This is a genomic window from Marinobacter halodurans (assembly GCF_004327985.1).
GTDB classification, from domain to species: Bacteria; Pseudomonadota; Gammaproteobacteria; order Pseudomonadales; family Oleiphilaceae; genus Marinobacter_A; species Marinobacter_A halodurans.
The window spans coordinates 1-41,313 of record NZ_SJDL01000044.1 but is presented as its reverse complement, the minus strand read 5'-3'; the positions used below and the strand labels follow the sequence as shown (position 1 = coordinate 41,313).

Genomic DNA, 41,313 nt, shown 5'->3' with positions numbered 1-41,313 from the left:
GCCAAAGAAGGTGTTCGACCGCCTGTCTCTGGTCAGTTTGCTGGATACGATAAACCGGCTTCAGAGCCAATCATGAACCGCCGTGGTACGGAACCGTATGCCCGGTGGTGTGAGAGGACGGGGGAGGTGACTCCCCCTCCTACTCGATTATCTGGAGCATGGGGTTTGCTGACATGGGAAGTGCACCTTGAATCAGACCTTGGGAGTCTGAAACCAATGGATGCCATCGCTTCCGTCGCCTAAGAGGGCCGTCCATGGCCGCTTATGCGACGAGGACATCCTGTCCTCTGCTCCAGCGATGGCATCCATTGGTTTCGATCGGATCGGGTGCAAGCCGCCTATGAGCAGTGACCGGAGTGAGAGGATCGACGCACTCTTATGCGATAACGCCGAAGTCGGAAAGAAGCGAATGGATGCCCTTGCCGAAGGGGGGCAGGGATGTCCCGGTCGCATTAGTCGGCCAGGTACGGCCGTCTAATGCAGCGCAGGCAAGGGTGTCCATTGGCTTCCGGCTCGGGGCCGCAGTCTTCCTAAATCCAGCCTTCTAAAAAAGGCACCTGACGGCGCCTCAGAAGCTGAAGCGTCTGCTACATGGACTCCCCGGACTTCTATTTCTGGGCCTGCAACCAGCTTCCCAGTTCTTTCCGTTCCTTATCCGTCATTCCCGTGGTGTTGCCCAGCGGCATGTACTGGCTGTTCACCGCCGCCTGCATGATCTGGGCGCTGTGGTCCTTCACCGCTTTGAGCGAGTCGAACGCAATGCCTGCGGGCGGCGCCTGGAAGGCCGGGTTGCTGGGATCCTTCGCGTGACACGCCGAGCAGTGGGTGTCCACCAGTTGCCGGATATCCGCGTCGGCCACCTTGGGCGCACCAGCGGCTGTGGCGGCGGCTTCCGCCTGCCTGCCGGTGGGCGGGGCGATGGCGCCGATCAGGGTCACGGTCATGATGCCGCAGGCCAGCAGGATCGATGGCCGGTAGATGCCGCGGTGCTTCAGGTTGAAGAAGTGCCGTGCGAAGGCCGTGATAAAGCCGATGGCCGCCAGGATGATCCAGCCTTGCGGATGCCCGTACAGCATCGGGTAGTGGTTGCTGATCATGATGAAGATGACCGGCAGGGTCAGGTAGTTGTTGTGGGTCGAGCGCAGCTTGGCCAGCGCCGCCAGGCGTTCCACCCGCGCGTCCGGTTCCCGCCCCTGTTCCACCGTCTCCACCAGCGCCCGCTGGGACGGCATGATGCCCAGGAACACGTTGCCCACCATGATGGTGCCGATCACCGCGCCCACGTGGATGAAAGCGCCCCGCCCGGCAAAGATGTGGAACAGCGCCCAGTCCACCGCCACCAGCAGGACAAACAGCACGGCGCCGAAGGCCATCCCGTTCTTCGCCAGCGGGCTGCGGATCAGCAGTTCGTAGATCAGCAGCATGCCGCCGATGAAACCCAGGCCGATCAGCGCGGCGGACAGGGTGGTCAGCTCCGCCTTGGCGTTGTCGATCAGGTAGCCGCTGGAGCCGAAGTAGTACACCGTGAACAGCAATGCCGTGCCGGACAGCCAGGTGCTGTAGGCCTCCCACTTGAACCAGTGCAGGATGCCGGGCATTTTCTCGGGCCCCAGCTTGTACTTGGCCACTTCGTAGAAGCCGCCGCCGTGAATGGCCCACAGGTCGCCCTTGATGCCTTTTTTCTTCTTCCATTCGGGCGGATCTTCCAGGTGGTTATCCAGCCAGATGAAATAGAACGACGCCCCGATCCAGGCGATGCCTGCAATCACATGAAACCAGCGGATGAGCAGGCTGAGCCATTCACTGAGGTACGCGGCCATCGGTCACTCCTGTCTCTGAAACACGGTCAGCATCCCGATCGAACCGACACTGGCCGGCAATGTAGGTGCGCTGGATGACCCGGTCGTCGCCCAGGATCATCAGGTCGAACAGTCTGTCGCGCAGGCGGGTGCTGTGCTGCTTGAGACTCAGCATGGGGGTGGCGTCCGTATCCAGCAGTACGAAATCGGCGACCTTGCCGGGGGCGAAGTTGCCGATCTCGTCGTCCCGGTGCAGCGCTTTCGCGTTGCCCAGGGTAGCCAGGTAGAACGCCTGGAAGGGCGTCAGCGCCTGCTCGCGCAGCTGGCAGACCTTGTAGGCCTCGGCCATGGTCTTGAGCAGCGACAGGCTGGTGCCGCCGCCCACGTCCGTGGCCAGGCTCAGGGTGACGCCCGCCTGGTGGGCGCTGCGCAGGTCAAACAGGCCGCTGCCGAGGAAGGTGTTGGACGTTGGACAGAAGGCGATGCGCGCGCCGGTTTCCGCCAGCCGCTGGCGGTCGCCGTCGTTGATGTGGATGCCGTGGGCCAGCACGGCCCGGTCATTAAGCAGGCCGTAATGCGCGTAGACGTCCAGGTAATCGGCCCGGTCCGGGAACAGTTCGCTCACCCAGGCGATTTCCGCCTTGTTCTCGGCCCAGTGGGTCTGCATCAGCACGCCCGGGTTGTCCGCCACCAGTTTGCCGGCCAGCTCCAGCTGGCGCGGGGTGGAGGTGGGCGCAAAACGCGGGGTCACGGCGTACTGCAGTCGGCCGTGGTGGTGCCAGCGGTCGATCAGCGCCTGGCAGTCCCGGTAGCTGCTCTCGGCCTCGTCGCACAGGCCTTCCGGGGCATGGCGGTCCATCATCACCTTGCCGGCCGTGATGGCCTGGCCGCGGGCTTCGGCGGCTTCGAACAGGGCGTCCACCGACTGGGGATGCGACGTGCAGAACACCAGCCCGGCCGTGGTGCCGTGGCGCAGCAGCTGGTCGAGGAACCGATGGGCCTGGCTCTTCGCCCAGTCGGTCTCGGCAAAGCGCATTTCCGCCGGGAAGGTGTAGGTTTCCAGCCAGTCCAGCAACTGGGCGCCGTAGCTGCCGATCACCCCGAGCTGGGGCAGGTGCACGTGGGTGTCGATAAAGCCGGGCAGGATCACGTGCTCCGGCCAGTGCTCGACCGGCGTGCCTTCGGGCAGCGATCCGATCAGCTCATCCGCGGAGCCGACGACCTTGACCCGGCCCTCCTCGACCACCAGCAGCCCGTCCTCGAACCACTCGTAACTGTTGTCCGCCGGTGTCTCCAGGCCGGGGTCGGCCAGGAAATGCAGCAGCCGACCCCGGTAGGCCTGCACCGGTTGCGATGACGCCATGGTGATCAGCTCCCGCGATACGTCGAGTAGCCCCACTGATTCAGCAGCAGCGGCACGTGGTAGTGGTCCTGGTCACCGTTGACGGAGAAGTCGATGGTCACCTGGGGATAGAAACAGTCCTTGCCGTAGGCCTGGAAGTAATCGCCGGTGGCGAAGGTCAGGCGGTACAGGCCGGTCACCAGCGGGCCGTCGAACCATTGGCCGATGCGGCCGTCGCTGTCCGTGGTGCCCTTGGCCACCTGGGTCCAGCCGTCGCTGTCCTGCTGCTCGAGGGTCACGACGACGCCTTCGGCGGGGTAGCCGCTGCCGAGGTCGAGGATGTGGGTCGTAATCGGGCTGGGTTCGCTCATACCAGTTTATCCAGTCTCAGGTGGGTGATTTTGGCCTGCTCGCGGCCAGCGTTCTCGATTTCCTGCGCGCGGGAATTGGGCAGGCGCGCTTCCAGCAGGGCCAGCATCTCGTCCGCGGACTTGCCGGTAGCGCAGACGATGAAGATAAAGCCGAATTTCCCGTGATAGGCGTCGTTGGCGTCCTTCAGACGGTGCAGGACGTCATCGCTGGCGACGGCCGTGGAAGACTGCTCGCCGCTGGCCAGGGCGTGGGTGTTGGCGTACCTGGCCTTGAGGCTTTTCACGTCGCCGATCCTGGGGTGGGCGTCGAACGCTGCGAGCCAGTCGCGCTCGGTCATGGCCGGCCACAGGGCCTCCGCTTTGCGGTGCAGGTCATCGCGATCGGCAAACGGACGGGCGGCGACCATGCCCTCGACCCAGCGGTCGGCGGCGCAGCAGGTGCGCAGGGTGTCGGCGGCTTCGGTCGCGCTCATCGCGTTGAGGGATGCCAGGGACATTCAGTGCTCCCGTTTCGGGTTCGATGCGGTTGCCGCTTCGGCGTCTTCCCGCATCAGGGTTTTCAGGTTGGACCAGGACAGGCCGCGGCGGGCCGGTTTATCCGTGACCTCGGCCGCCAGGCTCAGCAACTCGGCGGATATCGACACCGCCACTTCCATGGGCCGCTTTCCGGGCACGTCGCGTCGGCCAATCGGGCAGCGGATGCCGTCGATCTGGGTCTCACTATAGCCGCGATGGGCCAGTCGCTGGCGGAAGCGGTCCGCCTTGGTGTCCGAGCCGATCAGGCCGATGGAGGCGGCGCCGCCCGCGTCCAGCAGCGTCCGGCACAGGTCGAAATCCAGTTGATGGTTGTGGGTCAGGATCACCACATGGGCGCCCTCGGCCAGCGCAGCGGCATCGCCCATCGGGTCGTCGGTGTGGTGGCGGCGCACGTTCACCGGCAGCTCGTCCGGGAAGCTGTCGGCGCGGCTGTCCACCCAGGTGATCTGCCAGGGCAGCTCGCCCATGATGGTGATCAGCGACTTGGCCACGTGACCGGCGCCGAACACCACCAGCCGGCCGTCGCCGCCGGCATGGCCTTCCAGCAGCACCGCGACACTACCGCCGCAGCACTGGCCCAGGCTCGCGCCCAGCGGGAAGTGGGCCATCTCGCAGGTGTAGTCCCGCGCGGCCAGTCGCTCCCGGGCGCGGGCGATGATGCGGTATTCCAGATGGCCGCCGCCGATGGTGTCGTGGCTGTGCTCGCCGGTGACCACCATCTTGCTGGCGGGCTCGCGCGGCACCGAGCCGGTCACGCCCAGCACGGTCACCAGCACATAGGGTTCGCCGCGCCGCTCGCAGTCGGCCACGGCCTCGTACCAGGTCAGGCGCTTTTGCATGAGGAATCGCCTCCGTTGTCGGCCAGCCACTGCCGGGTGGCGGTGACGGCCCTGAGAACCTGCTCCGGCGTGGCCGGGCTGTCGAAAGGCGGGCTGTAACGATAGTCCGCCAGGCTGGCCACTGCATCCCGCAGGGCGCACCAGACCGAGATGCCGAGCATCAGCGGCGGCTCGCCCACCGCCTTGGAGCGGAACACCGTGGCCTCGCGGTTGGGGCTGTGCGCCAGCAGCGCCACGCGGAAATCCTCCGGCGCGTCCGACGCGGCCGGGATCTTGTAGGTGGCGGGGCCGGTGGTCATCAACTGGCCCTTGTCGCTGTACATCAGTTCCTCGGTGGTCAGCCAGCCCATGCCCTGGATGAAGCCGCCTTCGATCTGGCCGATGTCGATTTCCGGGTTCAGGGACTGGCCCACGTCGTGGAGGATGTCGGTGCGGATCACCCGGTACTCGCCGGTCAGGGTGTCCACCACCACTTCCGAACAGGCGGCGCCGTTGGCGTAGTAGAGGAACGGGCGGCCCCTGCCGGTTTCGGGATCGTAGTGGATCTTCGGCGTGGCGTAGAAACCGGACGAGGATAGCGAGACGCGGGCCATGTAGGCCTGCTGCACGAAGTCCGCCCAGCCGAACCGGTCCTTGCCCACGCGCACCTGGTTGTTGGCGAACTCGACCTCGTCGGCGCTCACGGCATACGTCTCGACCGCGAAGTCCACCAGCCGCGCCTTGATCGTCTCGCAGGCGTCCAGCGCCGCCATGCCGTTCAGGTCGGAGCTGGAAGACGCGGCGGTGGGCGAGGTGTTCGGCACCTTGTCCGTGCGGGTGGCGGAGACCTTGATGCGGTCGATGTCCACCTGGAATGCCGTCGCCACCACCTGGGCCACCTTGATGAACAGGCCCTGGCCCATCTCCGTGCCGCCGTGGTTCAGGTGGATGCTGCCGTCGGTGTAGACGTGCACCAGCGCGCCGGCCTGGTTCAGATGTTTGGCGGTGAAGGAGATGCCGAACTTCACCGGCGTCAGCGCCAGCCCCCGCTTGACCACCGGGCTGCGGCGGTTGAACCCGGTGATGGCCTGGCGCCGCTCGCGGTAGTCGGAGCTGGCTTCAAGCTGCTCGATCAGTTCGGGCAGCACATGCTGTTCCACGATCTGGCCGTAATGGGTCTCGTCCCGGCCCGGGCCGTAGAGGTTGCGTTTGCGCACGTCCAGCGGATCCAGGCCCCGGTGGCGGGCGATGTCGTCCATGGCGCGCTCGATGATCATCATGCCCTGGGGCCCACCGAACCCGCGAAAGGCGGTGTTGGACACCGTGTGGGTCTTGCAGCGGTGACCGACGACCCGGGCCTGGCCCAGGTAGTAGGCGTTGTCGGCGTGGAACATGGCGCGGTCGACGACGGCCTCGGACAGGTCCGGCGAGTAGCCGCAGCGACCGGCCACCATGATGTCGGCACCCTGGAGCATGCCTTCGTCGTCGAAGCCGATGTCGTAGGTGTTGTAGAAGTCGTGGCGCTTGCCGGTCTGCACCATGTCGTCCGAGCGGGCCATGCGGTACTTCACCGGCCGGCCGGTGTGGCGCGCCAGCAGGCCGGCAATGCAGGCCAGCGGTGCCGCCTGGGTTTCCTTGCCGCCGAAGCCGCCGCCCATCCGACGCACTTCCACCTGCACCTCATGGATCGGCAGGCCCAATACCCCGGCCACCAGCTTCTGCACCTCGGACGGGTGCTGGCTGGAGGTGTGCACGAACACGCCGGCGTCTTCGGTGGGTTCCACCAGGCAGGCCTGGCCTTCCAGGTAGAAATGCTCCTGCCCGCCCACGTGCATCTCCGCCTGCAGGCGATGCGGCGCGGCCGCCAGAGCCTGGTCCGGGTCGCCCCGCTGTTGGGTGTGGGACGGGCGCACAAAGAACTGCTTGGCCAGCGCGTCTTTGGTGGTCAGCACCGGCTCCAGCGGCTCGTACTCCACCTTCGCCAGTTTGGCAGCCTGGCGCGCGGCGCGCAGGGAGGTGGCCGCGACGGCGAACAACGGCTGGCCGATGAATTCCACCAGATCGCCGGCCAGCACCGGGTCGCCGGGGAACACCGGGCCGATGTCGGTGTGGCCGGGCACCTCGTCGACGGTCAGTACGGCTACCACGCCCGGATAGGCGCGCACGGCGCTCAGGTCCATGGACTTGATGCGGGCGTGGGCCTGGGTACTCTGGCCGACGGTGGCGTGCAGCAGGCCGGGTGGCTCCGGCAGGTCGTCGATGTAGCGGGCCTGGCCGCTGACGTGTTTCCAGGCGCTGTCGTGGGCGATCCTCGAGCCGGCGGTACCGCGTGCGCTCGCCGGCGGCTGAACGATGGTGTCGGGCAGTTTACGCATAATCGGTCACCGTCAGGGGAAAGGCGGAATCGAAGTGGCTGCCGGTCTCCAGCAGGGCGCGTTGCAGCAGGTTGCCGGCCACCTGCAGGCGATAGCCGGCGGACGCGCGCGCATCGGACATCGGCTTGAAGTCGGAGGCCAGGGCGGCAGTGGCGGCGGCAACGGTGGCGTCGTTCCACGGCTGGCCCCTGATGGCCTGCTCGGCGGCGTCCGCCCGTTTGGGGATGGCCGCCATGCCGCCGAATGCGAGCCGGCAGTCGCTCACCGTGCCGTTATCCAGTTGCAGCCAGAAAGCGCCCAGTACGGCGGAGATGTCGTCGTCCAGGCGTTTGGAAATCTTGTACAGCAGCAGGTGCTCGTTGGCTTTCGGCAGCGGCGCCCGTACGCCGCGGATGAATTCGTGGGGCTGCAGCTCGGTCTGCCTGTAGTCCCTGAAGAAATCGGCCAGCGGCATCCGGCGCACGCCATCCAGGCTGTCCAGTTCCAGTTCGGCGTCCAGGGCGATCAGGGCCGGGGGCATGTCGCCAATGGGGGAAGCGTTACCAATATTCCCGCCCAGGGTGCCGCGATTCCGGATCTGTAACGATCCCAGACGTTCCAGTAACGGTGCAAAGTGGGGCCAATGGCCCGGTAACACCTCGTGGAGCTGGCGATACGTCAGGCCGGCGCCAAGATAGAGATGATCGTCGGCGATCGTCAGGGTCTGCAGTTCGGCCACGCGCTCCACGCTGATCAGGTGGCCCAGGTCCTTGAGCTGCTGGGTGATCTCCAGCACCAGGTCGGTCCCGCCGGCAATCAGGCGGGCTTCTGGGTAGGTGGCGCGCAGGGTGCGCAGCTCCTCCAGGGTTTGCGGCAGGTCGCAGCGGCGGCCCTGGTCGTCCCTGAGGCTGCCCTTCTCGCCGTTGATGCGTTGCAGGGACGCAATCATGGCGCTGTCCTGCAGCCAGTCCGGGCCGCTGAAACGCTTGCCGGTGCCGCCGGGTGTCCAGGTTTCGGCGCAGGCGCGCCGGGCCGCTTCGAGGATGGGGCGGTAGCCGGTGCAGCGGCACAGGTTGCCCGCGAGCGCTTCCAGCAGCTCGTGATGACTGGGGGGCGCGGCCAGCCGGTCGGGAGCCGTCTGACGCGCCGTGTGCAGGGTGAACAGGGACATGACGATACCCGGCGTGCAGAACCCGCATTGTGCCCCGTGGCACTCGATCATAGCTTTCTGGACCGGATGGGCAGGTTCTTCCCTTAAGACATCCACCGTCACCAGATGTTTCCCGTGCAGGCTGCCGATCACGGCAATGCAGCTGTTCACCGACTCATAGCGCAACGTGCGCGATCCCGGATCAAGGACACCGACACTCACCGTGCAGGCGCCGCAGTCGCCGGAGGCGCAGCCCTCCTTGGTGCCGGTGAGGTGCATTTCGGTGCGTAGCCATTCCAGTATGCTCAGATTTGGGTCAGTATCCGATAACTTGCGGGGCTCGCCATTGAGGAAAAATTCGATCACGGGTCTCACCATCTTGCGTATTATGGCCACCCTCCGGGCCCTGGAATCCGCATCTTGCAGGGCGGTTGGGCGGGGCGGTCTGCCTGGCGTAACAGGCCGATGGCCGTTACTGAATCCATTACCTGACCGGTGTTTTGCAATTTTCTGACCAACCAGTCGAGTTTATCGCAAAATGTTTTTTAATCACCAGTTGGCAAGCAAATTGCTCAATCAAGAAATGTTGATTGTCTGGTCAGTTTATTACGTGAAAGAGGTCCTGAAATGACGGCAGCGGCACGGCTACGTCTGGAGAATATCGTCAAGGAGTACCCCGGTTGCCGGGCGAACGACGGTATCGACCTGACGGTGGCACCCGGTGAAATCCACGCCTTGCTGGGTGAGAACGGGGCCGGCAAGAGTACCCTGATGAAAGTGATCTACGGGGTCATCCAGCCGGACGAGGGCACCCTCTACTGGGACGGTGAAAAGCTGACCCTGCAAGGTCCGGCCCATGCCCGCCAGTTGGGGATCGGCATGGTCTTCCAGCATTTCTCCCTGTTCGAAACCCTGACCGTCACCGAGAACATCGCCCTGGGCCTGCCGGCCAGCGAGGCGAAGGATCGCAAGGCACTGGAAAAGCGCATCCGCGAGGTGTCGACCCACTATGGCATGGCGCTGGACCCGCGCCGCCACGTGCACAGCCTGTCCACCGGCGAACGCCAGCGGGTGGAAATCGTGCGCTGCCTGATCCAGCACAGCCGCCTGCTGATCCTCGATGAACCCACCTCGGTGCTGACGCCGCAGGAAGTGGCCGACCTGTTCCGCACCCTGCGCCAGTTGGCCAGCGAAGGATGCAGCATCCTGTTTATCAGCCACAAGCTGCAGGAGGTGCGCGACCTGTGTCATCACGCCACCGTCCTGCGCAACGGCAAGGTCACCGGTGAGTGCGATCCCACCGAAACCTCCACCGACGCCATCGCCCGCCTGATGGTCGGTGACGAAACCCCGCTCAGCACCGACGTCCCGCCGGCCACGCCCGGGGCGCCTTTGCTGGAGGTGAGCGGGCTCAGCTACGCCAGCGACGATCCCTTCGGTACGGCGTTGCGCAATATCACCATGGAGCTGAGGGCCGGTGAGATTGTCGGCATCGCCGGGGTGGCCGGCAATGGCCAGGACGAATTGTTGCGGGCGTTGTCCGGCGAGTACAAGGCAGCGGCCAATCAGGTGTGTTTTGACGGGCAGGATGTCGGTCAGTTGGGACCGGACGCGCGGCGCCGGGCCGGCATCGCCGTGGTACCGGAAGAGCGGCTGGGGCGCGGGGCCGTCCCGGACATGTCCCTGGTGGACAATACCCTGCTGACCGCCTCCGCCCAGGGGATGGTGAGCAAGGGCTGGGTGGCCTATCGCAAGGCGCGGGAGTATGCCACCCGCGTGCGGGATCGCTTTCAGGTGAAGTCGGATGGCATCGAGGCCCCGGCCCGCAGCCTGTCCGGCGGCAATCTCCAGAAATTCATCATCGGCCGGGAAGCCCTGCAGGAACCCAGGCTGCTGGTCGCCTCCCACCCCACCTGGGGCGTGGATGTGGGCTCGGCGGTGGCGATCCATCAGGTGCTGGTGGAACTGCGCGACCGGGGCGCGGCCGTCCTGCTGATTTCCGAGGATCTCGATGAACTGTTCCAGCTCTGCACCCGCATGGGGGCGATCTGCGGGGGGCGGCTGTCGCCGCTCGTGCCCACCGAATCCCTCAGCATTGGACAGCTGGGGCAGTGGATGGCCGGCGATTTCGCCGACGCGGCAGGGGAGGTGAACCATGCTGTCGCTTGAGCGCCGCCAGGTGGATTCCCGCCTGATGGAGTACCTGTCGCCGGTGCTGGCGCTGGTGCTGACCGTCATCACCGGCTTCCTGATCTTCCTGGGCCTCGACCGTGACCCGGTGGAAGGCCTGCGCCTGTTCTTCATCGTCCCGATCAGTGATGCCGTGGGCGTGGCCGAACTGGGTCTGAAGGCCGCGCCATTGCTGCTGTGTGCTGCCGGCCTGACCATCTGTTACCGCGCCAGGATCTGGAACATCGGGGCAGAAGGCCACTTCCTGATGGGCGCGGTCGGCGCCACCATCGCGGCCCTGCATTTCGGTGAAGGCACCGGCTTCTGGATCCTGCCGGTGGTGCTGCTGGCGGGCATTGCCTGCGGTGCCCTCTGGTCGGCCATCGCGGCGTTCCTGAAGACGCATTTCCACTGCAACGAAATCCTCACCACCATCATGCTCAACTACATCGCCCTGAACCTGCTGCTGTACGCGGTGCACGGGCCGCTGAAGGATCCTTACGGCTTCAGCTTCCCGCAGTCGGCGATGTTCGGTGACGCCGCCCTGCTGCCGATGCTGATTCCCGGCACGCGTTTGCACATCGGCCTGCTCTTCGCGCTGCTGGCGGCCGTTGCGGTGGGCGTCCTGTTCGCCCGCACCTTTATCGGCTTCCAGCTCAAGGTGCTGGGTGAGGACCACAAGGCCGCGGAGTTTGCCGGCTTCCCGCGCAAGCGGCTGGTTTGGTTCGCCTTCCTGGTGGCGGGCGGCCTGGCCGGGCTGGCGGGGGCGTCCGAGGTGACTGGCCCGATCGGGCAACTGATTCCGCAGGTGTCGCCGGGCTATGGCTATACCGCCATCATCGTCGTGTTCATGGGACGGATGAAGGCGGTCGGGTTGATCCTGGCCAGCGCGCTGCTGGCGTTGACCTTCCTGGGCGGCGAGATGATGCAGATCGGCATGAACCTGCCCAAGGCCATGACCGGCCTGTTCCAGGGCCTGCTGCTGTTCTACCTGCTCACCTGCGACGCCTTTATCCACTACCGGATACGCCTGACCCGCAGGCACGTCACCGCGTCGGCCGGTACCAACACGCCGCTGGCCACACAGGAGAGCTGAGATGAGTCCCGACATGATCGTCAATATTCTCGCCGCAACCGTGGTGGCCGGTACCCCGCTGCTGATCGTGGCGCTGGGAGAACTGATCTGCGAGCGCTCCGGCGTGCTCAACCTGGGCCAGGAAGGCATGATGCTGATCGGCGCGGTGGCCGGGTTCGCCGGCGTCTACGCCAGCGGCAGCCTGCTGGTCGGTGTCATTGCCGGCATGGCCGCCGGGGTGGGCATGTCGCTGCTGTTCGGCTTCATGGCCATCACCCTGGCCGCCAACCAGTACGCCGCCGGTCTGGCCCTGACCATTTTTGGCACCGGCCTGAGTGCCTTCGTCGGCACCGATTTCGTGGGCAAGACCATCGACGGCTTCACCAAGCTGCCGATCCCGTTCCTCAGCGACATCCCGGTGCTCGGCCCGGTCCTGTTCAACCATGACCTGCTGGTTTACGTCTCCCTGGGGCTTTTCGTGGCGGTCTATGTCTTCCTGCGCCACAGCCGGGGAGGCCTGTTGCTGCGGGCGGTGGGGGAGTCCCCCGAATCCGCCAACGCCAACGGCCTGCCGGTGCTGCTGATCCGTTACCTGGCGGTGAGCTTCGGCGGCGCCATGGCGGGCCTGTCGGGCGCCTACCTGTCGCTGGCCTACACCCCGCTGTGGACCGAAGGCATGACCGCCGGCCGCGGCTGGATCGCCCTGGCGCTGGTGGTGTTCGCCACCTGGCGGCCGGTGCGGGTGCTGCTGGGCGCTTACCTGTTCGGCCTCGCCAGCATCCTGCATCTGGTACTGCAGGGCTTCGGCTGGGACATCTCCCCGGAGCTACTGGCCATGCTGCCTTACGTGGTGACGGTGGTCGTGCTGGTGTTGCTGTCCGCGAATCCGACCCGGACGCGACTGCATACGCCGCTGTCGATCGGCCAGCCCTGGCGGCCCAGTCGCTAGGGCAGGGGGAAACGAGTTCCACTATAACCCGCAGTTCAAGCCGGACGCGGGTAACTTCGCCGGCCATCCGGGCGTACGCTATGCGGGTATTGGGTACTCGGACCGGAACAACGAGTCTGGCGTCAGTGATGACAATGCAGTGGACACCGAGAGCGCAACCAGTGCGCCGGTAAAAGTCCATGTCTAAAGCCAACCCCGGGGAGCCGGCTAACGGCTGCCCGGTATCAACAGCGATGGATGCCCATGAGTCTGCAACCTGAAGCGAACATCAACGAGATCGGGGGCGCCCCGGAGAAAGGCCGGGCACGTCGATACCGGCCGGGACGCATTCGGGAAAAGAACCGGGAACGGATCATCGCCGCCGCCGAGGAGGCTTTTGCCCACCATGGCTTTCGCGGCGCCACGATCCAGAATATCGCCGAACGGGCCGGGTTGCCCAAGTCCAACGTGCTGTACTACTTCAGCAACAAGCAGCGCATCTATTCGGCGCTGTTCGACGACATCATGAGTCGCTGGAATGCGGTGTTCTCCGAGATCAGCCCGGACGACGACCCGGCAGAGGCACTGGAAACGTTCATCCGGACCAAGGTGGAGATGTCGCGCCAACACCCCATGGCGTCCCGCCTGTTCGCCCAGGAGATCATCCAGGGCGCGCCCTTCCTCAAGGATCACCTGCGCACCAATGTGCGCGAATGGGTCCGGGGACGGGCCAAAGTGATTCAGCAGTGGATCGACGACGGTCGGATGGCGCCGGTCGATCCGGTGCAACTGATCTTCCTGATCTGGTCCTCGACCCAGCATTACGCGGACTTCCAGGTCCAGATCCTGATGGTGGAGAACAAGGCCGAATACGAAGAGCAGGATTTTGAGCACGCGGCCAACTTCCTGACCGACGTGATCCTGCGCGGTTGCGGCCTGGAGCCAAAGACACGATGAGTCTGCGCAACGGGTATCCCCGTGATCGGCGCGGCTACGGCGGCCGGCCACCCCACGCCAACTGGCCGGGAGAGGCTCGCATTGCGGCGCAGTTTGTCCTGAACTATGAGGAAGGCGGAGTATCGCTATAAGCCGGCGTGACCGAAAGATCAATTGGGGAGTGGGCGGGCACCTGCGGTGCCTCAGAAGCTAAAGCTTCTGCTACATGCTCGAGCGGGCTGAAAATGTAGCCGACGCTTTAGCTTCGGAGCAGCCTGCAAGGCTGCCCTGATACAAAGAACGTAGCCATAGTGCCTCCCCGAAACAACAGAGAGCCAACAATCATGACCGACGTACAAGTCGCCCCCATCATCGAAGGGCCTGATTTTTCCCGGGACTACCTGAACCTCGCCGACGGCAGCCTCGGCGCCGAGGTGACCTGGGTCACCGACGAATTCTTCGCCCCCCGTGAGCGTATGCTGGATCCCGAGCCCGCGCGCTTCTACCCGGATAAATACGACGATCACGGCAAGTGGATGGACGGCTGGGAAACCCGCCGCCGTCGCAACACGGGCCACGACTGGTGCATCCTGCGCCTGGCCATGCCGGGCGTGCTGCACGGCGTCGATTTCGACACCAGCTTCTTCACCGGCAACTTCGCCCCGGCGGCGTCCGTCGAGGCCTGCTGGTCGCCGGAAGCCGATCCCGACAACGACGCCGACTGGCAGGAAATCCTGCCGGCGGTGTCCCTGTCCGGCAACGATCATCGCTTTGAAGCGCTGGCCGCTTCCGGCCCCTGGACCCACCTGCGCCTGCACATCTGGCCCGATGGCGGCATGGCCCGTTTCCGGGTCTACGGCCAGCCGTTCTGCGACTGGGACAACCGCAGTACCGACGAGCGCCTGGACCTGCTGGCGCTGGCCAACGGCGGCGACCAGGTGGCCTGGAGCGACGCCCATTATGGCGAGCCGCGCAAGCTGCTGCGTCCCGGGCGGGGCATCAACATGGGCGACGGCTGGGAAACCCGTCGCCGCCGGGAACCGGGCAACGAGTGGTGCATTCTCAAGCTGGGTCACAAGGGCCTCGCCGAAGGCCTCGAGATCGACACCGCCCACTTCAAGGGCAATTTCCCGGACCGCGTCTCGATCCAGGCGGCCTGCGTGGAGCAGGGCACGCGCCAGTCCATCATCACCCAGAGCATGTTCTGGGAGACCCTGCTCGACGAGCAGCCGCTGACGGCCGACGCCATCCACGAATTCAGCGAGCTGAAGGACCTTGGACCGATCACCCACATCCGGGTGAACAGCATCCCGGACGGTGGCATCAGTCGCGTGCGGCTGTGGGGGAAGGCGGTCCAATGAGCGCGCCGCGGGTCATCCAGAGTCAGCCCCTGACCCGGGCGGCGTTTGCGCCGTTCGGCGACGTGATTGAAACGAACGGTGCCGCGTCGTTTCCCATCAACGCCGGTCGCACCGAGCGTTTCCATGCCCTGGCGGCGGTGGAAACCCTGGGCGAGGATGCGGATGCCATCATCTCCATCTTCCGCGGCCAGCCGCTGGAACCGCTGCTGATCGACCTGATGGAGCGCCACCCGAAGGGAAGCCAGGCGTTTATGCCGATCGGTAATGAGCCCTACTGGGTGGTGGTGGCGCCGCCGGGTGAGTTTGATCCGGCCAGAGTTCAGGTTTTTTACGCCAAGCCCGGGCAGGGTGTGAACTACCATGCCGGCACCTGGCACGCGCCGCTGCTGCCGGTGAACCGGGACGCGGACTTCCTGGTGGTGGACCGTCGCGGCCCCGGCGACAACTGCGATACCGTCGATCTGGCACCGCCGGTCCGGCCGGAGTGATGTGATATGTCCCGTTTCGCCATCACCCACGTGGCCGTGTTTACGGTCGACCCCAGGAACACGGTCATCCCGGATGCCACCGTTCTGGTGGAAGACGACCGAATCAGCGCCGTCGGTCCTTCTGAAGCTGTCGACGTACCGTCGGACTGCCCGGTGGTGGACGGTCGCGGCAAGGTGCTGATCCCGGGCCTGGTGGATGCCCACTCCCATTCCAGCCTGATGCGCGGCGTGACGGAGAACATGCCGCTGATGGAGTGGCTGCCTTACTACCAGCTGGAGCACCGGGCGCTGACGGAGGAGGACGCTTACCATTCGGCCCGCCTGTGCTACCTCGAAGCGCTCAAAGGCGGCACCACCTGCGTCATGGATATGTTCCGCTTCATGGACCGTTGCGCCGACGCCGCCGGTGAAATCGGCCTGCGGGTCAATCTGGCACCCTACGTGGCGGACCGGCCAGGCAAGGATTTCTTTGCGACCCGCGACGAAAACAAACGCCTGATCAAGACCCATCACGACAGCCAGTCCGGCCGCATCCAGGTGTGGATGGGGCTGGAGCACCTGTTCTACTGCAGCGAGGACGCCTACCGCGACGCGGTGCGCTGCCAGCAGGACTTTGGCGTGGGCATCCACACTCACGCCTGCGAACAGAAGGAAGAGGAAGCGGCGGTGCTGGACGCGTTCGGCCGTCGCTCCATTGGCCTGCTGGACCACTACGGGGTGCTCGGCGAGAAGACCCTGATCGCCCATTGCGTCTGGCTCAACGACGACGAGATCAAACGGCTCGCCGACACCGGCACCTCGATTGCCCATTGCCCGGTCAGCAACGCCAAACTCGCCAGCGGTGTGGCCCGCACGCCGGACATGCTGGCGGCGGGGCTGACGCTCGGGCTGGGCACCGATGGCCCGGTGTGCAACAACAGCCTCGACCTGTTCGAGGAAATGAAATTCGCCTCCCTGATCCAGAAGGCCACTCGGCTGGACGCCACCGCGCTGCCGGCGGACCAGATCCTGCGCATGGCCACCATTGGCGGTGCCCAGGCGCTGGGGCTGGACGGGGAGATCGGATCGATCGAGGTGGGCAAAAAGGCCGATCTCGTGATGCTGGATCTGGGGGCGCCTAACCTGACGCCCCACGACATCAGGGACGATGGCGGCAATCTGGTATGGAATCTGGTGTTTGCCGCGCGCGGCAGCAACGTCACCCACGTCTGGGTGGACGGGCACTGCCTGATTGAGAACGGTCGGTCGACGCAGGTCGACGAGGGCCATGTGGTCGCCACGGCTCAAGCCTGTGGCCTGTCCCTGCATGAACGATGCCGTGCTCTGGATCATCTTCGCGTCGACATGGTTTAGAGCGCTCCGAAGGAGTGTATATGAAAGAAATTCCCCTGATTTCCATCGCCGGTCTGCGCAGCGACGATATCGAAGAGCGCCGCAAGACCGCCGCCGAGCTGGGTCGCGCCTGCCGTGAGGTGGGCTTCTTCTACGCGGTGGATCACGGCATTCCCCAGTCGGTGATCGACACGGCGTTTGCCGAGTCCCAGCGCTTCTTTGCCCTGCCGGTAGAGGACAAGCAGGCGCTGTCCATCAAGCGCTCGCCCCACAATCGCGGCTACGTCGCCATGGCGGACGAGAAGCTGAACCCGGAATCCGGCGCTGACATGAAAGAAGCGTTCAACCTGGGCGTGGAACTGCCGGAAGACCATCCGGAAGTGGTAGCGGGCAAGCCGTTTCGCGGCGTGAATTTCTGGCCGGAACTGGCCGGCTGGCGGGACAACCTGCTGGCGTATTTTGACGCGTGCCTGGATCTGGGGCGTGTGATCCATCGCGGCTTCAGTCTGGATCTGGGCGTGTCGGAAGACTTCTTCGCCCAACATTTGGCCGAGCCGGTCGTCACCATGCGCATCCTGCGTTACCCGGCCAGTGCCGGCCAGTCGGATCGTAAGGACGGCGGCGCCGGCGCCCATACCGATTACGGCAACCTGACCCTGCTGGCTACCGACAAGGTGGCGGGGCTGGAAGTGCTGACCCGCCAGGGCGAGTGGATCGACGCGCCTCATGTCGAGGGGGCGTTCGTGTGCAACATTGGCGACTGCCTGATGCGCTGGAGCAACGACACCTACGTGTCCACCCCGCACCGGGTGCGCCCGCCGGAGCAGGAGCGCTATTCAATCGCCTACTTCCTGGAAGCCAATCCGGATTCGGTGGTGGATTCGCGGGACATCTGCCCGGACGAGACGCCCAAGTACGCGCCGGTGACGTTTGCGGATTATCTGAAGTCGCGGTTGGATGCGACCTATGAGCATCGGACCGCAGACAACTCGTAGGTATCGTTAAAATGTAGCAGACGCTTCAGCTTCTGAGCCGTCCACAGGACGGCCTTTTTTCAGATCGAAAGGCATCAACGTCGCCAGCCTGAACTTATGGAGCCAGAAGCCAATGAACCCCCTTGCCTCCGCCGCAATACACCGCCATCCCTGGCCGGCAATTGCGGCCAGGACATCCCTGTCCTTTCTCCGGCAAGGGCGTCCATTCGCTTCGATTAGACTATGGCGTTATCGCCACAAGGTTGAGCACAAGACGCTTCATCTTCGGGAGAATTGATAGCGACTGGGGCGCCTGGGCGGCGCCTCAGAAGCTGAAGCGTCTGCTACATGCTCGGGGCCGACTCGTCCCGGAGGCAGCCCTTCTCACCTACTGGGCGGTTAACTTCCGCGCCTGTTCCATATTCTCCAACGTCATCAGGCACGCGCGTGCCACTTCAACGCCTTTCTCGGAGAAGTGCTTGTAGAAGTAGTCGTGGTGCGTCGCGTGCTCGTGGAAATGGTGCGGCGTCAGCACCGCAGACAGGACCGGCACGCTCGTATCCAGCTGCACCCGCATCAGCCCGTCGATCACCGCCTGGGCGACGAATTCGTGGCGGTAGATGCCGCCGTCCACGACGAAGCCGGCGCCAACGATCGCGCCGTACTGGCCGCTTTCGGCCAGCAGCTTGGCCTGCAGCGGGATTTCAAAAGCCCCGGCGACAGTGATGATGTCTACCTGATCGGCGTCCAGACCATGCTGGCTGACTTCCGCCAGGAAGGCTTCACGCGCCTGATCGATGATGTCGAGGTGCCAGTTGCCCTGGATAAAGGCAATACGCTGGTTGCGGCTCGCGTCGGAAAGGTTCAAGGAGGTTTGCTGATTCATAGTTGATCTCTCATGGGGAGCCTTTGATGGGCTCCTGTCACTAGAATCAGGGCATGCAGGCACAACCGACAGCGTTCGCAACGCTCTACGGCCATGCCATCTGGAAACGCAGAAAATGGCATACGGCGGAAAACGCAGGAGGCTGTGCGCCTCGCGGTTCATCCGCGGTCTGGACTTTTCAATCGTTCCTTCTCTTCCATCCGGACTATCACCGTCGGCTTCGGAGTTTAACCGAATCTGCTGACCCTCCGGGCAAAGCCCTGAGGCGCTCGCGGGCTGAGGCGTCAGGCGCCATCACCGCCGGTGGGGACTTTCACCCCGCCCTGAGAACGAAGCCCGTGGCATTCCACGGGCGACGCCATTGTATGCGGTGTGGCGCTTCGCCACCAGTGCCGGATTGACGTGAGCCAACCCGCCTGTCGGCCAGCGGATCAATGACGGCACGGTATTCCTTGTCACGTTAATATCCGATATGCTGCATATAACGAAAATCGAATATTAAGGGTTGCCATGAGCGCACGCCGTCGAGTCCTCTTTGTCTGCACCGCTAACAGTGCCCGGTCGCTGATGGCCGAGGCGATTCTCAAACACATGGCCGGCGACCAGTTCGAGGTGGCCAGTGCCGGCACCGACCCCAAGCAACCGCACCCGCTCGCGTTACAGTGTATTGAAGACGCCGGGATGGATAGCGCGGGGCTGTCGTCCCAATCCATGACGGCCTTGGGCGACGCGCATTGGGATTACGTGATTACTCTCTGCGATAAAGCGGCGCGAGAGTGCCGTCCCATCAAGTCCGTGGGGCAGACTATCGCCTGGGACTTTCCCGATCCGGTGCCCGGCAACCAACTCGCCACCTTCGCGCTGGTGCTGAAGGAGTTACGGGAGCGCATCGGGCTGTTTGTGATGGTGCACCAGAAAGACACCCCCCGACCGATCCACTACCCGCCGGCCGGGGTGTTCAAGGCGCTGGGCGATGAAAACCGTCTGACCACCCTGCTGCTCATCCAGCAGCACGAGGAGCTCTGCGTGTGCGAACTGACCCGGGCGCTGGCTCTGTCGCAGCCCCGCATCAGCCGGTATCTGGCGCATCTGCGGGACATGGCCCTCGTTGAAGACGAACGTCGTGGGCAGTGGATCTACTACCGACTGCATCCGGCTCTGCCGGACTGGATTCTTCAGACCCTCAAGGCCGCAGCGGCCGAAAATCCGGATATTATTGAACCTCTGGCCCGGCGTCTGGTGACGATGCCGAACCGGCCCGCAAAAATGGACTGTGCCTGATGGGATTGTTCGAGCGTTTTCTGAGTGTCTGGGTCGGACTGGCCATACTGCTGGGCGTGGCGGCGGGTCATGTCCTGCCGGGGCTGTTTGAAGCCATTGCGGCGTTCACCTGGGCGCAGGTGAATCTCGTGGTGGCGGTGTTCATCTGGGCCATGATCTACCCGATGATGGTGCAGGTGGATTTCGCGGCGATCCGGGACGTGCGCAAGCAACCCCGGGGGTTGATCCTCACCCTGATCATCAACTGGCTGGTCAAGCCGTTCACCATGGCGGCGCTGGGCTGGCTGTTTTTCCGGGTCGTGTTTGCCGAATGGGTGGCGCCGGAAACGGCCAACGAATACATCGCCGGCATGATCCTGCTGGGGGTGGCACCCTGCACCGCGATGGTGTTCGTCTGGAGTCACCTGACCCGGGGCAATCCCAGCTATACGCTGGTGCAGGTGTCGATCAACGACATCATCATGATCTTTGCTTTCGCGCCCCTGGCGTCGTTGCTGCTGGGGTTGTCCCAGGTCACCGTGCCCTGGAACACGCTCCTGCTCTCGGTCACGCTCTATGTCGTCCTGCCCCTGATCGCCGGCACCCTGACCCGTCGCCACCTGCTGAAGCAGGGGAAGGAACGGCTCGATGCCTGGCTGGCCCACTCGAAGCCCACCACTGTGCTGGGACTGCTGGCGACCGTCGTGTTGCTGTTCGGCTTACAGGCGGATCGCATTCTGGATAACCCATTTGCGATTGGATTGATCGCAGTCCCTCTTTTGATCCAGAGCTACGGTATATTTTTTATTGCCTATGGTGCCGCCCGAGCGATGCGGTTGCCGCATGATATCGCCGCACCGGCCGGGCTGATCGGGACCTCGAATTTCTTTGAATTGGCCGTTGCGGTGGCCATCAGTCTGTTCGGCCTGACCTCGGGCGCGGCACTGGCCACGGTAGTGGGCGTTCTTGTTGAAGTGCCCGTGATGCTGTCGCTGGTCGCCCTGGCCAACCGGACCCGGCATTGGTTCCCGGCGCGCACCCCGGCAGGAAAGGTGGATGCTGCCGCCTAGCGGTATGGGGCCGGCGATTCCCTCGTGGAAGATTTTTTAACTGGAGCAAGGAAATGAACACACTCAAAGTCGGTATCAATGGATTTGGTCGCATTGGTCGTCTGGCCCTGCGTGCCGCCTACGGCTGGACGGACGTGGAATTCGTCGCCATCAACGATCCCGGGGCCAACGCCGGGACCCTGGCGCACCTGCTCAATTTCGACAGCGTGCACGGCCCGTGGAAGCACGAAGCCAGCCACAACGAGCAGGGGATTGTGATCGGTCAGCACACCATCCGCGTCACACAGAACAGGACCATCGCCGAGACCGATTGGTCGGATTGCGATGTGGTCATCGAAGCCAGCGGCAAGATGAAGACCGTCGAAGTGCTGAACGGCTATCTGGATCAGGGGGTCAAACGGGTCGTGGTCTCGGCGCCGGTCAAGGAAAGCGGCGCCAAGAACATCGTCATGGGCGTGAACGACCACGAATTTGATCCGGCCGTTCACCGCATCGTGACGGCGGCGTCCTGCACCACGAACTGCCTGGCCCCGGTGGTGAAGGTGATCCACGAAAAGTTGGGCATCAAGCATGGCTCGATCACCACGATTCACAGCCTGACCAACACCCAGACAATCCTGGATGCGCCCCACAAGGACCTTCGCCGGGCCCGGGCCTGCGGCAGTTCGCTGATCCCGACCACCACCGGGTCGGCCACCGCCATCATCGAAATCTTCCCGGAGCTGAAGGGGCGGCTGGACGGCCAGGCGGTGCGGGTGCCGCTGACCAACGCGTCGCTCACAGACTGTGTCTTTGAGGTGGAGACACCCACCGATCGGGACACGGTCAACCGCCTGTTCAAGGAGGCCGCCGAGGGTGAGTTGACCGGCATTCTCGGGTACGAGGAGCGGCCGCTGGTCTCCATCGACTACAAGACCGATCCGCGGTCTTCGATTGTCGATGCGTTGTCCACCATGGTCATCAATGGCACGCAGGTAAAGCTGTACGCCTGGTACGACAACGAGTGGGGCTACGCCAACCGGACGGTCGAGTTGGTGCGCAAGGTGGGGCTGGCCTGACATGCAAGCGGCTATCCGCCAGTACCTGATCATCACTGGCAACTATTGGACCTTCACCCTGACCGACGGCGCCCTGCGCATGCTGGTGGTCCTGCATTTCTACCAGTTGGGGTACTCGCCGCTGGCCATCGCGCTGCTGTTTATTTTCTATGAGTTCTTCGGCGTGGTGACCAATCTGGTTGGGGGCTACCTGGGCGCCCATATGGGCCTGAACCGGACCATGAATATTGGCCTGTTCTTGCAGATCGTGGCGTTGGGGATGCTGGCGGTGCCGGCGGCAATGTTGACCGTGCCCTGGGTAATGGCGGCCCAGGCCCTCTCCGGGATCGCCAAGGACCTGAACAAGATGTCCGCCAAGAGCGGCATCAAGCTGCTGGTGCCGGGCTCTGAGCAGGGGCGGCTGTACAGGTGGGTGGCGCTGCTTACCGGGTCCAAGAACACGCTCAAGGGTGTGGGTTTTTTCCTTGGCGGCGCGTTGCTCATGCTGGTGGGGTTCCGCGGAGCGGTACTGGTGATGGGCGGCGTCCTGCTGCTGGTCTGGATGGCCAGTCTGGTTCTGCTTTCCCGGGAATTGGGTAAGAGCAAGGCGAGGCCCAAGTTCACCGACCTGTTTTCCAAGAGCCCGGCCATCAACGTGCTCTCGTTCGCCCGCATGTTCCTGTTCGGCGCACGGGATGTCTGGTTCGTGGTGGCGCTGCCCGTCTATCTACACACGGCGTTTGGCTGGGATTTCTGGAAAGTCGGCGGATTCATGGCGGTGTGGGTGATCGGCTATGGGGCCGTCCAGGCCGTGGCGCCGACATTCACCCGGCGTTCCTCGACGACCACGCGCGGGCCGGCTGTGCTCTGGGCGGCCCTGCTGACCGGCATTCCTGCCCTGATCGCCCTGGGGCTGGGTACCGGCCTGCCGGCCCAGGCGATTGTGGTGGGCGGGCTGCTGCTGTTCGGCGCGGTTTTCGCCGTGAACTCCTCGCTGCACAGCTACCTGATCGTCAGCCTGGCGCGGGCCGATGGCGTGTCGCTGGACGTGGGTTTCTACTACATGTCCAACGCCATGGGGCGGCTGATCGGCACGGTGCTGTCGGGCTGGATCTACCAGGCCTTCGGGCTCGAAGCCTGCCTCTGGCTGTCGTCGCTGATGCTGCTGATGGCGACCCTCGGGGTATCCCGGCTGCGGCCGGAGCCGGCCCGGGCAGCGGGCTATTCCTGAGCCCGGTTTTCCCACATCAGGATGGCGCCCGCAGGCCATCACCTGGCCGATGCGGACTGTAACGGTTACAGTTTGGCCTGGACGGCAACTGTGATGCGATCTTATCCCTCACCTGTATCTGCCATGAGAGTGGCTGATTTCTGATCATTATCCCGTCGGCGCGTGACAGCCCACCCAAGGCTGTACGGGCGCCGTATCCACCGGTTTCATCTATTGCGGGGTAATGATCATGGCCGTTCAAATCGCACACACGCTCAAAGTCTGGCAGCGCCGGGCGGCGTCCCGGCGTGCCATGCGTCAACACATCCTCTGGAGCGACGTCTCGGTGATCGAGCGGGATCTGGGCATGGCACCGGGCAGTCTCAATCGGGAAGCGCACAAACCGTTCTGGGTGGAGTAGTTAGCCGGTGTCAGCCGATCAGCCCCTTGCCCACCAGCAGGCAGCCGGAGATCAGTAACAGGCCCCGGCAGATGCGAATGAAGGTGGCGCCGTCGAAGCGCTTCTGGATCACGTAGCCGAGCTGGATGCCGATCAGGGCGGCGGGCAGCAGGCACAGGGACACCCAGAGCAGACGTTCTTCCCAGAACCCATTGAGCTGGTAGGGGACGACCTTGGTCAGGTTCATCATGCCGAACAGGACCGCGGCCGTTCCCAGCCAGGGTAGCTTGTCCAGCTGGCGCCCCAGGAAGTAGACGCTGATCGGCGGGCCGCCGGCATGGATCAGCGTACTGGTCAGTCCCGACACCGCCCCCCAGAACCAGCCCGCCCGCTGGAACCGGCGCAGCCAGCCCGCCAGGTTCTGCCAACCGGCAAACAGGATCGACACGATGCCGGTGATCAGTTCCAGCCGGTCGGTCGAAAGCTCGCCCATCACCACGCCGCCAATCACGATCCCCACGACGACCGACGGCGCCAGCCGGATGAGGTCGGTCTTCGAGGCATGACGCCAGTACAGATGGATGGCGCGCACATCCATGAACAGCAGCACGGGGAGCATGATGACCGTAGCGGCGGGCAGCGGAATGGCCAGGGCCATCAGCGGCACGGCCAGGACGCCGGCGCCCCCGGCAAAGCCGGATTTGGAGATGCCGGTGAGAATGACGCCAACCACGGCAAGCAGCCAGAACAGCGGGGTATCGAAGGGAGGTGCCATGCAGGAGTCCGTTGGGCCGTGAGCGCAAGGCCGTTAGCCTGCGGCAGCGACAGGTGGTTGTCCAATCGCTAAGGAGCCCCTGATTAACTCCTGAATCGTCTCTGTGAGCGGGCCCCGTTCAGCCCCAGAACATCATCACTGGGTGCCGGGCGGGCAAAGAAGTAGCCCTGGCCCAGGTCGCACTTCATGGTGGTGAGAATCCGGGCCTGGTCACTGGTCTCGATCCCCTCGGCGGTGACCCGCAGGTCGTGGGCCTTGGCGATGGCGATCACCGCCCGCACCAGTGTGGCGCCCCGCTCGCTCTCCAGATCGTCGATGAAGACCTTGTCGATCTTGAGCTCGTCCACCATCAGGTGTTGCAGGTAGCTCAGTGAGGAGTAGCCGGTCCCGAAATCGTCGATGCTGACCTCAATGTCCATCTGCCGCAGCTCATCGAGGATGGCAGTGGTTGTGCGGCGCATCTCCATGACGATGCCTTCGGTGATTTCCAGTTGCAGCGACCGGGCCGGAATCTGGTGCGTGTGGAGCAGGTCACGGATGAATTCGGGCAGCGCCGTATCGGAGAAGTGCCGGGCCGTGATGTTCACGGCGATGACGGGTTCCTGCTTGCCCTGACGGAGCGATTCGGCAATCAGCTCCGCCACCCGGGTCAGGACATAGCGATCCAGTCTCTGCCCCAGTGCAGAGCGTTCGGCAATGGGGATGAACAGACCGGGGGAAATGGCCCCCTGCTGCGGATGCGTCCAGCGCACCAGTGCCTCGTAGCTGTGGGTGCGGCCCGTTGCCAGGTCGAACTTGGGTTGCAGGTGGACGTCGATGGCCCGGCTGTCGATGGCTTCCTTGAGTCCCTGCTCGATGTCCATCTGGCGTCGCAGGTCGTCATGGTAAGCGGGGTTGAAGTAGCTGAAGGCCATGCCGTGTTCCCGGGCATCCTTCGCCGCTGACGAGGCCATCAGCAGGAGAGCGTCCAGGGCCCGGGTGTCCTCTGGGTAGAGAGCGATACCGCAGGTGGCGTCCAGCCGTATCTGTTCTCCACGGATGGTGTAGGCGGCTTCCAGGGTCAGGACAAGCTGGTTGGCGAGAGACTGGGCCTCGTCCCGGTCGATCACGGGCACCATGACCACAAAATCATTACTGCTGATACGACCGCACAGGTTGGTCCGGTCCAGTCCCTGCCGGATACGGCGGGCAGCCTCGGCCATAATCAGGTCGCCTGACGAGAACCCGAACTTCTGGGTGATGCGTTCGAACTGGCTGCAATCAACGTGCAGCAGGGCGCAGCGTCGGCCCGGTTGTATCCAGGCGGCGAGTGCGTCCGTGTACGCCTGCTTGTTCAGGAAGCCGGTCACCGGGTCGTGGCTTTGCAGGTACAGCGCCTGCTCGACGGCGGCCTCCTGCTGGGAGATGTCGATACCGAAGCCCTGCAGTTCCGGGGCCTCGTTCGAGCCTGCATCCACCCGCTTGAACGACCAGTCCACCAGTGCGCCGTTGTCCTGCGCCTTCATGGTGACCTTGATGTTGACCTCATCCACGTTATCGTTGGCGCGGAACATCTGCCCCAGCAGGCGTGGCAGCTCACGTTCGGCGTCTTCAGCGATGGCGGGAAGCGGAACACCCAGCAGCGCCTCCTGCTGGACACCGACCACCTGCGTGAACGACGCGTTGGCAAAGGTGATCCGCAGCTTGCTGTCCAGGCGGCAGATCAGCTGTTTCTGGCTTTCGACGATGTCCCGGTAGCGCTCTTGGGCCTCACCCAATTGCCGCAGCACGTCGTTGTAGCTTGTCAGGTCGTGGCAGATGCCGATGAAATTGCGGCGTCCCTGGTGCTCCGCCTCGCCGACGGACAAATGCAGGGGAAAGACAGAACCGTCCTTGCGTTGCCCTTCCACTTCCCGGCCGATACCGATGATCCGGGCCGGGCGCCCATGCAGGTAGTTCTCGAGGTACTCATCATGGTGCTGTGCCACGTAGTCGGGCATCAGGCATTTGACGTTGCGGCCGATAACGTCACTGCGCGAGTAGCCGAACAGGCGCTCGGCGGCGCTGTTGAAGCCAGTGATCATGCCTCTTTCATCGATGGTGATGATGCCATCGACGGCCGCTTCAAGCAGCGTTGAATAGAGGTCTCCAAGTTGCGACAGTTTCATGGTGCTATGCGTTCCTGACAGGATCCCTGAACGGGATCGTGTGTTTCCCTGGCATCACGCACCGCGTTGCCCTGGCAACGGTGGCTGATCAAATCATTGATCTTAGTGGAATTTCCGTTAAGCGAGCGGTAGATCCTGATCGCTCTTAATACAGTTTAGAATAACGCAGGCCGGTTGGACGATAAAAATATGACATGACTGGTCGATGTACACATTTCAAGCTTGCGGGGATGGCTGAACGATTTCCTGCCCGTCGTCCAACGAGTCCGAATCCGGTTGCCAGGGATCCAGCAGTCCAATCTGGCCGATCCCCGGCAGCTTGATGCCCAGTGCCAGTGGGTCGAGGCCGAATGACAGGCCCAGCAGGTTGATCTCCAGGCCTTCACGCAGGCTGGCCAGAACACCGGCGTAGCCAAACGCCGAGACCTGAAAGCCGGAATCCGATGGGGTTTCCGCCACGAACGGCGCCTCCAGGTAATCCTTGCCGACGGCAATATTGGGCAGGGCCACGTCCAGGCCGGGCACGGCGCGGATCACCCAGGCGGTGAAGGTATTGCTGTTGGGGCCGGGCCAGGCGTCGTACTCGTAGCGGTAGGGGTAGCGGGCTACGGCGTCCTTGATGGCGGGAATCAGCCGGTCGGCTGCGGGGCCGCGAATATCCGCCAGCAGCGTCGGCTCGTTGCCGTACCAGGCGCGGTCGGGCAGGCCGGGGCCGGTTCGGACCTTGTCGCGCCGCCACCCCATCACCTCATGCACCTCGTAAGTGTCGGCGTTGGCGGCCTTGGTGGCGATCCAGGTGTGCACCGCGAAATAGCCGCGCCAGCTGAACGCCCGCGCGGCGTAGACCTGCACGATCGCTTCCGGCGCCTGCTGCGGGGTGGGGGCCAGGCCACTGCTGGATCGGTCCGCCGTATGCCAGTCCTGGGAGGCGTTCAGCCCGCTACAGGCGGCCATGAACAGCGGTCCGGAAAGCAACGTGGCCAGCATCAGGATCAGTCGGAGGCTCCAGCGGGACGTTATCTTGACGGTTGGATGCATGCGGTTATCCCATGGCGTAGCCAGATCCGGAACCAGGTCAGATTTGTTCTAATCTACGCGCTTCCGGCGTCGTTCGACCAGTCCGGTGTGACCCGGGCCAGCGACCGGTTAATCGACGGTCTCGGCTATCGCCTGATGCTCAGTGCCCGCTGACCGCCGGCAGCCAGAACGCCAGGGCCAGCAGCGTCACCAGCAGCACCGGCGGCGTAATGATCAGTCCCACCTTCATGTATTGCCCCCAGCTGATGCGATGCCCGGTGCGAGCCAGAACGTGCAGCCACAGCAGGGTGGCGAGACTGCCGATCGGCGTGAACTTCGGGCCCAGGTCGTTGCCGATCACGTTGGCATAGACCATCAGTTCCCGGATCAGCGGCGTCACGCGGGCCTGCTCGATGGCCAGGGCGCCCACCAGTGTCGACGGCATGTTGTTCATGATCGACGCCAGCGCCGCGGTCAGGAAGCCGGTACCCACGGTGGCGATCACGGGACCCTGTTCTCCCAGCCAGGTGATGGCGTGCGCGGCTTTGGCCGTCAACCCCGCATTGCCCAGCCCGTAGACGACCAGGTACATCCCCACGGAGAACAGCACGATCTGCCAGGGCGCGTGGCGCAGTACCCGCTTCAGCGAGATGATCCGACCGCGTTTGGCTGTATACCAGCGCCCGGCGATGGCCATCAGGGCCAGTGCTGCCAGACCCGTGACCAGTGCAATAGGCACGCCCAGCGGAGCGGTCACGAAGTAGGCGAGCATCAGCAGGACGAGCAAAGGAAATGCCGCGTGGAACACCTGCCGGTCGCGGATGGCCGAAGCCGGTTTCGCGAGGCTGTAGGTGTCGTAACGTGCGGGGATGCGGCGGCCGAAATAGAGCCAGAGAACGGCCAGCGTGGCGGCCAGCGACGCCAGGTTCACCGGCACCATCACCAGCGCGTAACGCTCGAACGACACGCCGAAGTAGTTGGCGGTGACGATATTGACCAGGTTGGAGATAATCAGCGGCAGGCTGGTGGTGTCGGCCACGAAACCGGTGGCGATGATAAAGGCCAGGGCCGCGGTCGCGCTGAATTCCAGCCGCAGCAGGATGCCCATCACGATCGGCGTCAGCAGCAGGGCCGCGCCATCGTTGGCAAAGAAGGCGGCAATGAACGCGCCCAGCAGGATGATCAGCGGGAACAGCACATGTCCGCGACCACCGCCCCAGCGGGCCACATGCAGCGCCGCCCAGGAAAAGAAGCCGGCTTCGTCGAGGATCAGCGAGATGATAATCAGCGCCACAAAAGTGAAGGTGGCGTCCCACACGATGTCCCAGACCACGGCCACATCGGGCCAGTGGACCACGCCGGTCGCCAGGGCCACGGTCGCACCGCCCAGGGCGCTCCAGCCGATACCGAGGCCGCGCGGCTGCCAGATGACGAGCGCGAGCGTCACGATAAAGATCAGTAGGGCCAGCATCGGATCCGGATCCTAGAGTGAACGTTGGTTGACGCGTTGGGACACTTGCTCGGCGCTTTCCACCCGTTCCGAGTATCGGTCGGTCAGGTAGGCGCCGTGGCCCCGGGTCAGCCAGGTGAACTTCACCAGCTCCTCGCACACGTCGATCACCCGCCTGTAGTAGGGGGACGGTTTCATGCGTCCGGCGTCGTCGAATTCGGCAAACGCCTTGGGCACCGACGACTGGTTGGGGATGGTCAACATCCGCATCCACCGACCCAGCACCCGCAACTGGTTGACCGCGTTGAAACTCTGGCTGCCGCCACAGACCTGCATCACCGCGAGGGTTTTGCCCTGGGTGGGACGGACACCACCGAGGGCCAGCGGAATCCAGTCGATCTGGGCTTTCATCACCGCCGTCATGGCGCCGTGGCGCTCCGGGCTCACCCAGACCATGCCTTCGGACCAGCTGGCCAGCTCCCTCAGCTCGGCCACCTTGGGGTGATCGGCGTCGGCGCCATCCGGCAGCGGCAGGCCCTGCGGGTTGAAGGTGCGGACCTCACAGCCGAACCAGCGCAGCAGACGCCCCGCTTCCTCCGCCAGCAGGCGCGAGTAGGAGCGCTCGCGCAGGGAGCCGTAAAGGATCAGGATGCGCGGCGCATGCCGTGGTGCATCCGGGCCGGCCAGGCGGGTGTGGTCGATGGGGAGCAGGTGCTCCGGGTCGATGTTGGGCAGATCCGCCAGGCTCATGAGGTGCTCCCGTCGAAGCGAACCACCTCGCCGTCTTCCTTGGTAAAGGCCGTTACCGGGTTGGCGAGCGGAGGCAGGACCGCTTCGGAGGGGCGACACAGCCTCGTCCCCTTGTCGGTCACCACGATCGGGCGGTTGATCAGGATCGGGTGGGCCATCATGGCATCGATCAACTGCTCGTCGTTCAGCGCCGGATCATCCAGGCCGAGCTCGTCGTACGGCGTGACTTTGCGCCGCAGCCGTTCCCGGGGCGGCATCGCCATGGCCTGCAGCAGCTCGAGCAGCTTTTCCCGGGTCGGTGGGTTTTTCAGGTACTCGATGACCTGCGGTTCCTCGCCGGAGGCGCGGATCATGGCCAGGGTATTGCGGAAAGTGCCGCAATCCGGGTTGTGGTAGATGGTGACGGTCATGTTGATTCTCCAGTGGCAGGCGGTACGCAGCACGGTTGCAGGCTATCGAGCAGGGGCTGGCAGACGTCGGGGCGTCCGCCGCAGCAGTCCTGGACCAGGAACTGCACCGTCTCGCGGATGGCTTCCAGGTCGGCCCGGTAGATGATCGACCGGCTCCGGCGTTCCGAGCGCACCAGTCCGGCTCGTGCCAGCACGGCCAGATGGGACGACATGGTGTTGTGAGGCACCACCAGTAGCCGGGCGATCTCGCCGGCCGGCAAGCCCTCCGGTTCATGGGCAACCAGTAGGCGGAAGGCCTCCTGCCGGGTGCTTTGGGCCAGGGCGGCGAAAATGTCGATGGCGTCGTTTGTGTCCATATGTCGAAGTTTATAGACATGTTGTTTCAGGCACAATCGACCTCCGATGATTTGCGCGGTGGATACTGATAAATTGGCCGTTCAACGCTTTTTTGCCCATCGCGGGATTGTCCAGGGACTGGAGAGACGCATGATCAGGAACGCCACAATAGAGGATGCGGCCCGCATCGCCGAAATCTACAACCACTATATCGAGCAAACGGTCATCACGTTCGAGGAAGAGCCGGTAGCGGCTGACACCATGGCTGGCCGTATCCGGGGCTGCCAGGAGCACGGCCTGCCCTGGCTCGTCCTGGAAGCGGCGGGGCAGGTTACCGGCTTTGCCTACGCCGTCGAATGGCGGGCACGGCCGGCGTATCGCTATTCCGTGGAAGTGACCGTCTATCTGGATCGGGCCCAGATCCGCCGGGGCCAGGGTACGCGGCTCTACGAGGCCCTGTTTGCCGACCTGCGCGAGCGCGGCATCCACACCGTCATTGGCCTGATCGCGCTGCCCAACGACGCCAGCGTCGCCCTGCACGAGAGGATGGGGATGGACAAGGTCGCTCACCTGAGCGAAGTCGGCTTCAAGTTTGGCCGCTGGCTGGACGTGGGCTACTGGCAGGGCACACTGCAAACCCCGTAACGGATCAACGACGAGGCACCAGGAAACGCATGTCCGCACCGCCACGCCGGCCGATGTCCCGCAGATTCTCCGCTTTGTCCGAGAGTTGGCGATTTACGAGAAAGCTGAGCATGAGGTGGTTACCACCGAAGCAACCGTCGAGTCGTCCATCTTTGGTTTGGACTCCGCCGTCCACGTCCTGATCTGCGAGCGCGGCGGCGAGGCCATTGGCTTTGCGGTGTACTTCTACAACTACTCCACCTGGCTGGCGAAGAACGGCCTGTTCCTGGAAGACCTGGACGTCACGCCAGCCGCCCGTGGCAGCGGCGCTGGCAAGGCCCTGCTCAAGCATCTGGCGCAGGTAGCGGTGGCGAAAGGCTGCGGCCGCTTCGAATGGAACGTGCTGGACTGGAACGAACCGGCCATCCGGTTTTACGAATCCCTGGGCGCCAAACCGCAAAGCGAATGGATCGGCTACCGGCTGACCGGGCAAGCGTTGCTGGATCTGGCCGAAAGCTGAACCAGGGATGCCTGGATGAAAGGAGTGAACCATGTGGCTGCCCAATGACCCCCTGCACGGCGAACACGTCGCTCTGGAACCGCTGGCCGAAGCCCACACGGCGGATCTGCAAACCGCCGTGCGTGACGGCGAGGCCTGGAAGCTCTGGTACGCCAGCGTGCCGTCACCGGAGACCATGGCCGATTACGTCAGGGCGGCCATCGAGGGCGCCGAGGCCGGCAACATCGCCTACGCCGTCCGCGCCAAAGCGACCGGCCGGATCGTGGGCACGACCCGCTACTACGGCGTCGATGCTCCCAACCGACGTGCGCCGATCGGCTACACCTGGTACGCCAAAGCCGTTCGCCGGACGCCGGTGAACACCGAGTGCAAGCTGCTGTTGCTGGGTAACTTATTCCATGATCATGATGCCGTGGCGGTGGAATTCCGCACCCACTTCTTCAACCAGGCATCCCGCGCGGCCATCGAACGGCTCGGCGCCAAGCTCGACGGCATCCTGCGCAGTCATCAGATCCTGCGTGACGGTTCGCTGCGGGACACCGCCGTGTATTCGATCATTGCGACCGAGTGGCCGGCGGTGAGAATGAATCTGTTGGGCAAGCTCTTGAGTTAATCAGAGACTCCCTAATCCTTACGGCTGTTCTTACTATAGAAAAATCAGGCGAATGGTCAAAACTTGTTAATCTGCATGGATTTTATCCGTAGATTTTGGAATATTTGAATTGAGATGTAAGTCGTTGGAACGGTGATCGCAGCGATTTATATACGGATGTTACATTTCTTGTTGAAGAGGGAGCTTGAGTTGAAGTTTACAGATAAGCTAAGAAAATCAAGTAAGCGCTCTAGAGTGGCTTATTTGATAGCTCTTTTGGCTGTTGTTTATTTCTTGATGACGGTAATTAAAGGGATGTATTTCTTGACAGATGGCAGCAACTTTCCTCTTGCGCTTCATATAAATGAAGGCATCAAGTGGATTTTTGAAAAGACTTGGGTGTTTCCTTTGAGAAATCTTTGGGAAATTCTGCCAGCAGCGCCATTTGAAACTAAAAGTATCATAGATTTCTATAAAGTTATTACGCCTCCAGTTGTTGTTGTCGGCATCTGCGCGTTGTTTATAGCTGACCATCGCATGTTGCGTGAAAAATTTCATGAGCTGAAATCTGATATCGAAAAAGAAATCGCTTTGCGTGAAATGCGTAAGGATGCAGGACTTGAGACCTTGAGTGAGTCAGCCACCATTGACATTGCAATAAGCAACGCAACAAATGATGATCCTGCTTGGCATAATACAGGCTGGGGCAAGATAGTAATTGGGGTTGCGATTGCGCTGGTTGTTACGGCAATCGGACTGAAATAGGTAGGTGTAACAAGGAACTTTTTTGATAGTTACTCGCTGCGCTCCTGTGGTATACCGGCGAGCGCAGCGGGTAGGCTGTAGAAAAAGGGAGAAAGCATCTTTACAGTCAAGATTGATCGATAAACAATCATGAAAATGGAGTTGATCCTTATCATTGATGAATGATGCCATATTTTACGTAGGTGCGCCGATGGCAAAAGGCTGAGGTGTTTCTAAATCTCGTTATAGACAATGCTGCTTGGAATGTTTAACGAAAAATAAGATTTTGAAGGTTTTTGTTTATGCCAAAGATCACACTAAAGGACGGCGTTATATCTGCAGAAGTTTATGTTCAGGTAACGCGTGACTATACTTGCGCAAAGGGGACAAATAGCACAATTACCATGCAGCTTCCTGAAGGGGTAAATTACAACGGGGCGATAAATGTAAATGCGAATTGCCCGTGCTGTGGGGAGCCCGTAGTTATTCCAAGTGGCCATCACTACATTGAGGACTACAAACTTTTAACAAAAGATGTGTCGTAAACTAAAATATTATACATTGGGCATGCAACAAGACGTTGTTATTGTCGCTATTGCGGCTGGGGCGACACACGTTACGCTCCGGCAACTTCGATCACGCCAGGATACCCCCCCCCGGGGCGGTTCATTGACGAGGATACCCCTTCCTTCAATACGGGCATCCATAATGCAGGTGCGGTTCCAGTTCGTACTTGATAGTCGCGCTCTATACGTTGGCTCGTAATGCTCCCGCCAAGATTCGGGCGTGATTTTACGCCACTTGAAAGGGTCGCGACCGGTACGGGCATCCGCTTCGGCCCACCGGATCGCGATGGCGGAAGGGGTCGAAGATGGGTCCGTCCGGGGGCCCGCGTCCATGAGTTGCTGAATCATGCCTCAATAGGCGGGGATTCAGCGCATCGGTTAACAGCCCTTTCATCCAGAGCCGCTGGTCGCTATAGCGATACTGGAGGACCAGGTTGTAATAGCGGCCGCCATGGCCGGACTCAGTAGGCATCGAGCTCGATAAAGGGCGCGTAAACACCTCTTTCCCAGTTTTTTCATAGCATCCGCCAACGGCGCGGGTAATCAGGCCATCGCGGCCTCGCGCAAATTCGGCACGCTGTTTTCCATCTTGTCTTCCAGACTCTCCCAGGGGAATTCCCGGATCTTTTTCATGTGCTCGGGATAACCCTCCCGTTTCCACCACTCCAGGTCCAGTGTGACCCAATAATTCGCGGGTCGGCCCCGTTTGCCGGCCGCATCGTAGGCAGCGGTTGTGGGGTCGAGGGACCGGTAGGCTTCCAAGGCCGGGATGTCCGGCAGGGGCTGACTCACGTCCATGTAGCGTTGCAACTGGTCCCAGTCGGCATAAAGCTCGTACCGCCGGCTATCCGGCACGGTGGCCACCTCGGTCTGTTGGCCGGAATACCGGTGGCGCAGGATCAGTTTGTTCTCCACTGGCCCATTGGGCTGGACGTGGTACGTGATGTAGGGATCGAACTCGATAAAGGGGGCTTCAAACGTCTCCTTGCCCCAATAGGTGCGAAATTTGATCTTGCCCGTTGTGCGGAAAAAGCCACAACCCAAGTCCCGGACCATGACTTCCGGGTGGCGTTCCAAGTACCAAGCGAAGGGGTATCGAAAGAAGACATGGAGCCCCCCAATGCAAAGCATTGGCCATATCCCCTCGCTAATTGAGGCCATAAATCCATGTGCAAAGAGAACAACTAAATATGTGAGAAATCCGCAAATAAAGAAAAACCAAAAAATAAATGGATCAATCAAACCTGATGCAAACAACAATATGACTTGCCAACGAGTTTTAATAAGATTTGTTGGTTTAACTTCATGATTCCACGGTGGCCCCGCCAATCTCACTTCACCGGCGGCGCGCTCCTGGAAGCTTTCGACCACCTCTGGGTTCACATCAATGTCCAGGCCCGCATAGCTGCCTGTGGGCAGCCGCTCAAGCGTGTTCAAGCCTTCCAGGGCCCGGGCAAAAGCGCCTGGATCGTTCAGTGGAGCCTGCCGGGGGATGGCATCAGACCGAAAGGTAGTGTCCCGATAGGGGCTCGTCCCTTGTTCCACGCTGTCAGTGCATTCGCTCAATGTCCAGGTCCTCCATAACGAGTGAGATTTCCTGGGACTCGTACTGGCCCGAGGATCGTTGCCAGACATCCACCTCGAACGTCAGCTTTAGGCGTTTCACCGCATAGTCCGTTTCGACATGTTCGTAGGGCGCCTGGGCGGTAAGGCCTCGGAGCTGGGCCTTGACAATCATAAAATCGATGGCTTGACGGCTTTCGCTGTACCTGATTTCAACGGATTGATGGATAATTCCCGACACTTCCGCATCAGCTTTCGACCGCGTGGCCAGTTGCCTCGTGTCACGCTCGAGCGTAGTGGTGTCCCAGCCGCCAACGCCGTTAATACCGTCAATGCGGTAGCGGCGTTGGCTATAGGTCAGCTCCAGTTCAATCTCGACCGGTTTTCCGGTCAACGTGAAAACCGGGCTGGCAAAGCTCAACACCGCAGCCGCATCTTCCGACCAGAATGACAGTTTGTTGTCGTCCAACCACGCCTGCAACCGGCTTTCAGGAATCCGCATAAACGAGGCTGGCGTCATCGCCTTGACGAGTCCAAGATAGGCATTGGCCTCGGATTCGTAAGCATCCGTTTGTTGGTCCTGTTCACCGGAAAAGGGGCCCGCCCGCAGCCATTGACTGACGCCGTCATCCATAACGCTGTAGCGAATCCGCTCGCACCACATGAAGATGCCAAAGCCGATGGCGGTTATCCAGCCGGAAGCGACGGTTCCGGTCCATCCCGCCGCTAAGGCCATTTGGCGCGGCAAAAGGCGCATTATGGCTTGGGCACTGGTGCTTTCGATCACCCGCTTGGCAGCCGGCGTTGCGATCCGGGCCGCGATAATATCGGAATTTACCATGCCCAGAACTGCACTCGTTTGGGCCAGTTTTACAAAGCCTTCACGCCGATGGCCGTTGAAGAAGGTTTTTGCCGTGTCGATAAGCATCAAGGCCGTTAGAGCATTTCCCGCAATGTAACCTGCTGCGCCTAACCGGCTTCTGGCCACAGTCTCGGCCCGAGAACTGCCCGCATTGACCTTGCTGGCAAACGACTTGAACCATCCCGCCTCTTTTTGCCATTTTGGTATGTAACGCTCCTGCCACCCATAGTGAATCGGTAAATGAGAAATCAGGTTAGCGCTACTAATTCCCAAGTCTGCAATGGCACTAAATACCCATGCGGCATTCAGTATGCCACCTTTATCAATAACTACCTGAAGTTTCGAACATAGATTCCAAACATCAAAAACCACCAAAATTCCAGGGAAACCCGTAGGACTCGTCGCAGACTGATGCAGCCAGCGTCCAATGCGCTTATTTTGGACCTTTCCGTTGAAGCTGTTCGCATCCACAACGTTATAGGCTGCGGCTGCCGTCGCCCCCGACGTCAGTACCTTGCCCTGTTCGTCCAGGGCTTCTATAAAAATGGCCCAGCGCCCATCGTCGGCGCCTTCGAACTGCAACCGGGTCCGGCCGGCAATGGCTGCGTCCGCAAACCCTTTGAAAGCGCCCTTGATCCGTTCGACCTTGACCTTGAACACGTCTCCCGATTTTTTCAGCTCAGCAACCACCGAAGACAGCCACCAATTAGCGATACTCCCCGCTATCGGCGAAGCCGTGCGAAAAGAGCTCCTAACCGCCGCCGTTGCGGCCGTGACATCAGGGGCCACCTCTTCTTCCTGGTGGTCGGCTATTTCACGTAATACGTTGGCTTCCAACGAGTGCAGCTCATGCCCCCGGTCTTCCAGGGCGCTGACCATGGCCTTAAGTTTAGGAACCGATGCCTGGGCGATACGCACTTCTTCGCCAGCTTCCACATGCGGCAATAACATCTTCCCCAGCGGATGCTCCCCGGTGACAATAGCCAAGCCCAGGGATTGCGGATTCTCACCGCTATCACTGGGCGTTTCCTGGGGTAAGCGCAGCGGATCAATATCTTTGAGCGTGAGTGACAGGGCCTGGAGTAATGGATCACACTGGAAGTATCCGGCAACAGCATCGCCGGATTCCTGTGAGAAAAAGTCCCGGAAAACAGACGTCAGATTTTCTGCCCGCTCATCACGAACCAGGCGCGTAATAGCACCTTGGGACTGGGCCAGAAACTCTCTGATGGCGCTTCGCTCAATGTCGTATACGGTTCGCTTCAACCGCCCGGCATCGGTGTAATCAATGCGCGTGTCCATCCAGCCGTTGAACCAGCCTTCCTCAATATAGAGTGGGTTCGCTGTACCATCAGGCAGTGTCTCGCGACGAAAGTTATTGTGAAAAAGCTCCGCTGTTGTACCAAAAGGGCGCTTTTTGACGTTATTGACCAGTGACAGCAATAGCGCCGCAGCCCCGTTCAATTGCTGTGACAGGTGCCGGGCTGCCTGTAAGGGATCTCGGAGATGGAGCGCGAGAAGGTGGCGCTCCCGGAGGGATTCAAACACATCCTGGCCGGTTTCTATTTGGGGTAAGTCGGATTCCTCCAGGTGCAACAGGCGCCAGCGCGGATACAACGACGGTCCAGCGATGTAGTAGTCCGCCTCAACGACATCCTGGTCCTTCTCGATGGCGTTGCGCTGTTCGATCAAGGCCTGCTGCGCCGTCTTGGTTCTGGATCCATCCACATCCGATAACCATTGGCCAGTCAGAACCACGTCGTGCTCGAGGGTATTGTCGCGTGCCCGCATGGGTGGAAGGTCGTCGATGATTTTCCAGTCGTTGTAGAGCGAACTGGGCTGGCGTTCGAGGAAGGCTTTCACCGCCGTGGCACCGCGGCACCGTTCCTTGAGATAGGTTTCGCTTCCTTCCAGTTCCGCGATGTAGGCTGGTGACCACTGGACTTCGCTGAACGCCAGGTAGACCTTGTCATAAACCGCCTTGCCCAACAGCTTGGCGGGGACATGGATGACATCCAGCTCAGGGCCAGTGGGTAGCCGTTCGCTTTGCAAGGTGCCGTCTTCGGCGCGGGCCGACGACAGGTTCGTATCCTTGAAGGTCGGGGCGGCCTTTTCAGCCGTTTGGACCAGCACCTCCCTCCACAGGCGGCCGTTGAAGAACACGTAAATCCAACCGGTACGAATGGGGCCGGGGATGCTTTCTTCATAGCCTGTCACCGGCCTGGGCTGGGTCAGCTCGCCGGAATCACAGAACAGGGTGGGATGGACGGAAACCATCAGGTTGTCCTGATCATTCCGTTGGGGTGCCTTCAGGCCATGGGGACCTATTGGCTCCTGCGGAATCAGCGTGAGATCGATGGTTTCCTTGCCCTCAAGCTGCAAGACGAGTGATCGCGGTTTTGATTCACAGATTTCCGCAGCCAGGATCGGGCCCCTTCTGCCTTTATATTCGGAAGACGGCGCAAGCTGAATCGCTTCGCCGCCCTCCCCATCCACCAAGGCATACTGATGGCTGTCCAGAGACTTCTCGCCCGTCAGTTCCAGCCAGAAGGTCGTTGAGGGTTTACATGAGGCCGCTTGCACCGCAGGCATACTACGCTTTCCTTTTCATCCATGGGCCTGCCGTAATTCAGACAGGCTGACGTTTACATCCATTGCACCGCAGGAAAATCAGGCACTGGCACGCTCGTAATGCTGCCATAGGGTTTCCAGGGTCGTCTCTTCTTCAGGCATATCTATTCCAGACCGATATTGGGCCGCGACAAAAGCCGCCAGGTCCTCGGCACTCGCGCTGCGTCCCGCTGGCATCGTCTTTGCGCACGCGGCCCATCCGGAAACCCAGCCGAGCAGGCGTTCGAACTCCCGATCATGGAATCCGGACGTGGACGGGACTGGGTCCAGGCTCCGGTGCCCTGTCCATTCCACGGATTCCGGTAAATCAACAGACCATAGCCAGGTGGTGTCCGGCCCGACCATCGCCGACAAGCGCTCTGGCTGACAGGCGTTCATGATCTGGAGGAACCGCGCGTCGTAGGCTCGTAAAACCGTGGGGCCGAAGGTTTTAAGGTTGGCCGTCAGCGCCTTTCTCAAGCCCTTAAGCACCGTGTCTCTCGGCTGGTCAGCAACCAGTAGGAGCAGGCCACTACGCGCCCACTCGGCAATCGCATGCTGGACCAGACGGCTATTGGTCCTGGTGTCTACGACAAGGGGACCGGCCTCGGCGTGGGTTGCCAGTTCGCTGTTCTCAAACAGCCAGCACCAGTCCGGCGTGTCGTCCAGGGCATAAAGGCGTTGCAGGATGACATTCTTTTCAAACTGCGCGGCGTCAACGAGCAGGAGGCAACGCTGCCCGCGTCCAATACCGTAACGACGTGCCGCTGAATCGAATCCGATGCTTTCTGGTGTTTCAGGCAACACAGGCGCAATTCTCGGCATTGCAGGTTCCGTCCTTTTTCTTCTGGCATGTTTGCACCGCCGGGACTCGCCCCGCGGCGGCCGTAAACAAGTCATTCGCGTCGACGGCTTCCGCGTTGATTCGTTGTCCGACTTCCGCCAGTGCCGCCGGTTCAGTGGACTTCGCGGCACTTTCCAGGGTGTCCGGCCTATCCGGCGCCTTCGCCCCCTGCCCCGACCCACTCCCCGGTGAACCACCGGCATTGAGGTTAATCGCCGGCCCACTAAGGGCGACGCCGCTGGGGTCGATCTTGACGAAGCTGCCGCCGCCTTTGAGGGTGATTTCGGCGCCGGCTTCGATGACGGCCTTCTGGCCCGCCTTGATGTGCAATTCCTGGCCGGATTCGCTGAGCCAGGCGGTGCCGGCTTTGAGGTGGAGGGTGCCGGTGACGTCGAAGCTGTGGTCCTGGCCCACCTTCTCCCGCTTTTCCCCATCCACGGTGCTGTGGTCGTTGGCCTTGATGTGGGCATAGCGGTCGTTGTCGACGGTGAGGTGGCTGTTGTGGTGGACCACCTCGGTGCGGTCGTTTTCGGTCAGCAGGTCCAGGTCCTTCTGGGCGTGGACGTAGATCTGTTCCTTGTCGGCCTCGTCCTCGAAGCGCAGTTCGTTGCTGCCCTCGCCCTTGTGGGTCTGGGTCTTTAATGTCGTGCGGGTCTTGTGCTCCGGCAGCGCGTAGGGCGGTGTGTTGGACGCATGGTAGGTGCGGCCGGTGATGATTGGCTGGTCCGGATCGCCGTCCAGGAAGGAGACGATCACTTCATGGCCAATCCTGGGCAGGGCCATGAAACCATAGCTTCCTCCGGCCCAGCCCTGGCTGACCCTGAGCCAGGCGCTGCTGTGTTCGTCGTTCTTCGAGTAGCGGTCCCACGGGAACCGGACCTTGACCCGGCCGTGTTCGTCGCAGTGGATCTCCTCCCCCGGCGGGCCGGTGACGAGGGCGATTTGGGGCCCGTCCATGATCGGACGCTCGGGTGGTTCCGGCCGCCAGGTGGTATCCCCGGGCACGCTCTTAAAGGTGTTGCTGTAGGTGGTCGGCTCGGAACCGCCTTCCTCTTCCAGCGCCTGGGGCTGCTGGCCGGTGTGGGTGACCTGGGTGATCAGCCAGTCCCGGTTGAGGGTGTCGGTGCTGTGGCCGGACAGGGTGACCTTGGCGCCGGCGCTGAAGTCCGGGCGGTTGCTCTGTCCGCTGCCCACGCTGGCGTCCCGGCGCAGGCTGTCCAGCCTCGCTTCGGTGTAGGGCTGGCCGGAGGCATCGCCCTTGAACCGGCCCGGGTAGTCGTAGTGCTCGTAGTCGCTGCGCTGGCTGTCCAGGTCCGCCGCATGGGCCTGGTGCATCAGGGCGTAGGCGGGGTTCCTGAAGGTGTAGTCCTTCAGGGCCACGCCGGCCACGGAGACGGTCTCGGTGTAGCTGAACTGGAAGACGCAGGGGGTCTTGTGGGAACCCCCTGAGGTGGCGTTGTAGCCTACCTCGGGGAGTTGCGGGGCATCCCGGTGGTGGTCGGCGATCACAATGGGCTGACCGGCGGTGGTCGGGTCAAAGCGGTAGTGCCAGCCTTCCTCGGCGGCAATCCGGGACAGGAACGCCAGATCCGTTTCCCGGTGCTGGACGCAGTATTCCCGTTCTTGCGGAGTCCGCTTCAGATCAAAGGTCTTGTCCACCAGCCCCCGTTCGTCCAGCAGGGTGCCGAGAATCACATCCGGGGTCTGCTGCTGGAAGAGGCGGCTGTTGTGCATCAGGTCCAGGCGCCACAGGGCGGGTCGCACCTCGACTTCGTAGCGGGTGCGGCGGTGGCCGCTGTCGCCCCGGCTGAAAGACGTCACCACGCCCTGGACGTTGCGCAGGGCCTGGCCGTCCTGCCAGACCACCAGTTCCACGCCTTGGTCCAGCACATCGCTGGCGGCGAGGTCGGCGAAGGTGCTGGCCAGCTTGAGGGTCAGTTTAAACGGTCGGGATAAGGCCTCCTTCAGCTCGAAGGCGGCCACGACAAAGGTATCGTCGGGCAACG

General features: G+C 62.5%; 37 protein-coding genes, 1 pseudogene and 1 riboswitch. Of the genes and pseudogenes, 19 read left to right on the top strand and 19 right to left on the bottom strand.

The genetic code is table 11. The annotated features are described in order from the left end of the window. Positions 1-608 precede the first annotated feature (608 nt). Genes EZI54_RS20515 through xdhA form a run of 7 tightly spaced genes read right to left on the bottom strand, consistent with a single transcriptional unit; the run spans position 609 to position 8,737 of the window. A complete protein-coding gene (locus tag EZI54_RS20515; protein ID WP_131483768.1) occupies positions 609-1,820 on the bottom strand; it encodes a urate hydroxylase PuuD in 1,212 nt (403 codons plus the stop codon). Then, the gene (guaD, locus tag EZI54_RS20510) at positions 1,801-3,162 is read right to left on the bottom strand and encodes a guanine deaminase (protein ID WP_207389290.1); all 1,362 of its coding nucleotides are present in this window, start codon (positions 3,160-3,162) and stop codon (positions 1,801-1,803) included. Before guaD ends, EZI54_RS20515 begins: the two co-directional genes overlap by 20 nt. A gap of 5 nt (positions 3,163-3,167) precedes the next feature. Continuing rightward, entirely contained in the window at positions 3,168-3,512 is a 345-nt protein-coding gene (gene uraH / locus EZI54_RS20505) for a hydroxyisourate hydrolase (protein WP_131483767.1), read from the bottom strand. Next, positions 3,509-4,009 (bottom strand): 2-oxo-4-hydroxy-4-carboxy-5-ureidoimidazoline decarboxylase, encoded by a 501-nt coding sequence (gene uraD / locus EZI54_RS20500; protein WP_131483766.1) that lies wholly within the window; start codon positions 4,007-4,009, stop codon positions 3,509-3,511. The genes uraH and uraD overlap by 4 nt, the downstream gene beginning before the upstream one ends. After that, the gene (gene xdhC, locus EZI54_RS20495) at positions 4,010-4,888 is read right to left on the bottom strand and encodes a xanthine dehydrogenase accessory protein XdhC (RefSeq protein ID WP_131483765.1); all 879 of its coding nucleotides are present in this window, start codon (positions 4,886-4,888) and stop codon (positions 4,010-4,012) included. Continuing rightward, positions 4,873-7,242, bottom strand: coding sequence for a xanthine dehydrogenase molybdopterin binding subunit (gene xdhB / locus EZI54_RS20490; protein ID WP_131483764.1), 2,370 nt, complete (start codon positions 7,240-7,242; stop codon positions 4,873-4,875). The genes xdhC and xdhB overlap by 16 nt, the downstream gene beginning before the upstream one ends. Next, positions 7,235-8,737 (bottom strand): xanthine dehydrogenase small subunit, encoded by a 1,503-nt coding sequence (gene xdhA, locus EZI54_RS20485; protein WP_131483763.1) that lies wholly within the window; start codon positions 8,735-8,737, stop codon positions 7,235-7,237. Before xdhA ends, xdhB begins: the two co-directional genes overlap by 8 nt. Before the next feature lie 261 nt (positions 8,738-8,998). Between xdhA and EZI54_RS20480 the strand changes: the two genes are divergently transcribed. The 9 genes and pseudogenes from EZI54_RS20480 to EZI54_RS20440 all read left to right on the top strand — a co-directional run bounded on the left by EZI54_RS20480 (position 8,999) and on the right by EZI54_RS20440 (position 17,655). Then, the gene (locus tag EZI54_RS20480) at positions 8,999-10,540 is read left to right on the top strand and encodes an ABC transporter ATP-binding protein (protein ID WP_131483762.1); all 1,542 of its coding nucleotides are present in this window, start codon (positions 8,999-9,001) and stop codon (positions 10,538-10,540) included. After that, on the top strand, positions 10,527-11,636 hold the full coding sequence (locus tag EZI54_RS20475; protein ID WP_131483761.1) for an ABC transporter permease: 1,110 nt from the start codon (positions 10,527-10,529) through the stop codon (positions 11,634-11,636). Before EZI54_RS20480 ends, EZI54_RS20475 begins: the two co-directional genes overlap by 14 nt. 1 nt (position 11,637) lies before the next feature. Then, positions 11,638-12,564: an ABC transporter permease gene (locus EZI54_RS20470; RefSeq protein ID WP_131483760.1), complete on the top strand. Its 927-nt coding sequence runs from the start codon at positions 11,638-11,640 to the stop codon at positions 12,562-12,564. Positions 12,565-12,807: 243 nt separating this feature from the next. Further along, positions 12,808-13,500, top strand: a complete 693-nt coding sequence (locus EZI54_RS20465; protein WP_131483759.1) for a TetR/AcrR family transcriptional regulator — start codon at positions 12,808-12,810, stop codon at positions 13,498-13,500. Next, positions 13,497-13,619, top strand: a pseudogene (locus tag EZI54_RS20460) (allantoinase); the annotation flags it as partial. The gene EZI54_RS20465 and the pseudogene EZI54_RS20460, both read left to right, overlap by 4 nt. A gap of 204 nt (positions 13,620-13,823) precedes the next feature. Further along, complete coding sequence (gene alc / locus EZI54_RS20455) at positions 13,824-14,840, top strand: allantoicase (protein ID WP_131483758.1); 1,017 nt, start codon at positions 13,824-13,826, stop codon at positions 14,838-14,840. Continuing rightward, entirely contained in the window at positions 14,837-15,328 is a 492-nt protein-coding gene (locus EZI54_RS20450; protein ID WP_131483757.1) for an ureidoglycolate lyase, read from the top strand. The genes alc and EZI54_RS20450 overlap by 4 nt, the downstream gene beginning before the upstream one ends. Before the next feature lie 6 nt (positions 15,329-15,334). Further along, positions 15,335-16,681, top strand: a complete 1,347-nt coding sequence (locus EZI54_RS20445) for an amidohydrolase family protein (RefSeq protein WP_131483756.1) — start codon at positions 15,335-15,337, stop codon at positions 16,679-16,681. A gap of 20 nt (positions 16,682-16,701) precedes the next feature. After that, positions 16,702-17,655 carry an isopenicillin N synthase family dioxygenase gene (locus EZI54_RS20440; RefSeq protein WP_131483755.1) on the top strand — a complete coding sequence of 318 codons (954 nt, stop codon included), beginning with the start codon at positions 16,702-16,704 and terminating at the stop codon, positions 17,653-17,655. 367 nt (positions 17,656-18,022) lie between these two features. Here the strand turns inward: EZI54_RS20440 and EZI54_RS20435 are convergent, their stop codons facing one another. Then, positions 18,023-18,520: a 6,7-dimethyl-8-ribityllumazine synthase gene (locus tag EZI54_RS20435; RefSeq protein WP_131483754.1), complete on the bottom strand. Its 498-nt coding sequence runs from the start codon at positions 18,518-18,520 to the stop codon at positions 18,023-18,025. 184 nt (positions 18,521-18,704) lie between these two features. Beyond that, a riboswitch (FMN riboswitch) is annotated at positions 18,705-18,855 on the bottom strand. A gap of 175 nt (positions 18,856-19,030) precedes the next feature. Between EZI54_RS20435 and EZI54_RS20430 the strand changes: the two genes are divergently transcribed. From EZI54_RS20430 to EZI54_RS24525, 5 genes are all read left to right on the top strand, one after another. Continuing rightward, positions 19,031-19,801 carry a metalloregulator ArsR/SmtB family transcription factor gene (locus EZI54_RS20430; protein ID WP_131483753.1) on the top strand — a complete coding sequence of 257 codons (771 nt, stop codon included), beginning with the start codon at positions 19,031-19,033 and terminating at the stop codon, positions 19,799-19,801. Beyond that, entirely contained in the window at positions 19,801-20,850 is a 1,050-nt protein-coding gene (arsB, locus tag EZI54_RS20425; protein ID WP_131483752.1) for an ACR3 family arsenite efflux transporter, read from the top strand. Before EZI54_RS20430 ends, arsB begins: the two co-directional genes overlap by 1 nt. A 53-nt stretch (positions 20,851-20,903) precedes the next feature. Further along, on the top strand, positions 20,904-21,908 hold the full coding sequence (locus tag EZI54_RS20420; RefSeq protein ID WP_131483751.1) for an ArsJ-associated glyceraldehyde-3-phosphate dehydrogenase: 1,005 nt from the start codon (positions 20,904-20,906) through the stop codon (positions 21,906-21,908). Between the two features lies 1 nt (position 21,909). Further along, on the top strand, positions 21,910-23,118 hold the full coding sequence (arsJ, locus tag EZI54_RS20415) for an organoarsenical effux MFS transporter ArsJ (RefSeq protein WP_131483750.1): 1,209 nt from the start codon (positions 21,910-21,912) through the stop codon (positions 23,116-23,118). 229 nt (positions 23,119-23,347) lie between these two features. After that, positions 23,348-23,518: a hypothetical protein gene (locus EZI54_RS24525; RefSeq protein ID WP_165495822.1), complete on the top strand. Its 171-nt coding sequence runs from the start codon at positions 23,348-23,350 to the stop codon at positions 23,516-23,518. A gap of 10 nt (positions 23,519-23,528) precedes the next feature. On the opposite strand, the gene EZI54_RS20410 is transcribed toward EZI54_RS24525, so the two are convergent. The 3 genes from EZI54_RS20410 to EZI54_RS20400 all read right to left on the bottom strand — a co-directional run bounded on the left by EZI54_RS20410 (position 23,529) and on the right by EZI54_RS20400 (position 27,457). Further along, positions 23,529-24,272, bottom strand: a complete 744-nt coding sequence (locus tag EZI54_RS20410; RefSeq protein WP_131483749.1) for a sulfite exporter TauE/SafE family protein — start codon at positions 24,270-24,272, stop codon at positions 23,529-23,531. An 83-nt stretch (positions 24,273-24,355) separates the two neighbouring features. After that, positions 24,356-26,419, bottom strand: a complete 2,064-nt coding sequence (locus tag EZI54_RS20405) for a putative bifunctional diguanylate cyclase/phosphodiesterase (protein WP_131483748.1) — start codon at positions 26,417-26,419, stop codon at positions 24,356-24,358. A 216-nt stretch (positions 26,420-26,635) separates the two neighbouring features. After that, positions 26,636-27,457 carry a DUF3750 domain-containing protein gene (locus EZI54_RS20400; RefSeq protein ID WP_131483747.1) on the bottom strand — a complete coding sequence of 274 codons (822 nt, stop codon included), beginning with the start codon at positions 27,455-27,457 and terminating at the stop codon, positions 26,636-26,638. Between EZI54_RS20400 and EZI54_RS24520 the strand changes: the two genes are divergently transcribed. Beyond that, entirely contained in the window at positions 27,452-27,610 is a 159-nt protein-coding gene (locus tag EZI54_RS24520; RefSeq protein ID WP_165495821.1) for a hypothetical protein, read from the top strand. The two genes, EZI54_RS20400 and EZI54_RS24520, sit on opposite strands and share 6 nt — an antisense overlap. On the opposite strand, the gene EZI54_RS20395 is transcribed toward EZI54_RS24520, so the two are convergent. Genes EZI54_RS20395 through EZI54_RS20380 form a run of 4 tightly spaced genes read right to left on the bottom strand, consistent with a single transcriptional unit; the run spans position 27,597 to position 30,402 of the window. Then, on the bottom strand, positions 27,597-28,907 hold the full coding sequence (locus tag EZI54_RS20395) for an arsenic transporter (RefSeq protein WP_131483746.1): 1,311 nt from the start codon (positions 28,905-28,907) through the stop codon (positions 27,597-27,599). The two genes, EZI54_RS24520 and EZI54_RS20395, sit on opposite strands and share 14 nt — an antisense overlap. Before the next feature lie 12 nt (positions 28,908-28,919). Next, positions 28,920-29,636 carry an arsenical resistance protein ArsH gene (gene arsH / locus EZI54_RS20390; protein WP_131483745.1) on the bottom strand — a complete coding sequence of 239 codons (717 nt, stop codon included), beginning with the start codon at positions 29,634-29,636 and terminating at the stop codon, positions 28,920-28,922. After that, positions 29,633-30,046: an arsenate reductase (glutaredoxin) gene (gene arsC, locus EZI54_RS20385; RefSeq protein ID WP_131483744.1), complete on the bottom strand. Its 414-nt coding sequence runs from the start codon at positions 30,044-30,046 to the stop codon at positions 29,633-29,635. The genes arsH and arsC overlap by 4 nt, the downstream gene beginning before the upstream one ends. Next, positions 30,043-30,402, bottom strand: a complete 360-nt coding sequence (locus tag EZI54_RS20380) for an ArsR/SmtB family transcription factor (RefSeq protein WP_131483743.1) — start codon at positions 30,400-30,402, stop codon at positions 30,043-30,045. Before EZI54_RS20380 ends, arsC begins: the two co-directional genes overlap by 4 nt. 130 nt (positions 30,403-30,532) lie before the next feature. Here EZI54_RS20380 and EZI54_RS20375 point away from each other — a divergent pair, with 130 nt between their 5' ends. The 4 genes from EZI54_RS20375 to EZI54_RS20360 all read left to right on the top strand — a co-directional run bounded on the left by EZI54_RS20375 (position 30,533) and on the right by EZI54_RS20360 (position 32,883). Next, a complete protein-coding gene (locus EZI54_RS20375; RefSeq protein ID WP_131483742.1) occupies positions 30,533-31,027 on the top strand; it encodes an arsinothricin resistance N-acetyltransferase ArsN1 family B in 495 nt (164 codons plus the stop codon). A 64-nt stretch (positions 31,028-31,091) separates the two neighbouring features. After that, a complete protein-coding gene (locus EZI54_RS20370) occupies positions 31,092-31,526 on the top strand; it encodes a GNAT family N-acetyltransferase (protein WP_242674538.1) in 435 nt (144 codons plus the stop codon). Positions 31,527-31,557: 31 nt separating this feature from the next. Continuing rightward, complete coding sequence (locus tag EZI54_RS20365; RefSeq protein WP_131483738.1) at positions 31,558-32,139, top strand: GNAT family N-acetyltransferase; 582 nt, start codon at positions 31,558-31,560, stop codon at positions 32,137-32,139. Between the two features lie 189 nt (positions 32,140-32,328). Beyond that, entirely contained in the window at positions 32,329-32,883 is a 555-nt protein-coding gene (locus tag EZI54_RS20360) for a hypothetical protein (RefSeq protein ID WP_131483736.1), read from the top strand. Positions 32,884-33,971: 1,088 nt separating this feature from the next. Here the strand turns inward: EZI54_RS20360 and EZI54_RS20355 are convergent. The 4 genes from EZI54_RS20355 to EZI54_RS20340 form a co-directional block, all read right to left on the bottom strand. Continuing rightward, positions 33,972-34,994 (bottom strand): MFS transporter, encoded by a 1,023-nt coding sequence (locus EZI54_RS20355; RefSeq protein ID WP_131483735.1) that lies wholly within the window; start codon positions 34,992-34,994, stop codon positions 33,972-33,974. After that, a complete protein-coding gene (locus EZI54_RS20350) occupies positions 34,978-38,445 on the bottom strand; it encodes a hypothetical protein (protein WP_131483733.1) in 3,468 nt (1,155 codons plus the stop codon). Before EZI54_RS20350 ends, EZI54_RS20355 begins: the two co-directional genes overlap by 17 nt. Before the next feature lie 78 nt (positions 38,446-38,523). After that, positions 38,524-39,288, bottom strand: coding sequence for a DUF4123 domain-containing protein (locus EZI54_RS20345; protein ID WP_165495820.1), 765 nt, complete (start codon positions 39,286-39,288; stop codon positions 38,524-38,526). After that, a complete protein-coding gene (locus EZI54_RS20340; RefSeq protein WP_131483729.1) occupies positions 39,260-41,311 on the bottom strand; it encodes a type VI secretion system Vgr family protein in 2,052 nt (683 codons plus the stop codon). The genes EZI54_RS20345 and EZI54_RS20340 overlap by 29 nt, the downstream gene beginning before the upstream one ends. Positions 41,312-41,313 lie beyond the last annotated feature (2 nt).

Bases quoted from the DNA above. Each gene is read 5' to 3' on its own strand.
- EZI54_RS20515 (WP_131483768.1), bottom strand. From the start codon at position 1,820: ATGGCCGCGTACCTCAGTGAATGGCTCAGCCTGCTCATCCGCTGGTTT.
- guaD (WP_207389290.1), bottom strand. From the start codon at position 3,162: ATGGCGTCATCGCAACCGGTGCAGGCCTACCGGGGTCGGCTGCTGCAT.
- uraH (WP_131483767.1), bottom strand. From the start codon at position 3,512: ATGAGCGAACCCAGCCCGATTACGACCCACATCCTCGACCTCGGCAGC.
- uraD (WP_131483766.1), bottom strand. From the start codon at position 4,009: ATGTCCCTGGCATCCCTCAACGCGATGAGCGCGACCGAAGCCGCCGAC.
- xdhC (WP_131483765.1), bottom strand. From the start codon at position 4,888: ATGCAAAAGCGCCTGACCTGGTACGAGGCCGTGGCCGACTGCGAGCGG.
- xdhB (WP_131483764.1), bottom strand. From the start codon at position 7,242: ATGCGTAAACTGCCCGACACCATCGTTCAGCCGCCGGCGAGCGCACGC.
- EZI54_RS20480 (WP_131483762.1), top strand. From the start codon at position 8,999: ATGACGGCAGCGGCACGGCTACGTCTGGAGAATATCGTCAAGGAGTAC.
- EZI54_RS20475 (WP_131483761.1), top strand. From the start codon at position 10,527: ATGCTGTCGCTTGAGCGCCGCCAGGTGGATTCCCGCCTGATGGAGTAC.
- EZI54_RS20470 (WP_131483760.1), top strand. From the start codon at position 11,638: ATGAGTCCCGACATGATCGTCAATATTCTCGCCGCAACCGTGGTGGCC.
- EZI54_RS20465 (WP_131483759.1), top strand. From the start codon at position 12,808: ATGAGTCTGCAACCTGAAGCGAACATCAACGAGATCGGGGGCGCCCCG.
- alc (WP_131483758.1), top strand. From the start codon at position 13,824: ATGACCGACGTACAAGTCGCCCCCATCATCGAAGGGCCTGATTTTTCC.
- EZI54_RS20450 (WP_131483757.1), top strand. From the start codon at position 14,837: ATGAGCGCGCCGCGGGTCATCCAGAGTCAGCCCCTGACCCGGGCGGCG.
- EZI54_RS20445 (WP_131483756.1), top strand. From the start codon at position 15,335: ATGTCCCGTTTCGCCATCACCCACGTGGCCGTGTTTACGGTCGACCCC.
- EZI54_RS20440 (WP_131483755.1), top strand. From the start codon at position 16,702: ATGAAAGAAATTCCCCTGATTTCCATCGCCGGTCTGCGCAGCGACGAT.
- EZI54_RS20435 (WP_131483754.1), bottom strand. From the start codon at position 18,520: ATGAATCAGCAAACCTCCTTGAACCTTTCCGACGCGAGCCGCAACCAG.
- EZI54_RS20430 (WP_131483753.1), top strand. From the start codon at position 19,031: ATGAGCGCACGCCGTCGAGTCCTCTTTGTCTGCACCGCTAACAGTGCC.
- arsB (WP_131483752.1), top strand. From the start codon at position 19,801: ATGGGATTGTTCGAGCGTTTTCTGAGTGTCTGGGTCGGACTGGCCATA.
- EZI54_RS20420 (WP_131483751.1), top strand. From the start codon at position 20,904: ATGAACACACTCAAAGTCGGTATCAATGGATTTGGTCGCATTGGTCGT.
- arsJ (WP_131483750.1), top strand. From the start codon at position 21,910: ATGCAAGCGGCTATCCGCCAGTACCTGATCATCACTGGCAACTATTGG.
- EZI54_RS24525 (WP_165495822.1), top strand. From the start codon at position 23,348: ATGGCCGTTCAAATCGCACACACGCTCAAAGTCTGGCAGCGCCGGGCG.
- EZI54_RS20410 (WP_131483749.1), bottom strand. From the start codon at position 24,272: ATGGCACCTCCCTTCGATACCCCGCTGTTCTGGCTGCTTGCCGTGGTT.
- EZI54_RS20405 (WP_131483748.1), bottom strand. From the start codon at position 26,419: ATGAAACTGTCGCAACTTGGAGACCTCTATTCAACGCTGCTTGAAGCG.
- EZI54_RS24520 (WP_165495821.1), top strand. From the start codon at position 27,452: ATGCATGCGGTTATCCCATGGCGTAGCCAGATCCGGAACCAGGTCAGA.
- EZI54_RS20400 (WP_131483747.1), bottom strand. From the start codon at position 27,457: ATGCATCCAACCGTCAAGATAACGTCCCGCTGGAGCCTCCGACTGATC.
- EZI54_RS20395 (WP_131483746.1), bottom strand. From the start codon at position 28,907: ATGCTGGCCCTACTGATCTTTATCGTGACGCTCGCGCTCGTCATCTGG.
- arsH (WP_131483745.1), bottom strand. From the start codon at position 29,636: ATGAGCCTGGCGGATCTGCCCAACATCGACCCGGAGCACCTGCTCCCC.
- arsC (WP_131483744.1), bottom strand. From the start codon at position 30,046: ATGACCGTCACCATCTACCACAACCCGGATTGCGGCACTTTCCGCAAT.
- EZI54_RS20380 (WP_131483743.1), bottom strand. From the start codon at position 30,402: ATGGACACAAACGACGCCATCGACATTTTCGCCGCCCTGGCCCAAAGC.
- EZI54_RS20375 (WP_131483742.1), top strand. From the start codon at position 30,533: ATGATCAGGAACGCCACAATAGAGGATGCGGCCCGCATCGCCGAAATC.
- EZI54_RS20365 (WP_131483738.1), top strand. From the start codon at position 31,558: ATGTGGCTGCCCAATGACCCCCTGCACGGCGAACACGTCGCTCTGGAA.
- EZI54_RS20350 (WP_131483733.1), bottom strand. From the start codon at position 38,445: ATGCCTGCGGTGCAAGCGGCCTCATGTAAACCCTCAACGACCTTCTGG.
- EZI54_RS20345 (WP_165495820.1), bottom strand. From the start codon at position 39,288: ATGCCGAGAATTGCGCCTGTGTTGCCTGAAACACCAGAAAGCATCGGA.